Raw genomic sequence first — 57,237 nt, forward strand, 5'->3', positions numbered from 1 at the left:
CTCCCCTCTCCCCCCCCCCACCCCCCCCTCCCTCACTATATCCCACCACCACTCCCCCCTTTTTCTCCCCCCCCCTCCCCCCTCCTCCCCCCCCCCCCCCCCCCCCCCCCCCCCCGCACCCGCGGGACAGCACTGCTCCCGCGGGTGCGGGCAGAGCCCGGAGGCCCTTAGACCTGAGCGGCAGCGGCGGCGGCGTCGGCCGCCTGGGCGCGAAGTGCGCGCTCGACGCCCGCGCGGGACTCCGAGACCAGGCGGCGCAGGGCCGCGTTCGGCTCGGCCGAGGCCAGCCACGCGTCCGTCGCGGCCAGAGTGGCTTCGGAGACCTGGAGGGACGGGTACAGGCCCACCGCGATCTGCTGGGCGATCTCGTGGCTGCGGGTGTCCCAGACTTCCTTGACCGCCGAGAAGTACTTCTCGGTGTACGGGGCGAGCAGCTCGCGCTGGTCGGTCTGGACGAAGCCGCCGATCACCGCTTCCTGCACCGCGTTCGGCAGATCGGCGGACTCCACCACCGAGGCCCAGGCGGCGGCCTTGGCCTCCGCCGTCGGGCGCGCCGCCCGCGCGGTCGCCGCGTGGCGCTCGCCGGCCGCCGTGGCGTCCCGCTGCAGCTCCGCCGCGATGGCCGGCTCGTCGGCGACACCCGTCGCGGCGAGCCGCTCCAGGAACGTCCACCGCAGCTCGGTGTCGACGGCCAGGCCCTCGATCTCCGCCGCGCCGTCCAGGAGCGCCGACAGGTAGGTCAGCTGCCCCTCGGTGCGGGCCGTGGCCGCGAAGGCCCGCGCCCACGCCAGCTGGTGGTCGCTGCCCGGCTCGGCCGCACGCAGGTGTTCCAGCGTGGCTTCGGTCCAGGCCGCCAGGCCCTGCTCCCGCCACGCCGGGTCGGCGTACAGGTCGACGGCCAGCTTCACCTGCCGGTGCAGCGACTGGACGACGCCGATGTCGGACTCCTTGCCGATGCCCGAGAGGACCAGCGCGAGGTAGTCGCGGGTGGCGAGCTCGCCGTCACGCGTCATGTCCCAGGCCGAGGCCCAGCACAGCGCGCGCGGCAGGGACTCCGTGAAGTCGCCGATGTGCGCCGTGACGGTGGCCAGGGACTCCTCGTCCAGGCGGACCTTCGCGTACGACAGGTCGTCGTCGTTCAGCAGCACGACCGCCGGGCGGGTGCGGCCGACGAGCTCCGGCACGGTCGTCAGCGCGCCGTCGATGTCCAGCTCGATCCGGTCGGTGCGCACGAGGGCGCCGTCCTGGAGCTCGTACAGGCCGATCGCGATCCGGTGCGGCCGCAGCGTGGACTCGCCCTTGGCGCCGGCGGGCAGCGCGGGCGCCTCCTGGCGGACATCGAAGCCGGTGATCAGGCCGTCCGCGCCGATGGTGATCTCCGGGCGCAGGACGTTGATGCCGGCCGTCTCCAGCCACGCCTTCGACCAGGTGGTCAGGTCGCGGCCGGAGGTCTCCTCCAGGGCGCCCAGCAGGTCGGACAGGCGCGTGTTGCCGAACGCGTGCGCCTTGAAGTACGCCTGCACGCCCTTGAAGAAGGCGTCCATGCCGACGTAGGCGACGAGCTGCTTGAGCACCGAGGCGCCCTTGGCGTACGTGATCCCGTCGAAGTTGACCATGACGTCGTCGAGGTCACGGATGTCCGCCATGATCGGGTGCGTGGAGGGCAGCTGGTCCTGCCGGTACGCCCAGGTCTTCATGGAGTTGGCGAACGTGGTCCACGCGTGCGGCCACTTCGAGCCCTCGGCGTACGCCTGGCAGGCGATCGAGGTGTAGGTCGCGAAGGACTCGTTCAGCCACAGGTCGTTCCACCACTCCATGGTGACCAGGTCGCCGAACCACATGTGCGCGAGCTCGTGGAGGATCGTCTCGGCACGCACCTCGTACGCCGCGTCCGTCACCTTCGAGCGGAAGACGTACTGGTCGCGGATGGTGACGGCGCCCGCGTTCTCCATGGCGCCCGCGTTGAACTCCGGGACGAACAGCTGGTCGTACTTGGCGAAGGGGTAGTCGTAGGCGAACTTCTCCTGGAACCAGTCGAAGCCCTGCCGCGTGACGTCGAAGATCGCGTCCGCGTCGAGGAACTCGGCGAGCGAGGGCCGGCAGTAGATGCCGAGCGGCACGCTCTGCCCGTCCGGGCCCTCGTACGAGCTGTGCACCGCGTGGTACGGGCCGACGATCAGCGCCGTGATGTACGAGGAGATGCGCGGGGTCGGCTCGAAGCGCCAGACGTTGTCCTTGACGTCGGCGGCTTCAGGCGTCGGCGAGTTCGAGATGACCGTCCAGCCCTCGGGGGCCGTCACGGTGAACTGGAAGGTGGCCTTCAGGTCGGGCTGCTCGAAGCTGGCGAAGACCCGCCGCGCGTCCGGCACCTCGAACTGGGTGTAGAGGTAGGCCTGCTGGTCGACCGGGTCGACGAAGCGGTGCAGGCCCTCGCCGGTGTTGGTGTACGCGCAGTCCGCGACGACGCGGAGCTCGTTGGCCCCGGCCGCCAGGCCGGTCAGGGCGATCCGGGAGTCCCGGAAGACCGCCGCTGCGTCCAGCGACTTGCCGTTCAGGACGACCTCGTGGACCGCCGGGGCGACCAGGTCGATGAAGGTCTCGGCCCCGGCCTCGGCCGACTGGAAGCGCACGGTGGTCACGGAAGGGTAGCTCCCGCCCTCCTGCGCCCCGCTGAGATCGAGTTCGATCTCGTACGAGTCGACGGTGAGCAGCTTGGCCCGCTGCTGGGCCTCTTCACGGGTGAGATTCGTGCCTGGCACGCGGTCATCTCCTTTGATGGTGACGTTGCCCCGCCATCCTTCCATGGGGGGCGGGTCACCGCGTCGGAGTAATCCACGGGCGAACGCGACGTCGGAAACCCGCCGGACTTCGGCGGGCGGCGGCGGCACGCTGGCGGGCATGAGCATCAGGTACTGGGCGAGGCCCATCGAGGAGACGGCGCTGGGGGAGCTCCGGGTACGGGACGACGCGGGGCGGGAGTGCGTCCCGTACGCGGACGAGGAGGGCGGGGCGCCGCTGCGGTGCTGCCTGCGGCCCAGTACGGCCGGCGAGCGGATCGCGCTCGTCTCGTACGCGCCGCTGCGCCGCTGGGCGGCGCTGACCGGGGCCGACCCCGGCGCCTACGACGAGCAGGGGCCCGTCTTCGTCCACGCCGAGGCGTGCGCGGGGCCCGTGGCGGGCGGCGGTCACCCCTTCGCCCACGCCGGCGCGCGGCGCACCGCCCGGCGCTACGACGCCCGCGGGCACATCCTCGCCGGGCGGGTCCTGGACCTCGGCGAGGATCCCGACGGGGTGATCCAGCGGGCCCTCGACGAGGCCTTCGCCGACCCGGAGGTGGCCCTCGTACACCTCCGGGCCGCCGAGTACGGCTGCTTCCTGTTCGAGGTCCGCAGGCCCTGACACGACGGAGGGGGCGGGCGCCGTACGGCACCCGCCCCCTCCGTGTCCGCCGGGGTCAGCCCTGGCGCAGCTCCTCGGCCACGAGCTCGGCGATCTGGACCGCGTTCAGGGCCGCGCCCTTGCGCAGGTTGTCGTTCGAGAGGAACAGCGCGAGGCCGTTCTCCACCGTCTCGTCGGCGCGGATGCGGCCCACGTACGAGGCGTCCTTGCCGGCGGCCTGGAGGGGGGTCGGGATCTCCGAGAGCTCCACGCCCGGGGCGTCCTTGAGGAGCTCGTAGGCGCGCTCGACGCTGATCGGGCGGTCGAAGCGGGCGTTGATCTGGAGCGAGTGGCCGGAGAAGACCGGCACGCGCACGCAGGTGCCCGAGACCTTGAGCTCCGGGATCTCCAGGATCTTGCGGGACTCGTTGCGGAGCTTCTGCTCCTCGTCGGTCTCGAAGGAGCCGTCCTCGACGATCGAGCCCGCGAGCGGGACCACGTTGAAGGCGATGGGGCGCTTGTAGACGGCCGGCTCGGGGAAGTCCACCGCGCCGCCGTCGAAGGTCAGCTGGTCGGCGGCCTCGGAGACCGCGCAGGCCTGGGTGCGCAGCTCGGCGACACCGGCCAGGCCCGAGCCGGACACGGCCTGGTAGGTGGTGGCGATCAGCGCGGACAGGCCGGCCTCGTCGTGCAGCGGGCGCAGTACCGGCATCGCGGCCATGGTGGTGCAGTTCGGGTTCGCGATGATGCCCTTGGGGCGGTTCTTGATCGCGTGCGGGTTGACCTCGGAGACGACCAGGGGGACCTCGGGGTCCTTGCGCCAGGCGGAGGAGTTGTCGATCACGACGGCGCCCTGCGAGGCGACCTTCTCGGCCAGGGCCTTGGAGGTGGCGCCGCCCGCGGAGAAGAGCACGATGTCCAGGCCGGAGTAGTCGGCCGTGGAGGCGTCCTCGATGGTGATCTCCCGGCCCTCCCACGCGAGGGTGGACCCCGCGGAACGGGCCGAGGCGAACAGCCGCAGCTCGTCCACCGGGAACTTCCGCTCGGCGAGGATGCCGCGCATGACTCCGCCGACCTGTCCGGTGGCTCCGACGATTCCGACCCTCACGGTGACTCCCTTGGTACGTACGACGCGGGCGCGCGTGGAGCCATCATGCGTTCGACCCCACGCGGCTTGTCCAATCCATTGTCCGTAGTACGGACGATCTGGCGCACCGGACGGGTTCCCGGCGGCTCGGCGCCGGAATGTGACGGGGTGTGACAAATGTGTGGCGGGTGCGTTGCGCGGCCGCCCGATGTCCCGAATGTCCGGTCCGAACAGCTTACGGTCCGGACAGTCGCGTCCGATATCCGGACCGACGTCGAACAGGGGGAGGAACCACCATGTCCGACCACCGGAGCCGCCACCGCCGCCGGTCCATACCGGCGCTCGCCGCCCTCGCGGCCGCCGTCGTCGCCGCACCCGTCCTGCTGGCCGCCACTCCGGCCGCCGCCCACCCGCGCGAGGGCAAGCTCGCCAAGGAGCTGGTGGAGGAGGTCACCGCGCGCGGCGCCTACCGCCACCTGGCGAAGTTCCAGCAGATCGCCGACGCCAACGGCGGCAACCGCGCCGCCGGCACGCCCGGCCACGCGGCCTCCGCCGCCTACGTGCACGACACGCTGAAGAAGGCCGGGTACGAGGTCTCGTACCAGGACTTCGACATCCACGAGGCGCACACCAGGACGGAGAAGACCACCGTCCTCGGCGGCGCCGACGGCACGGGGAGCCGGGAGCTGGCCACCGCCGCCTTCACCTTCACCAAGTCCACCCCGGCCGGCGGCCTGACGGCGCCGCTCGCCCTGGCCCGGGTCGACGAGACCCCCGGCTGCACGGCCGACGACTACGCCGGCGGCGCCTTCACCGGGAAGATCGCCCTGGTCAAGCGCGGGGCCTGCACGTTCGTGGAGAAGCAGCGGGCCGCCGCGGCCGCCGGCGCGCTCGGGGTCATCGTCTACAATCACAGCGGCACCACCCCGGTGCGTGGCGGCTTCTCCTCACCCGCCGAGGGGCTCATCCCGAGCGCGGGCATCACCCTCGCCGACGGCGAGGCGCTGACCGCGGCCGCCGCCGGGGGCGAGGTGAAGGTGCGCCTGGACCTGGACCAGGAGCACGTGAAGAAGACCACCCGCAACGTGATCGCCGAGACCAAGGGCGGCCGCTCCGACCGGGTGGTGGCCGTCGGCGCCCATCTGGACTCGGTCCCCGAGGGGCCGGGCATCAACGACAACGGCTCCGGCTCGGCCGGCCTGCTGGAGGTGGCCCTGCGGCTCGCCGAGGAGACCCGCCACGGCAAGTCCAAGCAGCCCGCCAACAAGGTCCGCTTCGCCTGGTGGTCGGCGGAGGAACTGGGCCTGCTGGGCTCGGAGCACTACGTCGCGCAGCTCTCGGAGAAGCAGAAGAAGGACATCGCCCTCTACCTGAACTTCGACATGATCGCCTCGCCGAACCCGGTGCAGTTCGTCTACGACGGCGACGACTCCGACAAGACGGGCGCGGGCGCGGGCCCGGCGGGCTCGGCGCAGATCGAGGCGCTGATCAACGGCTTCCTCGACAAGAAGGGCAAGCCGCACGAGGGCAGTGATTTCGACGGCCGCTCGGACTACGGCCCCTTCATCGCGAACGGCATCCCGGCCGGCGGCACCTTCACCGGCGCCGAGGGCGTCAAGACCGCCGAGCAGGCCGCGCGGTACGGCGGCACGGCCGGCGCCCCGTACGACCCGAACTACCACGGGGCGGGGGACAACCTGAAGAACCTGGACCTCAAGGTCTTCGACACCAACCTGGACGTCATCGCCCACGCGGTCGGCACGTATGCCCAGGACCTGAGCTCGCTGAAGGGCTGAGGCAGCGCGAAGGGGCGGGCGCTCGATCCGAGCACCCGCCCCTCCGTCATGCGATCAGCAGGTCACGCCGTTGCGTGGGTTACGGCAGGACCTTCTCGATCTGCACGCTGCCGGTGCCGGCGGCGGTGCCGCGGGCGTTCAGCAGCTGGACCTGGCCGAAGAACTGCCGGCCCTCGGGGGCCGCGCTGCTGACCAGGACGTTCGCCGAGACCTGCGCGGTGGCGCCGGTGGCGAGGTTCACCGCGGCGGCCTCGTCGACCTGGACGGAGCCCAGGGCGGCCGAGAAGAACACGTCGCGGTAGTCGTAGGTGGTGGAACCGGACGGGACCGCGTAACCGATCACCTTGACGGTGTAGGTGCCCGCGGCCGGGTTCGCCAGGCTCACGGCCTCCTCGGAGTCGCCGTCGGCGGCGGAGCCGACCTTGACGCCGTCCTTGTAGATCTCGAGGTCGAGGTCGGCGCCGGTGTCGGACACCTTGCCGATCGCGACGTCGAGGCGCGAGGTGCCCGCGGGCACCGCGATCTCGGTGGTGTGGGTCTCACCGTTCGCGATGGTCGGCTTGGCGACCTTCGCGGAGCCGAGCGGACCGCCCAGGAGCTTGCCGCCGGAGATGGCCGCGCCGTCGTTCTTGACGCTCCACTGGACCGGGGCCGGGGTGCCCTGCTTGACCTCGGGCAGGACCTTGACCGCGGGGTCGAAGGCCGCGCCGAGCACGGAGACGTCCAGCTTGTACGGGTTGTCCAGGACCGGAGACGTACGACGCGCCTCGACCTCGATCTCCCAGACGCCCGGCGTCGGCTCGGGGTACGAGCGCACGTCGGGGCGGCAGGTGTTGGCCGGGTTGTCGTAGTTCGGGTAGCAGTTGGTCGTGGCCGTCGGGTCGAGCGGCGTCCCGTACGGGTGGATCGAGATGAAGCGGGTCTGGCTGCCCGCCGCGAGACCGCCGAGGGCGACCTCCAGGCTCTTCGCGCCCGGCGGGACGGTCACGAAGTACGACTTGTGGCTGTTGCGCTGCACGGAGGAGGTCTCCGACAGGGCGAAGGACGGCGAGGCCAGCGGGGCCGCCGCGACCACGGTCGTCAGGATCTGCTTGTCGATGCCCTCGGTGGTCTCGTCGTCCAGCTGCAGGATGCCGCTGTGGACGCCGCCCGACTTGGCGTTGGCCTCGACCTTGATGGTGACGGGCTTGTTCAGCGGCAGGGTGACGTAGTCGTAGCCGCCGAGGACCTTGAAGGTGCCGTCGTTGTTGCGCCAGCTCAGGTCGTGCCGGGTGCCGTACTTGACGCCCGTGGTGCGGGTGACGACGACGTTGTAGACCTTCTTCTGGCCGACCTTGAGGCCGCCCTCGCGGTCGTACAGGCCGGTGCCGAAGCCCGGGGTCTTGAGGAACTGGTCGATCGCGGTGTCGACCGGCGCCTTGACCGTGAACTCGTTGGCCTTGGCGTCGCGCTGGATGGACTCCCACGCGCCGGGGACGTTGATCAGACCCGCGCCCTGGGCGTGCGCCGGGACGTTGTCGATCTTCTTGGCGGTGCTGGTGAGCGCGACCCGCAGGGAGGCCGGCGTCAGCTTGATGTTCTGCTGCTTCGCGGCCGAGATCAGCAGGGCGCTGGCGCCCGCCGCCTGCGGCGAGGACATCGAGGTGCCCTGGAGCATGCCGTAACCGGCCGGCAGGTCGTAGCCCGCCTCCTTCACCGGCGCGCCGGGCAGCCAGGTCTGGATGGTGTTGATCGAGGCACCGGGGGCGGTGATGGTCGGCGTGAAGCCGCCGTCCTCACGCGGACCGCGCGAGGAGAACGGGAACATGTTGTACTTCGTCGCCACGCCGGAGCCGTAGTTGGCGGCCCAGGTCTCCTTGGAGACCGCCGCGCCCACGGAGATGACCTTGTCCGCGAGGGCGGGGTCGCCGATGGTGTTGACGCCCGGGCCCGAGTTGCCGGCCGAGATGACCAGCTGGACGCCGTAGGTGTCGATGAGGTTCTTGTACAGCTCCGAACGGGCGTTGTTGCCGTCGTTCAGCGCCGGGAGACCACCGATGGACATGTTGACGATGTCCACGCCGCGGTTGACGACGAGGTCGATCATGCCCTCGGTCAGCGCGATGTTGGTGCAGCCGCCGGACCAGGAGCAGGCGCGCGAGGAGACGAGCTTCGCGCCGGGCGCCTCGCCGTTCATCTTGCCGCCGAAGAGGCCGTTGGCGGAGGTGATGCCGGCGACGTGCGTGCCGTGCTCGGACTCGATGATGCCGACGTTGACGAAGTCGGCCTTCTTGCCGACCCAGTCACCGCCCAGCGGGTCCATCGGGACGTCCTTGCGGATCTCGATCACGAACGGGATGCGCTCGGCGACGTCGGTCGCCGGGTTGTCCGTGCCGAAGTAGCCGACCTGGTAGCCGTCCTTGTACGGCTTCATCGGCTCGTTGTTCGTGAAGTCGTTGTCCTGGTCGGTGTCGACGCGGACGGTGCCGGCGGCGACGTCGTAGAGCAGGCCGAACCGGTCGGTGGTGTCCCCGTCCCGGTTGACGTCGCCCTTCATGTCACCGGTGGCGGTGATCGACTCGGTGAAGCGGCTCCACTGGAAGGTGCCCTCGGGGGCCTTCCAGCTCGCACCGCCCGCGGTGAAGGTGCCGCCGGCGGAGGTGACCGGCGTGATCTGGGCGCGCCAGGTGGCGTCCGCGTCGGCGATCGGGTCCGTGGCCGTGACCCAGTCGACGATCTTGCGCTCGCCGGTGGTGGTCTTCTGCAGGGCCGGGTGGCCGAGGTCGACACCCGAGTCCATGATGCCGATGGTGACGCCGCGGCCGTCGGCCTGCGGGTTCTTCTCGACGAAGTCCACCGCGCCGGTCTCGAAGGACGGGTTGTACGGGTTCTTCGCCGGGGTGTTCTTGTCCGGCGCCGGGTACGTCTCGGCCGCGGTCCGCTTGACCGTGCCGGCATCGCGGCCGGCGTCGGGGCGCGGGTCCGGCAGCTGGATCTCGTGCCGCAGGTCGATGCCGTGCACCGAGGACAGCTTGGCGGCCGCCTTCAGCGCGGCCTCCGCCTGGCCGGTGGGCAGGGTGGCGCGCACGTAACCGAGCTTGTCGTACGTCTGGCCCACCGAGGCGCCGGGGACGGCGTCGAGCTGGTCGGCCACCTGCTTGGTCTGGCCGGGGGCGGTCGCGACCATGACGGTGACGTTCGCGTCACCCTTGGCCTTGGCCTCCTGGAGCAGCTCGGCGTCGGCCGAACCGAGCTTCTGGTCCGCGGACTTGACCGCCGGGCTGGTGCCCGGCGTGTCGGTGCCGGTCGCGGCGAAGACGGGCGCGGCGCCGGTGGCCGCGAGGGCGGCGACCAGGCCGGCCGCGGCCGCGACGCGCGCGACGCGTCTGGCCCCGGGTATGGAGCTGGGGGATTCGAGGGTCATCAGCATCCCTGGTAAGTGAAAGATACGGTCCGGATTTCGGTGCCGGATGACCGGTCAGCTTTGCGCAACGGACCGTCTCTTGGCGAGGGATGTCATTGACCGAGACCTGCCATGGCGGACACCCGCCAGCGGGAGGTATGTGCCAGCGCGGCCGTATCGGTGCACAGTGGTGCGAACCACCGGTCTGAAGAGTGGCTTTGTCGACTTGGTAGCCGTGCGTCAGGACCGGGGCGCGGTCGCGCACCGGTCCGGGTGTGACGGATTTCGAGTGATCAGCGCACGCGCGTGCGCGCGTAGTGGCGCGAGGCCTTCGCCCGGTTTCCGCAGGCGGCCATCGAACACCAGCGCCGGGTGCCGTTGCGCGAGACGTCGAAGAAGCGCAGGACGCAGGTCTCGGAAGCGCACTTGCGGATCCGGTCGGGCGCGGCGGCGAGCAGTTCCAGGTAGTCCCGGGCGGCCGTCCAGGCCGGGCCCCAGGTCGGATCGTCGAACTCGGCGCGCTCGCCCGGGCCTTCGGCGGTCAGGGTCGCGCGGATGCGGCCGTGTTCCAGGACGGCGTCGACCAGGGCGCGGCCGCTCTCGCCGGCGGGGTCCGCGACCGCGCGCGCCAGCGCCTCGCGTGCGGTCATCAGGTGGACGAGGGTCGCGGCGTCGGCGCGGAAGCGGCCGGCCAGGCCGGTGCTCTCCAGCCAGACCGCGAGCCCCTGCACCCGGGTCAGCCCCGCCGCCCCGGCGAAGAGGTCCAGCGGTTCGCCGTCCACGACCCAGCGGGTGTTGAGCAGGTCGAGGGCGACCGGCTCCCCGGTCAGGGGTCGTGGGTCCGCCGCCGTCATGTCCGCCTCCTCGCGCCGCTAACCCCTTAAGGGTACGTGAGCGGTTGACGCCCTCACGTCTAACCTTTAATCTCGATTTAGAAGGTTAGAAATACGAGAACCCTCCGGGGAAGGAACCCGTCATGACGACTGCCATCAGCAAGCTCCGCACCGGGCACGTGGGCCTCAACGTCACCGATCTGGAGCGCTCGCTCGCCTTCTACCGCGACGCCCTCGACTTCCAGGTGCTGGGGGAGGGCAAGGACGAGGACCGCCGCTTCGCCTTCCTCGGCCAGGACGGCGAGCTCGTCCTCACCCTGTGGCAGCAGGCCGACGGCGCGTACGTCCCGGCCGCGGCCGGACTGCACCACCTGGCGCTCTCCGCCGGCGCCATCGAGGAGGTACGGGAGTACGAGGCGCGGCTGCGCGACCTCGGGGTGGAATTCGCCTACGAGGGCGTCGTCGCCCACGGCGAGGGAGCGGCCTCGGGCGGCATCTTCTTCCACGACCCCGACGGGACGCGCCTGGAGATCTCCGTCCCCACCGGCGCCGAGGGTGCGCCCGCGCCCACCGAATCCGCTCCGACCTGCGGCTTCTTCTAATGTCCGGGGCCTACCACTGGGGCTCGCTGGCCGTGCAGGAGCGGGTCGGCGTACGCGAGGCCGCCGAGCACGTCGGCCGCTCGATCGGCACGGGCATCAAGGACGTCGCCGCGGCCTTCCTGGGGCTCCAGCCCCACCTGGTCGTCGGCGCCGCCGACGGTACGGGGCGGATGTGGGCCTCGCTGCTCACCGGCGCGCCCGGTTTCGTGCGGGCCACCGGGCCGGACCGGATCGCGGTCGCCGGCGGTCTACCGGCGAGCGACCCGCTCGCCGGGGCACTGGCCACGGCCGGGACCCGCGTCGGCACCATCGCGCTCGACCCGCGCACCCGGCGCCGGATGCGGCTGAACGGAACCCTGGAGGTGACCGGTCGCGGATTCGCGGTCCGGGCCGAGCAGGTGTTCGCCAACTGTCCGAAGTACCTCCAGAAGCGGCAGCCGCTGGAGCTGGTCGCGGAAGGAGCCGGTGTCGTGCGGCGCGGGGACGTGCTCACCCCCGGCCAGGAGCGGGCCGTCCGCGCCGCCGACACCTTCTTCGTCGCCACCACGGCGGACGGGGACGGGGTCGACGCCAGTCATCGGGGCGGGCTGCCGGGCTTCGTGGAGGTGCTCTCGCCGGTGGAGCTGACCTGGCCGGACTACGCGGGCAACGCCATGTTCCTGACCATGGGGAATCTGACGGCCGATCCGCGGGCCGGGCTGCTCTTCCCGGACTGGGAGAGCGGAGCGGTACTCCAGCTCAGCGGCCGGGCCCGGCCGGAATTCGGGGCCGACGGAAGCCGAAGCATCCGCTTCCGGGTGGAGTCGGTGGTGGAGAGTCTGCATCCGGGGCGGCTGCTCTGGAGCACCCCGGAATACTCGCCTCACCTGGGGAGCACCACCAGATAGGCGGCGGGCTCGCGCTCGCCGGAAGCCGTCAGGGCGGTCCGGACGACCGCGGCCTGCTGCTCGGGCCAGTCGCGGAGCTTGCGCGGGGTGATGTGGATGACGGTCACCCCGAGCCGCTCCAGCGTCTCCCGCTTGCGCACGCACTCGGACCAGTCGTCGTCCTCGCCCTGGCGCGGGGCGCGGGTGTCGATCTCCACGGCCACGGCGTGCTCGGGCCAGTACGCGTCGACCCCGCCGAGGTGCGGGCCGCCGGGCAGCCGCAGGTCCACGTTCCAGACCGGCTCGGGGAGGTCGTAGCCCCGTACGAGGTGGTACAGCCGGTCCTCGGCGATGGCCCGGCCCTCCGCGAGGAGCGACTCGACGGCATCGACCACGTGCGGCCGGTTTAGCAGCCGGGCCACCGTCAGCTCCCGTACGACGGCGGCCGGTTCGCAGTGCCCGCTGCGGACGGCCTCGCTGAGCAGGCGGCGTACGGTGCCGGCGTCCTCCAGCTGGGCGACGGCGTCCGCGACGGCCCGCGCGACGGGCGCCACCGGCAGCCCGGTGACCTCCTGCGGCCGGGGCGGGGTGTGCGAGCGCACGATCCGCACGTCCCCGGTGGACCGCAGCCGCCGGGTGCCGGGCACCAGCACGTCGATGTGCGAGAGCGCGAGCAGCGCCGGCGCTGAGGTGAACCGGTACAGGGCGAGCGCCGCCAGCCCGGTGATCATGGCCTCCCCGCTGCTGCGCCGCCCCGCGTACAGCAGTGCGGCGTGCAGCCGCTCCTCGCTGGTCGCGGGCCCGGAGTGGAGCAGGAACACTCCCGGCAGGATCTGCTGCCAGGGCCGCCCGGCGGCGTCGGAGGCGGTGACGCCGTGCTCGCGCAGCTGGGCGAGGCTCAGCACGCGGGGGCGGCTGCCGGTGAGGTGGGCGAGGGGGAGGGGTGTGTTGTGGTTCATGACACGGTGATTCCCTCAGGCCATGGCCTTGCTAACCCCTGTTACACGCCCGTCGACAAATCCGGACAAGCCGGGGCTAAAGTACGGGCGTTCGACTGCCGATGGGGGGCGCGGGTGCGGCGTCACCACCTGGGGCTCCGCCCCAGACCCCGCGCCTCAAACGCCGGCGAGGCTGAACATTCAGCCCCGCCGGCGTTTGAGGCGCGGGGGTTCGGGGGCAGAGCCCCCGACAACGGCGCCGCGGGCTAGTTACCGGCCGTCGCGTCGCACCGCTGCGCGGCAAGGGCCCGGGCCAGGTCGTCCCGGGACTCCAGCACCAGGCGGCGCAGGGCCGGCGGAGCCGAAGCGTGGGACGACAGCCACGCGTCCGTCGCCGCGACCGTGGACTCCGGGTCCTGCAGCGAGGGGTACAGGCCCTTCACCACGTCGATGCCGATCTGGATCGACCGCTCCGCCCACACCCGCTCGATGACCTCGAAGTAGCGCCCCGCGTAAGCCGCCAGCAGGTCCCGCTGCGAAGACCGCTGCATGCCCGCGATCGTCGCCTCCACCAGCGCGTTGGACAGCGCGTCCGACTCGACCACCGCCGCCCAGGCCTGGTCCTTCACCGCCTGCGACGGCCGCGCCGCCAGGCACCGCACCTGGTGCCGCTTGCCCGACGCCGTGTCGTCCCGCGCCAGTTCGGCGGTGAGCACGCCCTCGTCCACCGCGCCGTGCGCGGCCAGCGGCAGCAGGAAGTCCCAGCGCAGTTCCTGGTCCACCTCCAGGCCGTCGATCCGCGCCGACCCCTCCAGCAGCCCCAGCAGCAGCTGGAAGTCGCCTTCCGTCGCCGCGCTCGCCGCGAAGAAACGCGCCCAGGTCAGCTGGTGCTCCGACCCCGGCTCGGCCAGCCGCAGCTCGTGCAGCGCGCCCGCCGCCAGCTCGCGGCCGCCCTGCTCGCGCCAGTCGGGCGCCGAGTAGTGGGTGACCGAGGTCAGGGCCTGGGAGTGCAGCATCTGCAGGACGCCGACGTCCGTCTCCCGGCCCGCGTGCGCCAGGACCAGCGAGACGAAGTCACGCGCCGGCATGAGGCCGTCCCGCGTCAGGTTCCACAGCGCCGACCAGCACAGGGCCCGGGCGAGGGGGTCCGTCACGTTGCCCAGGTGGGCCCGCAGCGTGGCCAGCGAGCCCTCGTCGAAGCGGATCTTGCAGTACGTGAGGTCCTCGTCGTTGACCAGGACCAGGTCGGGCCGTTCCAGCCCGGCCAGCTCGGCGACCGCGGTCCTGGCCCCGGCCACGTCCGCCTCGGCCCGCGCGTACCGGTCCAGCGAGCCCTCGGCCGACAGCCGGTACAGGCCCACGGCCACCCGGTGCGGCCGCAGCTCCTCGCCCTCCTGCGCCACCGCGAGCTCGGTGATCAGCCCGCCCGCGTCGTACGTCACCACCGGCGTCAGCGCGTTCACGCCCGCCGTCTGGAGCCACGCCCGCGACCACTCGCTCATGTCCCGCCCGGAGACCTCGGCGAGCACCGACAGCAGGTCGTCCAGCGTGGTGTTCCCGTACGCGTTCGCCTTGAAGTAGCGCCGCGCGCCCTCCAGGAACGCCTCCCGTCCCACGTAGGCGACGAGCTGCTTCAGCACGGCCGCGCCCTTGGCGTAGGTGATCCCGTCGAAGTTCAGCTTCGCGTCCTCCAGGTCACGGATGTCGGCCGTGATCGGGTGCGTGGAGGGCAGCTGGTCGGCCCGGTAGGCCCAGGCCTTGCGGTTGTTGGCGAAGCTGACCCACGCCTGGTCGAAGCGGGTGGCCTCCACCAGACCGAAGGAGCCCATGAAGTCCGCGAAGGACTCCTTCAGCCACAGGTCGTCCCACCACTTCATGGTGACCAGGTCGCCGAACCACATGTGCGCCATCTCGTGCAGGATGACGTTCGCGCGCCGCTCGTAGGAGGCCTGCGTGACCTTCCCGCGGAAGATGTACTCCTCCCGGAAGGTCACCATCCCCGGGTTCTCCATCGCGCCCAGGTTGTACTCCGGCACGAAGGCCTGGTCGTACTTCCCGAAGGGGTAGGGGTAGTCGAAGATCTCGTGGAAGAGGTCGAAGCCCTGCTTGGTGATCAGGAAGACGTCGTCCGAGTCGAAGTGCTTCGCGAGCCCCTTGCGGCACATCGCGCCCAGCGGGATCGTCAGGTCCCCGCGCGTGTAGGTGTCCGTCACGTAGTGGTACGGGCCCGCCACCACGCACGTGATGTACGTGGAGATCGGCGCGGTCTCGGCGAACCGCCAGACGCCGGCCTCGCGCGACTCCTCCGCGCCGTTGCTCCACACCTGCCAGCCCTCGGGAGCGGCCACCTCGAAGCGGTAGGGCGCCTTCAGGTCCGGCTGCTCGAAGTTCGCGTAGACCCGCCGCGCGTCGGCCGGCTCGTACTGGGTGTAGAGGTAGACCTCGCCGTCCTCCGGGTCGACGAAGCGGTGCATGCCCTCGCCGGTCCGGCTGTAGGCGCAGTTCGCGTCCACCACCAGGAGGTTCTCGGAGGCCAGGCCGTCCAGGGCGATCCGCGCCCCGTCGAAGACGGCCGCCACGTCCAGCTCGCGCCCGTTCAGGGTCACGGCGTTCACCGAGGGGGCGATCAGGTCCGCGAAGGTGGCGCTGCCGGGGGCCGCGGCCCGGAAGCGGATCGTCGTCACCGAGCGGAAGGTCCGGGGGCCTTCGGCCGGTTCGGCCTCGTCCACTGCCGACCTGAGGTCGAGGACCACCTCGTACCCGTCGACGGACAGCAGTTCGGCCCGCTCACGGGCCTCGTCGCGGGACAGATTCTCTCCGGGCACGTGCACTCCTTCGTGCGTGATCGCGTTCTTGTGTCGAATCCTCGCACGGGGGAATGCGCGGGGGTCCGTCCTCGTTGGCGACGGAGAACGTGACCGACTGAGGAGAGACATGACCGAGACCCGAGCGCACGAGAAGACCCCGGTCGACTTCTGGTTCGACCCGCTGTGCCCTTGGGCCTGGATGACCTCCCGCTGGATGCTCGAAGTCGAGAAGGTCCGCGACGTGGAGGTCCGCTGGCACGTGATGAGCCTGGCCGTCCTCAACGAGGACAAGCTCGACCAGCTTTCCGAGGTCTACCGCGAGACCCTCGAAACCAAGGGCTGGGCGCCGGTGCGCGTGGTCATAGCCGCCCAGCAGAAGTGCGGTGAGGAGATCACCGGCGCGCTCTACACGGCGCTCGGCACCCGTATCCACAACGAGGGCAGGGGCGCGACCCGCGAGGTGATCGCGGAGGCGCTGGCCGAGGTCGGCCTGCCGGCCGAGCTGCTCGCGTACGCCGACTCGGACGAGTACGACTGGGTGCTGCGGGCCTCCCACAGCGACGGCATCGACCGGGTCGGCCAGGAGGTCGGCACTCCGGTGATCTCGGTGCCCGGCGCCGACGGCGAGGACGTGGCCTTCTTCGGCCCGGTCGTCACCCCGGCCCCGCGCGGTGAGGCCGCCGCCCGCCTGTGGGACGGCACGCTGCTCGTCGCCTCCACCCCGGGCTTCTTCGAGATCAAGCGCACCCGCACCAAGGGCCCCTCCTTCGAGTAGCCCGTGGTGCCCGGTGAGTACAGACGACCCCCGCGAGTCACGTCCTCGCGGGGGTCCTCTGCTGGACACGCCCGCCGGTGAAGGTTGAGAAGACAATCACGAGGCGGACGGGCTGAGGTGGCGCGGATCAGCCCTTGGCGGGGATCAGCAGCGGGGTGTTCGCCTTGGCGTCGGCGTAGCGCTTGGCCACGTCCTGCCAGTTGACGACGTTCCACATGGCCTCGATGAAGTCCACCTTCTGGTTCTTGTACTGCAGGTAGAAGGCGTGCTCCCAGGCGTCGAAGACCAGGATCGGCACCGAGGCCTGGCCCACGTTGCCCTGGTGGTCGTAGACCTGCTCGACGATCAGGCGGCCGCTGATGGGCTCGTACGCGAGCACGCCCCAGCCGGAGCCCTGCGTCGCGGAGGAAGCGAAGGTCAGCTGCTTCTTGAAGGCGGCGAAGGAGCCGAAGGACTCGGCGATCGCGGCCGGGAGCTCGCCCAGGCCGTCCTTCTCGTCCGGGATGCCGCCGCCCTCGCCGGTCTTCGGGCTGGCCATGTTGTGCCAGTAGATGCTGTGGAGGATGTGGCCGGAGAGGTGGAACGCGAGGTTCTTCTCCAGGCCGTTGAGGGCGCCCCAGTTCTCCTTGTCGCGCGCCTCCTCCAGCTGCTCCAGCGTGGTGTTGGCGCCCGCGACGTAGGCCGCGTGGTGCTTGTCGTGGTGCAGCTCGATGATCTGCGGGTTGATCACCGGCTCGAGCGCCGCGTAGTCGTAAGGAAGCTCAGGAAGCGTGTAGATGGCCATGCGTGTGTCCGGTCCCCTCGGCGTGCCAACTGCTTATTGCAATCAATGCGCAACTGCACGCTAGCAGCATCTATTCCGAGGGGGGCACGTCAGGGTCGGGTGGCGGCCCGGCGCTGCATCACGTAGCCCGTCGCCGCGAGGGCGGCGGTGAGGCCTCCGGTGAAGAGCACTTGGGGCCGGGTGTCCTCGCCCAGCGCCATCAGCACCAGCACCCCGGCCACCGCGGCCAGCGACACCCAGGTCAGGTACGGGAAGCCCCACATCCGCACGGTCAGCTGCCCCGGGGCCTCGCGCTCCAGCCGCCGACGCAGCACCAACTGCGAGACGGCGATGAAGCCCCAGACGATGAGGACGACCCCGCCGACCATGTTCAGCAGCCAGGCGAACAGGGTGTCCGGATACCAGTACGACAGCAGCACGGTGACGAAACCGAAGCCGCAGGAGGCGAGCACCGCCCGGCGCGGCACCCGGCCGGTGACCTTGCCCAGCGCCTTGGGGCCCTGGCCGCGGGAGACGAGGGAGTAGGCCATGCGCGAGGAGCCGTAGATGTTGGCGTTCATCGCGGACATCAGGGCGATCAGGATGACCACGTTCATGATCTCGCCGGCGGCCGGGATGCCCAGGTGGTTCAGGGTGGCCGCGTACGGGCCGTCCGCCGTCACCGCCGGGTCGTTCCACGGCAGCAGGGTGACGATGACCAGCATGGAGCCGACGTAGACGATCGCGATCCGCCACATGGTGGTCCGCACGGCCTTGGCCACGCCCGCGACGGGGTCCTCGGACTCGGCGGCCGCGATGGTCACCGTCTCCAGCCCGCCGTACGCGACGACCGAGGCCAGCAGTCCGACCAGGAGCCCGTCCACTCCGTGGGGCAGGAAGCCGCCGTCGTGCAGCAGGTTGGCGGTGCCGGGGGAGTCGCTGCCGGGCAGCAGGCCGAGGACGGCCAGCGTGCCCAGGCCCAGGAAGAGACCGATCGCGCCGATCTTGAGCGCGGCGAACCAGAACTCGAACTCGCCGAAGTTCGAGACGGCGGCCAGGTTCGCGCCGCAGAACACGGCCATGAAGACGAGCACCCACATCCAGGAGGGAGTGCCGGGGAACCAGCCCGTCATGATGTGCGCCGCGCCGATGGCCTCGATGGCCACGCCCACGCACAGCAGCGTCCAGAACATCCAGCCGGCGGTGAATCCCGCCCAGGGGCCGATGGCCCGCTCCGCGTGCACCGAGAAGGAACCGGAGGCGGGGTTGGCGGCGGACATCTCGCCGAGCATCCGCATCACGAACATCACGAGAAGCCCGGACGCGGCGTACGCGAGCACGATCGAGGGGCCGGCGGCGGCGATGCCGGCGCCGGACCCGACGAAGAGTCCGGCGCCGATGACACCGCCGAGGGCGATCATCGAGAGGTGGCGCTGCTTGAGGCCGTTGCCGAGGGGGGAGCCGGCGTCGGTCTGCCGCGGTTTGGGGGGTGTCAGGGTGCTCTGGCTCATTGAGGGTGTACCTGTCCGGTGTGCGGGGCGACGTGATGAGGTGCCCCAGTCTCACCTCTGTCCGATCTTTGGATGGCGAATGTCCGATATTCGGACAGCCGGATGACCGGCCGTGATCATCCCCGTACGCTGCCGACAGGACGCTGGTGACGCGACGACAGGGGGACCGATGGACGACCGAATGGGCCACGGCATACGGGAATTGGCCGCGACGGGCCGGGGAGTGCTCGTCACCGGGGCCTCCCGGGGGATCGGGCGGGCCATCGCCACCGCCTTCGCCGAGCAGGGTGACCGGGTCGCGGTGCACTGCACGGCCCGGCAGGCGGACGCCGAGCGGACCCTCGCGGACCTGCCGGGCGAGGGCCACGTACTCGTCACCGGCGACCTCGGCGACCCGGCGCGCGTGGAAGCCCTCGCGGCCGAGACCGAGGAGGCGCTCGGCGGCATCGACGTCCTCGTGAACAACGCCGCCGTGATGCTCGCGCACCCGCTGCCCACGACCTCCTACGCCGACTGGCAGGAGGCCTGGCGGCAGACGGCCGCCGTGAACCTCTTCGCCCCGGCCAACCTCTCCCACTGCGTTGTCCGCCGCATGATCGCCGACCGGCGGGAGGGCCGCATCGTCAACATCGGCTCGCGCGGGGCGTTCCGGGGCGAGCCCGACCACCCCGCCTACGGCGCCACCAAGGCGGCCCTGCACGCGCTCGGCCAGTCCCTCGCCGTCTCCCTGGCCCCGCACGGCATCGCCGTGGCTTCGGTGGCGCCCGGTTTCGTGGCCACCGAGCGGGTCGCCGGGCGGCTCGAAGGGGAGGAGGGCGAACGGATCCGGGCGCAGAGCCCCTTCGGCCGGGTCGGCACGCCGCAGGAGGTCGCCGCCGCCGTGCTGCACTTGGCCTCGCCCGCCGCGCGCTGGAGCTCGGGCACCGTTCTCGACGTCAACGGCGCCTCTTACCTGCGCACCTGACGCGCGAAGGCTCCCCGCGCCGGGTGCGCGGGGAGCCTTCGTACGAGCCGTGGGCTACGGGACGGTCAGGACTTCGGGGTGCGCCGCTCCCGCACGAAGGCGACCACGAGGACGAGGGCGGCCGCGCCCGACGACCACAGCAACTGCGGCCGGGCCGAGTCGTCGAACAGCATCAGGACCAGCACGGCCGCCATGCCGAGCAGCGCCGCCCAGGTCGCGTACGGGAACAGCCACATCGGCAGGGTCAGCCGCTCCGGCATGTCCCGCTCGATCCGGCGGCGCAGCTTCAGCTGCGAGACCGCGATCAGCGCCCACACGAACAGCAGCACCGCGCCGACCGCGTTGAGCATGTAGAGGAAGATCGTGTCCGGCCACAGCAGGTTCAGCACCACCGACACGAAGCCGAAGGCCACCGACGCGAACACCGCGCGGCGCGGTACCCCGCCGCCCGAGACCTTCAGCAGCGACTTCGGCGCCTCGCCGCGCTCGGCCAGCGAGAACACCATGCGCGAGGACCCGTACAGGTTCGCGTTCAGCGCCGACAGCAGCGCCACGAACACCACGATGTTCATGATCTGGCCGGCCGCCGGGATGCCGATGGAGTCGAGGACCGCGACGTACGGGCTCTGGCCCGGCTTCAGCGAATCCCACGGCAGCAGGGTCACGATGACCAGCATCGAGCCGACGTAGAAGAAGAGGATGCGCCACACCGCGCTGCGTACGGCGCGGGCCACGGAGCGGGCCGGGTCGTCCGACTCGGCGGCCGCGATGGTGACGACCTCCAGGCCGCCGAAGGCGAAGATGACCGCGAGCAGGCCGGCGACGACCCCGCCGATGCCGGCCGGGAAGAAGCCGCTGTGGCCGGTGAGGTTGGTCATGCCGACCGGGTCGGTGTCCGGGAGTACGCCGAAGATCGCGAGGGTGCCGAGGATCAGGAACAGCACGATCGCGCCGACCTTGAGGGCGGCGAACCAGAACTCGAACTCGCCGAAGTTCCGCACGGCGGTCAGGTTGGCCACGGTGAAGACCATCATGAAGATCAGCACCCAGACCCACTGGTCGACCGAGGGGACCCAGCCGTTCGCGATCTTCGCAGCGCCGGTCGCCTCCACGGCGAGCACCACGACCAGCAGGAACCAGTAGAGCCAGCCCGCCGAGAAGCCGGCCCAGCGCCCCAGGGCCTTCTCCGCGTAGACCGAGAAGGAGCCCGAGGCGGGCATCGCGGCCGACATCTCGCCCAGCGCCCGCATCACCAGCATCGCGAGCACGCCCGCGAGCAGGTAGGAGCAGATGATCGCGGGACCGGCGATGCCGATGCCGGCCCCGGAGCCCACGAAGAGCCCGGCTCCGATCACGCCGCCGAGACCCAGCATGGTCAGGTGGCGCTGCTTGAGGCTGTGGCTGAGGGGTTCCGCGGGCAATTCGCCCGACGTGGCAGGTGCTTCTTGCAGGCGCTCACGCATGAGGAGGTCGCTCGTACTCTCGTTCGGCCCGGCGGTGGTGGGGGCTCCGCATCAGGATTGGCGGGACCCCACAGTCTCACCGGGCAGCGGCCGTCCGTGCAAAACGGACGCGATGTCTGATCGTCCTCGTGACGAGGATCACGCTCACCCCGGTGAGGGCGCCGACTTTGTCAACTCCCCACCAAACCGGTGAGTAGGGCTTTGTCCCCGGCAGCGGGGGGAGGGCGGCGGACCGCGGACTAACGTCGGTGATCGTCCCGCCACCACCACCCCACGGAGCCCCCGATGAGCACTGCTTCCGTCTCCCTCCGGCCCGGCACCGTCCTCGCCGACCTGCTGCCCGCGAGCCGCGTCCGCGACATCGCGCTCGTCGCCGGCGGGGCCGCCCTGACCGGACTGGCCGCGCAGTTGGCCGTGCCCGTCCCCGGCTCCCCGGTCCCGGTCACCGGCCAGACCTTCGCGGCGCTGCTCGTCGGCACCGCGTTCGGTGCCCGCCGCGGCTTCCTGTCCCTCGCGCTGTACGCCCTCCTCGGCACGGCCGGCGTGCCGTGGTTCGCGGACGGCACCTCCGGAGCGGGCGGCGCCTCCTTCGGCTACGTGCTCGGCATGCTGCTCGCCGCCACCCTCGCCGGAGCCCTCGCGCAGCGCGGCGCCGACCGCTCGGTCCTGCGCACGGCGGGCACGATGGTGCTCGGCTCCGCCGTGATCTACGCGGTGGGCGTGCCGTACCTGATGGCCGCCACCGGCATGTCCCTGAGCGCCGCCGTCGCGGCGGGCCTGACCCCGTTCCTGATCGGCGACGCGCTCAAGGCCGCCCTCGCGATGGGCGCCCTGCCGGCCGCCTGGAAGCTGGCGGGCCGCCGCGGCTGAGCAGCGTCCCGCCGGGCAGTCCCCGGCGGTGCGGTCCCCGAAAGTGCCGGAGCCCGGCCCGCCTGTGACGGCGGGCCGGGCTCTGTCGTACGTAACGCGACCAGGGGTCAGCCCCGCAGCGCGGCCCGCTTGCGGCGGAAGTCCAGCACCACGCCGACGGCCACGACGAGGCCGGCGACCAGGGTGGACAGGGTGACGACCTCGCGGTTGGCGTCGTCCACGAACATGTAGCCGATCACGAACGTGATCAGTGCGGCGGTGGCCCAGGTCAGCCACGGGAACAGCCACATCTTCACGGTCAGCTTCTCCGGGGCCTCGCGGACCAGGATCCCGCGCATCCGCAGCTGGGTGAAGCAGATCACCAGCCAGACGAAGAGCGCGATGGCACCCGAGGAGTTCAGCAGGAAGTTGAAGACCGTGTCCTTGAAGGCGTAGTTGAAGTAGACGGCGACGAAGCCGAAGACCGTGGAGCCCAGGATCGCGGCGACCGGCACGCCCCGGGAGTTGACCTTGGCGAACGCCTTCGGGGCGTCGCCGCGCTCACCGAGCGAGAAGGCCATGCGGGAGGCGGTGTAGAGGCCCGAGTTCAGGCAGGACAGCACGGCGGTCAGGACGATGACCTCCATGATCGTGCCGGCGTGCGCGATGCCGATCGAGTCCAGGGCGGCGACGTACGAGCCCTTCTCGGTGATCGACTTGTCGTTCCACGGGAGCAGGGTCAGCACGATGAAGATCGAGCCCAGGTAGAAGACGCCGATCCGCCAGATGACGGAGTTGGTGGCCTGGGTGACCGCCTTGCGGGGGTTCTCCGACTCGCCGGCCGCCAGCGTGACGATCTCGCTGCCCATGAAGGAGAAGACGACCATCAGCACGCCGGTCAGGACGGCGCCGTAGCCGTTGGGGAAGAAGCCGCCCGCGTCGGTCAGGTGCGCGAAGCCCGTGCCCGGGTTGTCGGAGCCCGGCAGCAGGCCGAAGACGGCCAGCATGCCGACGATCACGAAGGCGCCGATGGCGACGACCTTGATGCCCGCGAACCAGAACTCGAACTCACCGTAGGAGGCGACCGAGCCGAGGTTGGTGACGGTCAGCACCGCCATCACGATCAGCGCCCAGCCCCACTGCGGGACGGCCGGGATCCAGCTCTCCAGGATGGCGGCACCGGCGGTGGCCTCCACCGCGAGCACGACGACCCAGAAGAACCAGTACAGCCAGCCGATGGAGAAGCCGGCCCAGCGGCCGAGCGCCCGGTCGGCGTAGGCGGAGAAGGAACCGGAGTTCGGGCTGGCGGCGGCCATCTCGCCCAGCATCCGCATCACGAAGACCACCATCGCGCCGACCAGCGCGTAGGAGATCAGGATGGCGGGACCGGCCTTGGCGATACCGCCACCGGAGCCGACGAAGAGGCCGGCGCCGATGACACCGCCGATGGCGATCATGGACAGGTGGCGGTTCTTGAGACCGGCCTTCAGACCGTCGGAGGGCTGACCTTCACCGGAGTTACCGGTGGGGTCGCCTGCCTTCTGAAGGGTCGTCGTGGAGCTCATGGACGGATCCTTAGGTTCTCGGGTTGCGAGCCCCGGCATTCAAACCTGAGATGAACGCAGGACGGAAGACCTCAATCCGGATCGTTGCGTACGGACGAACGTCCAGGACCTTGGCCCCGCCCTGTCCCATCTGCGTTCTTTGGGTTTACTTGAGCTTTAGAAGTGACTTACGCGACACCCTGCCGAGGTCCGTCGGGGGTCCTCGTGCCACACTCGTCCCATGCGCGTGTACCTCGGATCCGACCATGCAGGCTTTGAGCTCAAGAACCACCTGGTGGACTGGCTCAAGAACAACGGCCACGAGCCCGTCGACTGTGGGCCCCACATCTACGACGCGGTGGACGACTACCCGCCGTTCTGCCTCCGCGCAGCGGAGAAGACCGCCGCGGACGCCGACAGCCTCGGCATCGTGATCGGCGGCTCCGGCAACGGCGAGCAGATCGCCGCGAACAAGGTCAAGGGCGTCCGCGCCATCCTGGCCTGGAGCGTCCAGACCGCCCAGCTCGGCCGTGAGCACAACAACGCCAACGTGATCTCCGTCGGCGGCCGGATGCACACCCAGGACGAGGCCGTCAGCTTCATCGAGGCCTTCCTGGCGACCCCGTACTCCGACGAGGAGCGCCACACGCGCCGCATCGAGATGCTCTCCGCGTACGAGACGACCGGCGAGCTCCCCCCGATCCCGGCCCACCACCCGCAGGGCTGATCCCCACGTCCGGCCGTGCCGCTCCCGCGGGGGGTGGCACGGCCGTTTTCTTTCTCCGAGCGTCGAGGAGCTTCGCCGTGCCCGAGGGGCATACGATCCACCGCCTCGCCCAGGACCACACCGAGCGGTTCGCCGCGCGCCCGGTCCGGGTCAGCAGCCCGCAGGGCCGGTTCGCCGAGAGCGCCGCCCTGCTCGACGGCCGTGAGCTGGAGAGCGCCGAGGCGCACGGCAAGCACCTCTTCCTGGAACTCGGCGACGCCTGGATCCACATCCACCTCGGGCTCTTCGGCAAGCTCGGCTTCGGGCCGGCCCCGGCGCCGCCCGCCACGGACACCGTCCGGCTGCGCCTGCTGAACGAGGAGCACTACGCCGACCTGCGCGGTCCCACCGCCTGCGCGCTGATCGGAGAGGGCGAGAAGAAGGCGATACACGACCGCCTCGGGCCCGACCCGCTGCGCCCCGCCGACGACCCCGACCGCGCCTGGGCCCGGATCTCCCGCTCCCGCACCACCGTCGCCGCCCTGCTCATGGACCAGAAGATCGTCTCGGGCGTCGGCAACGTCTACCGCGCCGAAGTCCTCTTCCGGCACGGCATCGACCCGTACCGCCTGGGCAAGGACCTCGCCCGCACCGAGTGGGACGCCCTGTGGGCGGACCTGACCGCCCTGATGCGCGAGGGCGTGCGCAACAACCGCATCGACACCGTCCGCGACGAGCACCTCCCGGAGGCGATGGGCCGCCCGCCGCGGGTGGACGACCACGGCGGCGAGGTGTACGTCTACCGCAGGGCGAACATGCCGTGCCACATCTGCGGCGCCGAGATCCGCACCGCCGATCTCGCCGCCCGCAACCTCTTCTGGTGCCCGACCTGCCAGTCCCGCTAGCGCGAAGCCGGACCCGCCGGCGTTTGAAATTTCAGCCCCTCCGGCGTTTGAGGAGCGGGGGTCCGGGGGCTGGCCCCGGCAACGGCGCCGCACGGGCGTCACCGGGCCCGGGTCAGAAGCCGTGCGGCAGCCAGGGGGCCACGTCGCCGACGAAGGCCCGAGAAGCCTCGACCACGGCGCCCGGGCGCAGTTCGACGACGCGGCCGGCTGCCGCCAGTGAGGTCAGCGTGGTCCCGCCCAGGTACGCCGAGCCGAGCTCCCGCACCGACAGCCCCAGGTCCGCAGGCTCCCCGGTCCGGGAACAGGCGGCGGCGCCCTTGGCGTCCGCGACCAGCCGCCACCGCCCCTCGTTCCACGGGCAGAACGCGTCCTCCACCTCCAGGACCACGTCCATCGGGGCCGCGTACGTCCGTGCCTCCAGCGCCGCAGCCAGATCCACCAGCCTCAGGTGCAGCGCGTCCCGCGTGCGCGGCCGCGACCGTCGGATGTCGCTGACCAGGTGCAGCACCGGGTCGTCCACCGGCCGCTTGCGCGCCCGTATCGTCCAGGTCAGGTCGATCCCGAAGAGGTAGCGCCACAGCGCCGCGTACGCCGCCGGGTCCAGCGCGTCCAGATCGCCCACCTCGACCTTGCCGTCCGCACCGTCCGCGTTCCGGTCGGCCTTGATCCGGTAGCGGGCGTAGCCGACCACCTCGCCGTCCTCCCGCTCGGCGACCACGCACTTCAGCGGCGAGGCGCCGTCCCGCATCTCGGGCGGGTCCAGCAGCGCCTGCCGTTCCCAGCCGGGCTGCCGGGCCGGCATGCCCGGCCGGGTGGGGACCAGCGCCGCGTAGACCCGCTCGCAGTCCGCCAGCGCCTGCTGCGGGTCGACGAGGCGCAGCCGTACGTCGTCCGTACCCGGCGGCACGGAAAGCCGTACGCGGGTCGTGTCGATCTCCACGGCCAGGGAGTACGTCGCGGTGCCGTAGCCGAAACGCCCGTAGATCGCCGGATCCGTGGCCGTCAGCACGGCGAGCGGTTCGCCACCCGCCCGGATGTCGTCCAATTGGCGCCGCATCAGGGAGGTGAGCACCCCGCGCCGGCGGTGGGTCGGGGCGACGCCCACCATCGTGACGCCGGCCGCCGGGACGACCGCGCCGCCGGGCACCGAGAGGCGGAAGGTGAAGGCGCCGGCCGAGCCGACGCAGGCGCCGTCGTCCCAGACTCCGAGGGATCGTTCCGCCTCCGTCAGCGACTTGGAGAGTTCGCGCTCCTGGGAGGGCTCGGGCACGCCACCGAACGCCAGTTCCAGGTTGTCGTACCAGACATCCCACTCATCAGCCTGCAATACGCGCATCTCAAGAGCCATACGGCCATCCCTATCAGGGCATTCCGGCCCAGTCGAAGTGTTTTCGGGCGGCCGAAGGGCCCCGGGTGCGGGGGTACCCCTGCGCATCCACAGTCAGGATGGATAGGGTCCCGAATCAATGGCCGGAGCACGCGTGGAGACCCTCATGGCCCGGATGCGCATGCTGTCGCACCGGGCCCGCACCGCCCTGCGCAAATCCGCCGTCGACTACTTCCGCGGCGACGCCTCCGACTGGCTGGCCTTCCTCGGGCTGCTGCTCACCATCCCCGCCATCGCCTTCGGCACGCTGATGCTGCCCGTCTGGTTCTCGCCCTCCGCGCTCGTCCTGCCCATCGTGGCCGGGGGACTGCTGCTGCGCCCCGCCAGCCTGCTCGCCCTGTACGCGGCCTCCGCGGCCGCACTGATCGTCGAGGCCCTCGTCCTGGGCCCCTATACCCAGGGTCCGGCACGGGTCACCCCCGGCACCGTCCTCGTGGTCGCCGCCTGCGGGTTCTTCGGGCTGGTCATCGCACAGTTCCGCAGCCGCGTGGGCGTGCCCTGGCGGCGCGGCGGCACCATGCTCTTCGACCTGCGCGAACGCATCCGGGTGCAGAGCAAACTGCCCGCCCTGCCGCGCGGCTGGCACCGCGAGATGGCCCTGCGCCCGGCCGGGGGCCAGTCCTTCTCCGGCGACTTCGTGGTCGCGGCCCGCACCAACGGCGGCCGGACCCTGGAGATCGTCCTGACCGACGTCTCCGGCAAGGGCATGGAGGCGGGCTCCCGCGCCCTCCTGCTCTCGGGCGCCTTCGGCGGCCTGCTCGGCGCCCTGCCCCCGCACGGCTTCCTGCCCGCCGCCAACCGCTACCTGCTCCGCCAGGACTGGGACGAGGGCTTCGCCACCTCCATCCACCTCGTCCTGGACCTGGAGACCGGCGACTACGAACTCCTCTCGGCCGGACACCTCCCCGCCCTCCAGCTGTCCGCGGGCACCGGCCGCTGGCAGGAGAAGTCCGGCGAGGGCCCGCTGCTCGGCGTCTACGACGGCGCCGACTTCACCCCCGCCTGCGGGAACCTGCGGCGCGGCGACGTCCTGATGCTCTTCACCGACGGCCTGGTCGAGACGGCCGACCGCGAGATCGCCGAGGGCATCGACCGCCTCACGGGCGAAGCCGACCGCTACGTCGCCTCCGGCTGGGACGGCGCGACCTGGCACCTGATCGAAAAGGTCGCCAAGGACGTCAACGACGACCGCGCCCTCCTCCTGATCCGCCGCTCGGCGTAAGAGAGCCGGGGCGCCTCCGGCGGGGTCGGCGGTGGTGGTGGGGGCGGTTCCGGCGGGGCCGGGTGCGCGCCGGGGCGTCTCCTCGGGCGCCGAACGTGGCGAGGGGTCGGGGATTGCGGCGGTGTTGTGTTCGGCGCCCTGCGGGGACGCCCCGACGCACACCCGTCCCCGCCGAAACCGCCCGGGCCCGGCCATGAGAGGGGGGGGCTTGCCCCACCACCGGCCGACCGGCCCGCGCCATGGCCGCCGCCACCTGGGAATCCGTAGCGTCGCAGGCACGGACAGGACGAGGGAAGGCGACACATCATGGGGCTCCGACGGAGCAAGCGGCGGCACGACGAACGCGCCGAGTCCTACGACGGCACGGCGGCCGTCGAGCTGCGCGGAGTGCGGCGCGCGTACGGGCGCGGGGCCGGCGTCGTGCACGCGCTGCGCGGGATCGACCTGAGCCTGCCCCGCGGCAGCTTCACCGCCGTGATGGGCCCCTCCGGCTCCGGCAAGTCCACCTTCCTCCAGTGCGCCGCCGGACTGGACCTGCCCACCGAGGGCTCCGTCCGGCTCGGCGGCACCGAGATCACCGGCATGAACGAGAACGAGCTCACCGAGCTGCGCCGCAGCCGCCTCGGCTTCGTCTTCCAGGCCTTCAACCTGCTGCCCGCCCTCACCGTGGAACAGAACGTGCTGCTCCCGATGCGACTCGCCGGCGGCCGGTCCTCGGGGCAGGGCCGCGCCCGGGCCGCCGACCTGCTCGCCCGCGTCGGCCTGGAGGGCAAGGGCGGCCGCCGCCCCGCCGAACTCTCCGGCGGCCAGCAGCAGCGCGTGGCCATCGCCCGCGCCCTCGTCACCCGCCCCGACGTGGTCTTCGCCGACGAACCGACCGGCGCCCTCGACACCACCACTGCCGCCGAGGTCCTCGGGCTGCTCCGCGACGCCGTCGACTCCCTGCACGCCACCGTCGTCATGGTCACCCACGATCCGGCCGCCGCCGCTCACGCCGACCAGGTCCTCTTCCTCGCCGACGGCCTCGTCGCCGACCGGCTGCCGCGCAGCCACGCGGCGGCCATCGCCGCCCGGATGACCGCGCTCACCGGGCGCCCCGCCCCCGCCCCCGCCCCCGCGCACGCCCCCGCGCACGCCCCCGCGCACGCAGGAGCGGTCGCCTGAAGCACCGTGATGTCGCCGCGGCGGGCCACCCGCCCCGGATTGGCCCGCCCGCGCGGCCCCGGCGGGGCCTACCGTGCCCCCATGGACCGCACGCTCGCCGAGGATCTCGCCCGGCTTCCCGACCTGCTCGACGCCACCCGACGCGCCGCCGCCGAGGCGCTCGGCACGCTGGACGCGCGTCCCGTCGTACCGCCCGCCGGGAAGCCGTACGCCCCCGAGCTCCTCCCGGAGCACGGCGCCGGCACGGACGCCGCCCTCGCCGCCTTCCGCGACCGCTGGGAGCCGCGGCTCTCGGCCTCCGCCGGCCCGCGCTACCTCGGCTTCGTCACCGGCGGCGCCACCCCGGCCGCCCTCGCCGGGGACTGGCTCACCGCCGCCCACGACCAGAACTCGAACTCCGCCCTGGACGGCGCCGGCCAGGACCTCGAACGCGAGACGGTCGGCTGGCTCCGGGACCTCTTCCGCCTCGGTCCGGAACACACGGGCACCTTCGTCAGCGGCGCCACCATGTCCAACACCACCGGCCTCGCCATCGCCCGCGAATGGCTCGGCGAACGCCTCGGCGTCTCGCCCGCCGAGGACGGCGCCGCCGCCCTCGGCCCCGTCCGCGTGCTGTCCGGCGCCCCGCACTCCTCCATCGCCAAGGCCCTCTCGGTCCTCGGCCTGGGCCGCGGCTCCCTCGTCCCGGTCCCCACCCTCCCCGGCCGCGAGGCCGTCGACCCCGCCGCCCTCGACCGGGCCCTGGCCGACACGCCCGGCCCGGCCGTGGTCGTCGCCAACGCCGGCACCGTCAACACCGTCGACTTCGACGACCTCCGGGCCGTCGCCGCCCTCAAGGACCGCCACGAGTTCTGGCTGCACACCGACGCCGCCTTCGGCGCCTTCGCCGCCCTCTCCCCGGACCACGCGCACCTCGCCGACGGCCTCGACGCCTCCGACTCCCTCTGCGTCGACCTCCACAAATGGCTCAACGTCCCCTATGACAGCGCCGTCCAGTTCACCCGCCGCCGCGACCTGCAGGCCCGCGTCTTCCAAAACTCCGCCGCCTACCTCGGCCCCCTCGGTGACCATCCCGACCTCGTCCACCTGACCCCGGAGAACTCCCACCGGCTGCGCGCCCTCGCCGCCTGGTTCACGCTCCGCGCGTACGGCCGCCAGGGCCACCGGGAGATCGTCGAGCGCGACATCGCCTGCGCCCGCGCCCTCGGCGAGCAGCTCTCCGAGGACCCCGCCTTCCGCCTGCTCGCCCCGGTCCGCCTCAACGTGGTGTGCTTCACCCTCGCCGAGGCCCCCACCCCGGCCCGCCTGACCGCCCTGCGCGAGGCCGCGGCCGCCGACGTCTTCGTCACGCCGACCGTCTACGAGGGAACCCCCGCCCTGCGCGCCGCCTTCTCCAACTGGCGTACCACGCAGGCGGATGTGCGCCGGGCCGCCCTGGCCCTCGGCAAGGCGGCGGGAGAGATCGCATGACGGGCCGTCCCCTGACACTCGAGGAGGTCGAGTCCCTGGCGCGCAGCGCGCACGAGGGCCAGACGGACAAGGCCGGCCGGCCGTACGCCGAGCACCTCGCGGCCGTGGCCGAGGGCGTCCGCGTGCGCGGCGGCAGCCCCGAACAGCAGGCGGCGGCCTGGCTCCACGACGCGATCGAGGACGAGGCCCTCAGCCTCGACTGGCTGGAATCGGCTGCCCTCCCGCAACCGGTGAAGGACATGGTCCTCGCGGTCACCAAACGCCCGGGCGAACCGGTCGAGCAGTACGCGGCCCGCATCCTCGCCACCCCGGGCGCCCTGCTGGTCAAGGAGGCCGACCTCGCGCACAACGCCGACCCCGTACGCCTCTCCGTACTGGACGGCCCCACCCGCGAGCGACTGTCCGCGAAGTACGCGTATGTCCGCTCCCTCCTCGGCCTCACCGCCCCGTGACTCACGCACCGCGCCCGAAATATGCGTGATGTGCGTGGGGTTGGCGGAAACGGAACCATGGCTATTCGTCACGAGACGGATAGCCGGGGCCCGTTGGTGGGAGGATGGTCCATGTGGGGGTGTGCCTGGCCGTGCGCCCCGGGCCGACCAGGGGACGACCGAAGGTGTGATCAGAAGTGGCCATTTCGCTGTCAGTGGTGGTTCTGTTGGCGGTCATCCTGGTGGTGCTGATCCGCGGCAACCACATCAAGACGGGCCCGGCCATCGTCGCGGCCCTCTTCGGCTTCTTCCTGGCGTCCAGCTCGATCGCGGGAGACGTGAACCGCTTCCTGAACTCCCTCGCGACGATGATCTCGAACATCAAGCTCTAACGGGAAGAGCCGGTGCCCACTTCCGTGGACACCGGCTCTGACCTGCATGTTCTTAACCAAGAGCGGGTGACGGGAATCGAACCCGCGTAGCTAGTTTGGAAGACTAGTGCTCTACCATTGAGCTACACCCGCAACACGCGCGCCGCAGGTCCGGGGACCGCGGCACGGACAGCATCCTAGCGGGTCGCGCCGGGGGAGCGCACACCACATTTCGCGCCCGCGCCGGGGAATCGTCCGAAAGACGTCGTGAAACCCCGCGCATCAGAGGGTCTCCGGGCATGTACCCTACGTGTCGCACCGACGGGGTGTGGCGCAGCTTGGTAGCGCGTCCGCTTTGGGAGCGGAAGGTCGTCGGTTCGAATCCGGCCACCCCGACCACCAGCACTGTCCCCCTCGAAGATTCTTCCGGGATTCCCGAGGGTCACCACAAGATCGCGTTGTGGGCTGATTGCCGCTTGCGGTTACTATGCAAGCTGCGTGCCCGTGTGTCTGATGTACCGGGCCGAAGTCCGCCGAACCGCTGAATCGCAGCGCGACGGCAGAATCCCCAGCAGTCAGCCACAAGGAGACCGAACCGTGAAGAGCGCCGTGGAGACCCTGAACCCGACTCGGGTTCGGCTCACTGTTGAGGTGCCCTTCGAGGAGCTCAAGGACAGCCTCGACGCGGCGTACAAGAAGATCAACCAGCAGGTCACGGTGAAGGGCTTCCGCAAGGGCAAGATCCCGGCCCGCGTCATCGACCAGCGCTTCGGCCGCGGTGCGGTGCTGGAGGAGGCCGTCAACGACGCCCTCCCGAAGTTCTACACCGAGGCGGTCAACGAGGCCGACCTGAACCCGCTGGGCCAGCCCGAGGTGGACATCACGGAGCTGAAGGACGGCGAACTGCTGGCCTTCACCGCCGAGGTTGACGTCCGTCCCGAGATCGAGATCCCGGACTACTCCGGCATCGAGGTCGAGGTCGACGCCATCGAGGTCTCCGACGAGGACGTCGAGAAGTCCGTCGAGCAGCTGCGCGGCCGCTTCGCGTCCACCAAGGACGTGGAGCGCGCGGCCGAGGACGGCGACGTCGTCACCATCGACCTGGAGGCCAAGGTCGACGGCGAGGTGCTGGAGGACGGCGTCGCTTCCGACGTGTCCTACACCATCGGCTCGGGTGAGCTCCTCGAAGGCATCGACGAGGCCGTCAAGGGCCTGGAGGCCGGTGGCGAGGCCACCTTCACCTCCCAGCTGAAGGGCGGCTCCGCCGAGGGCAAGGACGCCGAGGTCACCGTCAAGGTCACCAAGGTCTCCGCCCGCGAGCTGCCGGAGCTGGACGACGAGTTCGCGCAGATGGCGAGCGAGTTCGACACCCTTGAGGCCCTCAAGGACGACAGCCGCAAGCGCCTCGAGAACATGAAGCAGTACGACCAGGCCACGCAGGCCCAGGAGCGCGTCCTGGAGAAGCTGCTGGAGCTCGTCGAGGTCCCGATCCCCGAGAAGCTCCTCGCGGACGAGGTCCAGACCCGCAAGCACAACCTGGAGCACCACCAGCTCGGCCAGATGGGTCTGACCATCGAGAAGTACCTCGAGTTCCAGGGCAAGACGGTCGAGGAGTTCGACGCCGAGACCTCCGAGCAGGCGATCAAGGGCATCAAGACCCAGTTCGTCCTCGACGCGCTGGTCAACAAGGAGAAGCTGGGCGTCAACCAGGAGGAGCTCACCGAGCACCTCATGCGCCGTGCCGCTTCCTCCGGCATGTCCCCCGACCAGTTCGCCCAGGCCGTCGTCGAGGGTGGCCAGGTCCCGATGCTCGTCGGCGAGGTCGCCCGCGGCAAGGCCCTCGCGGTCGTCGTCGAGGCCGCCAAGGTCGTCGACACCAACGGTGAGGTCGTGGACCTGTCCGACGAGGACGAGGAGCAGGCCACCGAGACCGTCGAGGCCGCCGTTGACGGTGACACCGAGGTCGTGGCCGACGAGGCCAAGTAACACCCCGGGCGAAGCCCACTGAGCAGTGCCCCGAAGGGCCCGGACGCAGCCGCGTCCGGGCCCTTCGGCATGGCGCCCGAAAGGCTCTGGGACCTTGCGCTCCGAGCGAACAGTTCGGGAAGCGGGATGGCGTTGTCCTACCTGCGCGTTAGGGTCCATGAATACGAGGGCACGTGAGTACCCGGATGCCGGCGGACTCGTCCGCACCGGCCGGACCGCGCCCCAGAACGAGACGCTGAGACGGCACATGGCCGTCGGAGACGAGCAGGTGGATACGTGACGAATCTGAAGCCTTACGCCGCGGGTGAGCCGTCCATCGGTGGCGGCCTCGGCGACCATGTCTACAACCGGCTGCTCGGCGAGCGCATCATCTTCCTCGGCCAGCAGGTCGACGACGAGATCGCCAACAAGATCACCGCACAGCTCCTCCTCCTGGCCGCCGAGCCGGAGAAGGACATCTACCTGTACATCAACAGCCCGGGTGGCTCCGTTACGGCGGGCATGGCGGTCTACGACACCATGCAGTACATCCCGAACGACGTCGTCACCATCGGCATGGGCATGGCCGCCTCCATGGGCCAGTTCCTGCTGACCGGCGGCGCCAAGGGCAAGCGCTTCGCCCTGCCGAACACCGACATCCTGATGCACCAGGGCTCCGCCGGCATCGGTGGCACCGCGTCGGACATCAAGATCCAGGCCCAGTACCTGCTGCGCACCAAGCAGCGCATGGCCGAGATCACCGCGTTCCACTCGGGCCAGACCGTCGAGGCGATCATCCGCGACGGCGACCGCGACCGCTGGTTCACCGCCGAGGAGGCCAAGGACTACGGCCTCATCGACGAGATCATCTCGGCCGCGTCCAACGTGCCGGGCGGCGGCGGCACCGGGGCCTGATCCCGGCCCCACCGCCAGTACCGAGCAGCCGACAGCCCGCAGAACGCCACCAGGATGGTGAACACCCAGATGCAGAACAATTTCTCCGCGAGCGGCCTCTACACCGGCCCGCAGGTGGACAACCGCTACGTCATCCCGCGCTTCGTCGAGCGCACCTCGCAGGGCGTGCGCGAGTACGACCCGTACGCGAAGCTCTTCGAGGAGCGCGTGATCTTCCTCGGCGTGCAGATCGACGACGCCTCCGCCAACGACGTCATGGCGCAGCTGCTGTGCCTGGAGTCGATGGACCCGGACCGCGACATCTCGATCTACATCAACAGCCCCGGCGGCTCCTTCACCGCGCTGACGGCGATCTACGACACGATGCAGTTCGTGAAGCCGGACATCCAGACGGTCTGCATGGGCCAGGCGGCCTCCGCCGCCGCGGTCCTGCTCGCCGCCGGCACCCCCGGCAAGCGCATGGCCCTGCCGAACGCCCGCGTGCTGATCCACCAGCCCTCCGGTGGCACCGGCCGTGAGCAGCTCTCCGACCTGGAGATCGCGGCCAACGAGATCCTGCGCATGCGCGACCAGCTGGAGACCATGCTGGCCAAGCACTCGACGACGCCGATCGAGAAGATCCGCGACGACATCGAGCGCGACAAGATCCTCACTGCCGAGGACGCGCTCGCGTACGGCCTGATCGACCAGATCGTCTCGACCCGCAAGAACTCCCACTGATCCTTGCCGACAGTTGGCGTGATCACGCTGCCGGAACCGGCGATGTGAACCACGTCAAGGGGGCCCCGCACGGGGCCCCCGGCAAGGTACCGTCGGATATGAGGCACCAGGAGCGCTGAACCAGGCGTCTCCCAGGCGAAGGGGAAGCACCTCGTGGCACGCATCGGTGACGGCGGCGACCTGCTCAAGTGCTCGTTCTGCGGAAAGAGCCAGAAGCAGGTGAAGAAGCTCATCGCAGGACCCGGTGTGTACATCTGCGACGAGTGCATCGACCTCTGCAACGAGATCATCGAAGAGGAGCTCGCGGAGACCTCCGAGGTCCGGTGGGAGGAACTCCCCAAGCCCCGTGAGATCTACGAGTTCCTGGAGAGCTACGTCGTCGGCCAGGAGCCGGCGAAGAAGGCGCTCTCGGTAGCGGTCTACAACCACTACAAGCGGGTCCAGGCCGGCGAGAACGGCGGCGCCCAGGGCCGGGACGACGCCATCGAGCTGGCGAAGTCCAACATCCTGCTGCTGGGCCCCACGGGCTCGGGCAAGACCCTGCTCGCGCAGACCCTCGCGCGCATGCTGAACGTCCCGTTCGCCATCGCCGACGCGACGGCGCTGACGGAGGCCGGGTACGTCGGCGAGGACGTCGAGAACATCCTGCTGAAGCTGATCCAGGCGGCCGACTACGACGTCAAGAAGGCCGAGACCGGGATCATCTACATCGACGAGATCGACAAGGTGGCCCGCAAGAGCGAGAACCCGTCGATCACGCGCGACGTGAGCGGCGAGGGCGTTCAGCAGGCCCTCCTGAAGATCCTGGAAGGCACGACCGCCTCCGTCCCGCCGCAGGGCGGCCGGAAGCACCCGCACCAGGAGTTCATCCAGATCGACACGACGAACGTGCTCTTCATCGTGGGCGGCGCCTTCGCCGGCCTGGAGAAGATCATCGAGTCGCGTGCGGGTGCCAAGGGCATCGGCTTCGGGGCGACGATCCGCTCGAAGCGCGAGATCGAGGCCAGCGACCAGTTCCAGGAGGTCATGCCGGAGGACCTGGTGAAGTTCGGGATGATCCCCGAGTTCATCGGCCGCCTCCCCGTCCTGACCTCCGTGCACAACCTGGACCGCGAGGCCCTGCTCCAGATCCTCATCGAGCCGCGTAACGCGCTGGTGAAGCAGTACCAGCGGCTGTTCGAACTCGACGGTGTGGAACTGGACTTCGAGCGCGAGGCGCTGGAAGCGATCGCGGACCAGGCGATCCTCCGCCAGACGGGCGCGCGCGGCCTGCGCGCCATCATGGAAGAGGTCCTGATGTCGGTGATGTACGAGGTCCCGTCCCGCAAGGACGTGGCCCGCGTGGTCATCACCTCGGACGTGGTCCGCTCCAACGTCAACCCGACGCTGGTCCCCCGCATCGTCCCGAAGGACCAGGGCCCGCAGGAGAAGTCGGCGTAGCCGAACCGGCACCGCACGCACGCAGAAGGGGCGCCCCCGGCCGGGGGCGCCCCTTCTGCGTGTCCTACGGCGTCGTCACTTCTTGACGCGCGAGGTGTTGTAGAGCTTCGCGGTGAACTCCGCGGTCTGCTCCAGGGTGTAGCCCGACTTGCCGGCGAGGGCGGAGGCCATCTCCATGGCGGTGACCGTGCTCAGGGTGCTGTAGTCACCCCAGATGCAGATCGGGAGCGTGAACTCCTTGGGCCCCTTGGTCGTCGTGTCCTTGGAGGTGAACTTGGCCTCCTGGCACTTCATCACGGCGCCCTTGAAACCGGCCGGGCTCATCGTCTTGGGGCTCCCGACGAGGTCGACCGTCTGCTTGCTGTCATCCTTGGTGGCCTCCAGCTTGGCCAGGGCGAAGTACGCGTCCACGGCCTTCTCCGGGTCCGCGATCTCGCCGTAGACGCCCGAGAAGTTGAGGAGCTTGGCGGACAGCGGGTTCTTCGGGTCGCCGGACTGGTAGGTCATGCCCACCTGGGTGGGATTCTTGACGCCCACGCCCTCGGCTTCCTTCTTGTCCTTGTCGCTGAATTCCTTGTCCTTGTACTTCGGGTCCTTCTTGAAGTCGTCCACCGACTCCGGGGCGACCAGCTTGTAGCCCTTGGTGTCGGCGGCGATGTTGCCGCCCGCGCCGCCGCCCTTCGTGAAGTACCAGCCGCCGCCCGCGATGACCGCGATCGCGACGACCACGCCGATGACGACGCCGGCCTTCGACTTCTTCGGGGGCTGCGGGGGCACCCCGCCGTACGGGGGCTGCTGCTGGTAGCCGTACGCGGGCTGCTGCGGCTGCTGGGGGTAGCCCTGCGGCGGGACACCCGGCTGCTGCGGGTACCCGTAGCCGGGCTGCTGGGCGGGCTGCCCGTACGGCCCCGGCGGAGGCGGGGGCTGCTGCCCGTACGGTCCCGGCTGCTGCGGCTGCTGTCCGTAAGGCCCTGGCTGGTTGTAGCTCATCCCGCGTCCCCCCATGAGGTTGCTTATCCGTTCCACACATCCTGGCGGAAGCGGATGCCGCCCGGGGCGGCGGGCCCCCTCATTACCGGTTTCATAGCTGGACTGTTACGCCTCTAAACTGTGGTCCGTGACCGAGAACACGCAGACACCCAGCAGCCCCAACTCCGAACTGCCGACCCAGTACGCGCCGGCCGAGGTAGAGGGGAAGCTCTACGAGCGCTGGGTAGAGCGTGGGTATTTCGAGGCCGACGCGAAGAGCGACAAGCCGCCGTACACCATCGTCATTCCGCCGCCGAACGTCACGGGCTCGCTCCACCTGGGGCACGCCTTCGAGCACACGCTGATCGACGCACTCACCCGCCGCAAGCGCATGCAGGGCTTCGAGACGCTGTGGCAGCCCGGCATGGACCACGCCGGCATCGCCACCCAGAACGTCGTCGAGCGCGAGCTCGCCAAGGAGGGCAAGTCCCGCCACGACCTGGGCCGCGAGGCGTTCGTCGAGCGCGTCTGGCAGTGGAAGGGCGAGTCCGGTGGTCAGATCTCCGGGCAGATGCGCCGTCTCGGTGACGGTGTCGACTGGTCCCGTGAGCGCTTCACCATGGACGAGGGCCTCTCCCAGGCCGTCCAGACCATCTTCAAGAAGCTCTACGACGACGAGCTGATCTACCGCGCCGAGCGCATCATCAACTGGTGTCCGCGCTGCCTGACCGCGATCTCCGACATCGAGGTCGAGTACCAGGACGACGACGGCGAGCTGGTCTCCATCCGCTACGGCGAGGGGGAGAACTCCATCGTCGTCGCGACCACGCGCGCGGAGACGATGCTCGGCGACACCGCCGTCGCGGTCCACCCCGAGGACGAGCGCTACAAGCACATGGTCGGCACCGAGATCGAGCTGCCGCTGACCGGCCGCCGCATCCCGATCGTCGCCGACGAGCACGTCGACCCGGAGTTCGGCACGGGCGCCGTCAAGGTGACCCCGGCGCACGACCCGAACGACTTCGAGATCGGCCAGCGCCACGGCCTGCCCAACCTCGCCGTCATGGACGAGCACGCCATCATCACGGCGCACGGCCCCTTCCAGGGCCTGGACCGGCTGGAGGCCCGCTCGGCCATCGTCGCCGCGCTGCGCGCCGATGGCCGGATCGTCGCCGAGAAGCGCCCGTACACCCACTCGGTCGGCCACTGCTCGCGCTGCAAGACCACCATCGAGCCGCGCCTGTCCCTGCAGTGGTGGGTCAAGGTCGGTCCGCTCGCCAAGGCCGCCGGTGACGCGGTCCGCGACGGCCGGGTCAAGATCCACCCGCAGGAGATGGAGAAGCGCTACTTCGACTGGGTCGACAACCTCCACGACTGGTGCATCTCGCGCCAGCTGTGGTGGGGCCACCGCATTCCGGTCTGGTACGGCCCGAACGGCGAGATCGTCTGCGTCGGCCCGGACGAGCAGCCGCCGTCGGGCGAGGGCTGGACCCAGGACACCGACGTCCTCGACACCTGGTTCTCGTCGGGCCTGTGGCCCTTCTCCACCCTCGGCTGGCCGAACCAGACCGAGAGCCTGGCGAAGTTCTACCCGAACTCCGTCCTGGTCACCGGCTACGACATCCTCTTCTTCTGGGTCGCCCGGATGATGATGTTCGGCCTCTACGCGATGGACGGCACCCCGCCGTTCCACACCATCGCCCTGCACGGCATGGTCCGCGACGAGCGCGGCAAGAAGATGTCGAAGTCGTTCGGCAACGCGGTCAACCCGCTGGACTGGATGGACGCGTACGGTTCCGACGCGGTCCGCTTCACCCTGGCCCGCGGCGCCAATCCGGGTGTCGACGTTCCGATCGGCGAGGACTGGGTCCAGGCCTCCCGCAACTTCGCCAACAAGATCTGGAACGCCACGCGCTTCGCGCTGATGAACGGCGCGACGATCGAGGGCGAGCTGCCGGCCCCCGAGCAGATGTCGGCGACCGACCGCTGGATCCTGTCGCGGCTGAACAAGACCGTGGCCGAGGTCGACGCGTTCTACGAGGACTACCAGTTCTCGAAGCTGTCGGACTCCCTCTACCACTTCGCGTGGGACGAGGTCTTCAGCTGGTACGTCGAGCTCTCGAAGACGACCTTCTTCGCGGGCGGCGAGCAGGCCAAGGTCTCGGGCCGGGTCCTCGGTGAGGTCCTCGACGTCATGCTCCGCCTGCTGCACCCGGTGGTCCCCTTCGTCACCGAGACGCTGTGGACCACGCTGACCGGCGGCGAGTCCCTCGTGATCGCCGAGTGGCCGAAGGACAGCGGCTTCCGCGACGAGGCCGCCGAGGCCGAGATCGGATCCGTCCAGGCCGTGGTCACCGAGGTCCGCCGCTTCCGCAAGGAGCAGGGTCTGCAGGACGGCCAGAAGGTCCCGGCGCGTCTGGACCTGTCCGGCACCGCGCTGGCCGCGCACGAGGGCGCCATCCGCCAGCTGCTGCGTCTGCAGCCGGAGGGTGAGGACTTCAGCGCCACCGCGACCCTGCCGGTCGCCGGCGCCACGGTCGCGCTGGACCTGTCGGGCACGATCGACGTGGCCGCCGAGCGCAACCGCCTCTCCAAGGACCTCGGCGCCGCCGAGAAGGAGAAGCAGCAGGCCGAGGCGAAGCTCGGGAACGAGGCCTTCCTGGCCAAGGCTCCCGACAACGTCGTGGACAAGATCAAGGGCCGCCTCGCCAAGGCCGAGGCGGACATCGCGCGGATCCAGGCCCAGCTGGACGGGCTGCCGGCCGCGTAAGCGCCCGTACCCGCGCCCGTGAAGGTGCGAAGGCCCCCACACCGTCGGTCGATGTGGGGGTCTTCCCTTTATGCCTTCCCCACACGGGACCTCGGGCCTGTCCGAAGTGCCCTAAATCACTCGATTATCCGTCCGGGTGGAACGGATCCGATGCCCTGACCACGGATGATGGAGGGCATGCACGTCAAGCCCGTCGTCTCGGCGCTCCACCGGGTCGTTGCCTCCGGCCGCCGGCTCGCCGAGGGCTGGGCCGGCTCGCCGCGGGCCGTGGACGTGCTCACCGCGCTCGGCTGCCTCGGCCTGATGGCGCTCGACCTGCCCGGGCTGGCCGCCGCCGACAACTCGCTGACCGGCCCCACCGCCGCCCTCGTGCTCGCCGCCGGCTGCGCGACCCTGTTGGTGCGCCGCCGGATGCCGTGGATCTCGTACCTGGCCGCGCTGCTCTTCATCGGGTGGCTGCACGAGCTGACCCTGATCCAGTTCGCGCTGTACTCGGTGGGCCGCTACCGCGGGCGCCGCGCCGGGATCCTCGCCACGCTCGCGTACATCGGCTTCGCGCTGCTCCTGTTCTACGGCGTGCCGGGGTGGCCGGCGTCCAAGGCGGAGACGCTCAGTGGGTTCCTCGGCCTGTTCGTGCCGATCGGGGTGCTGGCCTCGGCGGTGGGCATCGCCGCCTACCGGCACGACCTGGTGGGGGAGCTCACCGCCCGGCGGGCCGAGTCGGCCGTGTTCCAGGCCGTCCAGCAGGAGCGCACCTCCGTGGCCCGCGACGTCCACGACTTCGTCGGGCGGGAGCTGACCCTGCTGACGGTGCGCTCCGAGGTGCTGTCGATGCGGGCGCGCGAGACGGCGTACGCATCGGACTTCGAGGAGCTGGCCGATACGGCGCGCCGCGCCCATCTGGTGCTCAACGAGATCATCGTGCAGCGCGGGGAGCGGGCCTCCACCCCGGGCGTGGACGGGTTGCCGGCGCTGGCCGAGGAGAGCGGGCGGGCGGGTTCGCCCGTGCGGCTCGCCATGGACCGGGACGCGCACGGGCTGTCGCCGCTGCGGCAGGCGGCGGTCTACCGGGTGGTGCAGGAGTGCCTGACCAATGCCGCCAAGCACGCGCGGGGGGAGACCATCGACGTGTCGATCGCGGCGGAGGGCCCGCAGCTGCGGATCGCCGTGCGCAACCCGCTGCCGGTGCGGACCCCGGGCCGGGCCCCGGTTTCGGCGGGCTCGGGCACGGCGAGCATGGCCGAGCGCGTACGCAGCCTGGGCGGGACCCTGACGGCGACGCGCACGGCGGACGCGTACGAGGTCGTGGCGACGCTCCCGCGCGGTTAGGGGGCCTTCGCCGGGGCCAGCAGGCCGCCCAGCGCGTCCAGGTCCTCCACGCACCGGCCGGAGCCGAGGACCACGCAGTCCAGCGGGTTGTCGGCCACGAACACCGGGATGCCCGTCGCGGAGGCCATCCGCAGGTCCAGGCCGGCGAGCAGTGCGCCGCCGCCGGTCAGGACGATGCCGTGCTCCATCACGTCGCCGGACAGCTCGGGCGGGCATTCCTCCAGGGTGGTGCGGACGGCGGCGATGATCGCCTCGATCGGCTCGTCGAGCGCCGCCCGCACGTCGGTGGCGCTCAGCTCCAGCGTCTTGGGCATGCCGCCGACCTTCTCGCGGCCGCGCACGGTGAAGGTGCGGGTCTCCAGCTCGGGCCGGTCCGGTACCGGCCAGGCCGATCCGATGGCCACCTTGACGTCCTCGGCGGTGCGCTCTCCGATGAGCAGCGCGTGTTCCTTGCGTACGTAGTCCATGATCGCGGCGTCCAGCCGGTCCCCGCCGACGCGCAGCGACCGGGAGGTGACGATGCCGCCCATGGAGATGACGGCGACCTCGGAGGTGCCGCCGCCGATGTCCACGACCATCGAGCCGCGCGGTTCGGCCACGGGCAGTCCGGCGCCGATCGCGGCGGCCATCGGCTCCTCGATCAGGTGCACGGTCTTGGCTCCGGCCCGGGTGGAGGCGTGGATGATGGCCCGCCGCTCGACCGGGGTGACGCCGGAGGGCACGCAGATCACCATCCGGGTGCGGGGGCGGCGGCCGGGGACCGCCTTGCGCACGAAGTGCCGGATCATCTCCTCGGCGGCCTCGTAGTCGCAGATCACGCCGTCCTTGAGGGGACGGATCGCGGTGATGGAACCGGGGGTGCGGCCGATGGTCTCCTTGGCGTCCTTGCCGACGGCCAGGGCGGTGGTGGTGCCGGCCCTGACGGCGACCACGGACGGCTCATTGAGGACGATGCCGTGCCCCCGGGCGTAGACGAGAGTGTTCGCGGTCCCCAGGTCTATGCCTATGTCGCGGCTGGAAGCCGTCTTGTTGGTGCTGGACTGCGGCATTTGTTCCCCAATCTGATGTCGCAAGGCTCGCATAACGATCAGGTCGCTCCCGGCGCCGAAGGTCCTGAAGCGGCCGGGCCGAAAGTCCCTGGGGTCCCCGTCCGTAGACTGGCCCTGTGAGTGAGCAGCAGCCCGAGAGCCACGACCGCGACGACAACGACCTCGCCGGCACCTTCGACGAGTTCGAGCAGATCGTGGCGGAAGAGTCCGACCGCGACCCCGACCTGGCGGTGATCGAGGCCGGCAGCCGTACCCTGCGGGCCCAGGCCGGTCCGCCCCAGGGTGACCCGGTACCCGCCCGGCCCGTCGACCCGGAGGTCGCGCAGGCGCTGCTGGAGGTGGAGCAGGAGCTTTCCACCCGCTGGGGCGAGACCAAGCTGGAGCCTTCGGTGTCGCGGATCGCGGCGCTGATGGACGTGCTGGGCGAGCCGCAGCGCGCGTACCCCTCCATCCACGTCACCGGCACCAACGGCAAGACGAGCACGGCCCGCATGATCGAGTGCCTGCTGAACGCCTTCGAGCTGCGCACCGGGCGCTACACCAGCCCGCACGTGCAGTCGATCACCGAGCGGATCAGCCTCGACGGGGCGCCGATCAGCGCCGAGCGGTTCGTCGAGACGTACCAGGACATCAAGCCGTACGTGGAGATGGTCGACGCCGCCGAGGAGTTCCGGCTCTCGTTCTTCGAGGTGCTCACCGGAATGGCCTACGCGGCCTTCGCGGACGCCCCGGTGGACGTGGCCGTGGTCGAGGTCGGCATGGGCGGCAGCTGGGACGCGACCAACGTCATCGACGCCTCGGTCGCGGTGGTCACCCCCATCAGCCTGGACCACACGGACCGGCTCGGCTCCACGCCCGGCGAGATCGCCGTGGAGAAGGGCGGCGTCATCAAGCAGGACGCGACCGTGATCCTGGCGCAGCAGCCGGTGGACGCGGCGCAGGTGCTGCTGAAGAAGGCCGTGGAGGTCGATGCCACGGTCGCCCGCGAGGGCATGGAGTTCGGGGTCGTCTCGCGCGAGGTCGCGGTCGGCGGCCAGCAGCTGACGCTGCGCGGCGTGGGCGGGGAGTACGACGACATCTTCCTGCCGCTGTACGGCGCGCACATGGCGCACAACGCGGCGGTGGCGCTGGCGGCCGTCGAGGCCTTCTTCGGGATCGGCCAGGAGCAGGCCCGGGTCCTGGACCTGGACACCGTGCGCAAGGCCTTCGCCTCGGTGACCTCGCCGGGCCGCATGGAGGTCGTGCGGCGCAGCCCGACGGTGGTCCTGGACGCGGCGCACAACCCGGCGGGCGCGGCGGCGACCGCGGAGGCGGTCACCGAGTCGTTCGGCTTCAGCCGGCTGATCGGGGTCGTGGCCGCGAGTGAGGGCAAGGACGTCCGCGGGGTGCTGGAGGCGTTCGAGCCGATCTTCGCCGAGGTGGTGGTGACGGAGAACTCCAGCCACCGCTCGATGAGCGCGGACGAGCTGGCGGCCGTCGCGGTCGAGGTCTTCGGCGTGGACCGGGTGCAGGTGGAGCCGCGGCTGGACGACGCCCTGGAGGCGGCGATCACCCTGTCGGAGGAAGAGGCCGAATACGGAGGGGCCGGGGTCCTGGTGACCGGTTCCGTGATCACGGTGGGCGAGGCCCGCCTGCTGCTGAAGAGGGGCTGAGGTATGCGCACGCTGTGTGCGAGCACGCTGATCGGCGAGTTCTTCGTGATCGGCTTCGCGGGCCTGGTGGCGATGAAGAACCCCGATCTGACCCAGGCCACGGTCTGGACGGTGTGCGGGGTCTCGATGGTCCTGTCGGTGCTGCTGTGCGGGATGCTGTCGCGTCCCGGGGCGGTCCAGCTGGGGTGGGCCCTGCAGATCGGCCTGGTCGTGAGCGGGTTCGTCGTTCCCACGATGTTCTTCCTCGGCGCGGTGTTCGCCGGTCTGTGGTGGTGCTCGGTGCACTACGGCCGCAAGATCGACGCCATCAAGGCGCGCTGGGCGGCCGCACAGGAGGCGTCCGGGGCACCCGGGGCGCCTGACGCTGCGTGACGGGTCCCGGCAGGGCACCCGCAATGGCCCTGTAGATTCGTCCTACCGCACCCGTTTGCCGCAAGGAGCCCCAACATGACCCAGCGCACCCTCGTCCTGCTCAAGCCCGACGCCGTCCGTCGTGGTCTGATCGGCGAGATCATCGGCCGCATCGAGCGGAAGGCCGGCTGGACCATCCCCGCGCTGGAGCTGCGCACGCTGGACCAGGAGACCCTGGAGGCGCACTACGGCGAGCACAAGGGCAAGCCGTTCTACGAGCCCCTCATGGGCTTCATGGCCAGCGGTCCCATCGTCGCCCTGGTCGTCGAAGGGGAACGCGTGATCGAGGGTGTCCGCCAGCTGGCCGGACCCACCGACCCGATCGCCGCGGCGCCCGGCTCCATCCGGGGGGATTTCGGCACCATCGTCCGGGAGAACCTGATCCACGCCTCGGACTCCGAGGAGTCCGCGGAGCGCGAGCTGAAGCTCTTCTTTCCCGCTCTCTGATTCGCTCGGGGCACTCTTTTCCTGACGCAACATCAGCCAAATAGCGCTCACGACCTGGGGCGACCGAAGTAATTTCGGTCGCCCTTTGGTATTACCGGGCGCTTTGGGGAACGCATCGACAGGACACGACGTCACCACTAAGGGGGCGGGTATCCATTCCGGCGCGATTACCGGAGTCCCGTCGCGCGGTGTCCGTACTCCCGGCACTACGATGGGGCCTCCACCCACACACCCACTCGCCGACCTGACAGCAGCCGCTATCAACTGGAAGGCCAGACGCTCCTCATGGGGAACAAGGGGAACAATATGTCGTTCATCGGCCGTGACATGGCGATCGACCTCGGGACCGCCAACACGCTGGTGTACGTGAGGGGCCGGGGGATCGTCCTGAACGAGCCGTCCGTGGTCGCCATCAACACGAACACCGGCGGCATTCTGGCGGTCGGCTCCGAGGCGAAGAAGATGATCGGGCGCACGCCCGGCAACATCGTCGCCGTACGGCCCCTCAAGGACGGCGTGATCGCCGACTTCGAGATCACCGAGCGTATGCTCCGGTACTTCATCCTCAAGATCCACAAGCGACGCTACCTGGCCCGCCCGCGCGTGGTGGTCTGCGTTCCCTCCGGCATCACCGGAGTCGAGCGCCGCGCCGTCATCGAGGCGTCCACGCAGGCCGGCGCCCGCCAGGTGCACATCATCGAGGAGCCCATGGCCGCCGCCATCGGCTCGGGCCTGCCCGTCCACGAGGCCACCGGCAACATGGTCGTGGACATCGGCGGCGGCACCACCGAGGTCGCCGTCATCTCCCTCGGCGGAATCGTCACGGCGCAGTCCATCCGGGTGGCCGGCGACGAGCTCGACAACGCGATCATCCAGCACATCAAGAAGGAGTACTCGCTCCTCCTCGGCGAGCGCACGGCCGAGCAGATCAAGATCACCATCGGGTCGGCGTACGACCTCGACAAGGACGAGCACACCGAGATCCGCGGTCGCGACCTGGTCTCCGGCCTGCCCAAGACGGTCGTCATCTCGGCCGCCGAGGTCCGCAAGGCCATCGAGGAGCCCGTCAACGCCATCGTGGACGCGGTCAAGACCACGCTCGACAAGTGCCCGCCGGAGCTCTCCGGCGACATCATGGACCGCGGCATCGTCCTGACCGGCGGCGGCGCCCTGCTGCGCGGCCTCGACGAGCGGCTGCGCCGTGAGACCGGCATGCCGATCCACATCGCCGAGGACCCGCTCGACTCCGTCGCGCTCGGCTCCGGCAAGTGTGTCGAGGAGTTCGAGGCACTCCAGCAGGTCCTGGACGCCCAGCCCCGTCGCTGACGGGGACAACCCCCCTGCCAGGGGGCCGTGTGGAACACAAGGATCCGCCGTACGGGTGCTACCGCGCCCGTGCGGCGGATCGTTGATATACAGGCAAAGAACCCCGGTGCGAGCCGGCTCCACCGGAGCCGGCCGTGCCGGAACAGATATCACGAGGAAGGCACGGCCGCCGCACGTGAGGGACACACGAGAAAGCCGGCTGCTCCTGGTTCTTCTGATCGCCATCGCGTTCGCATTGATCACGGTGGACATCAGGGCGGGCGAGGAGTCTCCGGTCGACGGTGCCCGACAGGCCGCCGCAGCGGTCTTCGGCCCGGTCGAGAAGGGTGTGGCGACCGCGGTCGATCCGGTTGCCAACGCCATAGGGGCGGTACGGGACTCCGGCGAGCGGCACAACCGCATCGCCACGCTGGAGCGCGAGAACGCGGCGCTGAAGGCCAAGCTCGGCAGCGACGAACAGACGCGCAGCCGCATCCACGAGCTCGACGAGATGCTCAAGCGGGCGGGCGCCGGACAGTACGGCATCAAGGGCGCCGAGGTCATCGCCATAGGAGCGGCCCAGGGCTTCTCCTGGACCGTCACCATCGACGCCGGCAGCAAGGACGGCATCGAACGCGACATGACCGTCCTCAACGGGGACGGGCTCGTCGGCCGGGTCAGCACCGTCGGCCCCGACACCGCCACCGTCGTCCTCGCCAACGACCCCGACTTCACCGTCGGCACCCGTCTGGAGAAGACCGGCGAACTCGGCTTCGCCACCGGCCAGGGCGACCGCGCCCTGTCCGTCCAGATGCTCAACGGCAAGGCCAAGATCGCCCCCGGCGACCGGCTCGTCACCTTCGGCTCGCGCGGCAACAAGCCCTTCGTGCCCGGCGTGCCGATCGGCGAGGTGGTCAAGGTCGACCCCTCGCGCGGCGACCTGACCCGCACCGTCTGGGTGCGCCCCTTCGTCGGCTTCTCCCGCCTGGACATCGTCGGCGTCGTGGTGATGCCGCCGCGCGAGGACCCGCGCGACGCCGTCCTGCCGCCCAAGCCCGAGGCCCCCAAGCCCACCCCGACGGTCACCGTCACGGTCACCCCGTCCGGGTCCGCCAGCGCGCCCGCCCAGCCGGCCGACGAGTAGGAGCAGACCGCCCATGCGCTTCAACCGGATCCTGCTCTCGGGCACGCTCGTCGCGGTCGCCCTCGTCGTCCAGGTCTCCATCCTGGGCCGGCTCCAACTGCCCGGCGCCGTACCCGACCTGCTGCTCCTCACCGTCGTCGCCCTCGCACTCGTGTACGGGCACGTCAGCGGGGCCCTCATCGGCTTCGCCGCGGGCATGCTCGCCGACCTGGCGCCGCCCGCCGACCACGCGGCCGGGCGGTACGCGCTCGTCCTGTGCGTCATCGGCTACGTCGCCGGCCTGGTCCGCCCCGACGGCGGGCGGTTCCGCTCCGCCTGGGGTCCCATGCTCACCGTCGTGGGCGCCGCGATCGGCTCCACCCTGCTCTACGCGGGCGTGGGCGCCCTCGTCGGAGACACCGCGGCCCGTCACGTGGGCCTGACCGGGCTGCTGTTCACCGCGACCCTCTACGACCTGCTGCTCGCGCCCTTCACCGTGCCGTTCATCATGGCCCTGGCCCGGCGCGCCGAGAACGACCCGATGGCCGTCGAGGCCGGCGGCGGCCCCGCCAACAAGGCCGCCGACGTCTCCGCCGGCTGGCTGTCCGGCGGCACCGGCCTGCGCATCGGCAGCCAGCGCGGCGGCCTGCGCCTGAAGACCGCGCGCTCGCGCGCCAACAAGGCGGGGCGCATAAAGGGCGTCAAGGCCGTCAAGGGTGTGAAGAGCATCAAGAAGCTGTGAGGGAGGAGCAGGCGTGAGCAACGTTCCGGAGACCGGCCGCACCTCCCGGGTGCAGATCAGGCTCATCATGATTCAGGTCCTCGTCTTCTCGATGTTCCTCACCCTCGGCGGGCGGCTCTGGTACCTCCAGATCCGCAACGGCGCGGAGTATTACCACGAGGCGAAGAGCAACCACGTCCAGCGGGTCGTCCAGCCCGCCGTGCGCGGCTCCATCCTCGACGCCCGCGGGGTCCCGCTCGCCGACAACGAGACCCGTCTGGTCGTATCGGCCAGCCGCACCGCGCTGATGAAGATGAAGGACCGGGGCAAGGGCGTCATGACCCGCCTGGCCGACGTCCTGGACATGAGCCCCAAGGACGTCATGGACAAGGTCCGGCTCTGCGACTCCCAAACCCCCAAGCCCTGCTGGAACGGCTCCCCGTACCAGCCGATTCCGGTCACCCTCGAAGCCACCACGCAGCAGGCGCTGCAGCTGCGCGAACGCCCCGAGGACTTCCCCGGCATCACCGCGGAGCCCACCGCCGTCCGCCGCTACCCGGCCCCCGGCGGGGGCCGCACCGCGCAGGTGCTCGGCTACCTCTCGCCGGTCACCGACGAGGAGATCCAGAAGGCCAAGGACACCGACTCGCCGCATCTGCGCTCCGACCAGGTCGGCCGCTCCGGACTCGAACGCACCTTTGACAAGCAGTTGCGCGGCAAGGCGGAGGTCACCTCGTACGAGGTCGACAACCTCGGCCGGGTCATGGGTCAGACCAAGTCCGACCCGGGCGTGGCCGGGTCCACCCTCGTCACCAGCATCGACGCCCGGGTCCAGGCCGTGGCGGAGTACGAGCTCCAGCAGGCGATGAAGACCGTCCGGCAGGAGACCGACAACATCACCGGTCGCAAGTACGAGGCCGACTCGGGCGCCGTCGTCGTCATGGAGGCCAAGACCGGCCGCGTCGTCGCGATGGCCTCCCAGCCCGACTACGACCCCAACGCCTGGGTCGGCGGCATCTCCGGCAGGGACTACGCCAACCTCACCAGCAAGAACTCCAACTACCCGCTGCTCAACCGGGCCATCCAGGGCCAGGCTCCCGCGGGCTCCATCTTCAAGGTGGTGTCCGCGAGCGCGGCCGTGCGGGCCGGCTACGACTTCGACGGCAAGTACAACTGCAGCGCCTCCTACAACATGGGCGGCCGGAGCTTCGCGAACTTCGAGTCCAAGGGGCACGGCCCCATCACCCTCGCCGAGGCCCTGAAGTTCTCCTGCAACACCGTCTTCTACGCCCTCGGGCACAAGGAGTGGCAGCGCGACGGAGGCCTCAAGCCCAAGAAGGACGCCCACGACTGGTTCTACCGGACCGCCCGAGAGTTCGGCCTCGGCTCCGAGACCGGGATCGACCTGCCGAACGAGGTCACCGGCCGCATCCCGGACCGCGGCTGGAAGAAGAGCTTCTGGGCCGCCAACAAGGACTCCTGGTGCAAGCAGGGCAAGAAGGGCGGCACCTACGTCGAGCAGATCGCCTACGAGAGCTGCCTCGAAGGCAACCAGCTGAAGGCCTTCGACAGCATCAACTTCGCCATCGGCCAGGGCGACGTCCTGGTCACCCCGATCCAGATGGCCACCGCCTACTCAGCCATCAGCAACGGGGGCACCCTCTACGACCCCACGGTCGGCAAGGCCGTGATCAGCCCCGACGGCAAGCACGTCGAGATGATCAAGCCCAAGCCCCACGGCAGGCTGCCGATCGACGCCGAGACCATCAGCAACCTCGACAGGGGCCTGCGCATGGTCGTCGAACCCGGCGGCACCGCCGCCTGGCGGTTCATCGGCTGGCCGCTCGACAAGATCCCGATGCGGGCCAAGACCGGCACCGCCCAGGTCTACGGCAAGCAGACCACGTCCTGGCTGGCGACCTACACCGACGACTTCACGATCGTCATGACGATCTCCCAGGGCGGCACCGGCTCCGGGGCCTCCGGCCCCGCGGTCCGCAACATCTACAACGCCATCTACGGCCTGACCATGGCCGGCGTACAGGACCCGAAGAAGGCCCTGCTGCTGCGGCCCGAGGCCAAACTGCCCAAGATCTACCCCGACGGATCCATCGACTCCCCGGAGATCAGGCCGTACGTGCCGCCGTCCCCGGAGGAGCTGGCGCCGCCTGTACTCGCCGGGCCGCCCGCCCCGCCCCCCTTGCGGCACGACTGAGGACCGAAACCCACCATGCAGACCGCCAACAAGTTCTCCGTCTCCCGGTACGCGCCCGAGCGCGGGGCGATGGCCAAGCTCACCGCCCGTGACTCGGTGGTGCGCCGGCTCGACTGGCCGATACTCCTGTCATCGCTCGCCCTCTCCTTCATCGGCTCCCTGCTGGTGTGGTCGGCGACGCGCAACCGGACCCAGCTGAACCAGGGAGACCCGTACTACTTCCTGGCCCGGCACGCCCTGAACACCGGCATCGGCCTCGTGCTCATGATCGGCACCATCTGGCTCGGCCACCGCACCCTGCGCGGTGCGGTCCCGGTCCTGTACGGGCTCTCGCTCGTGCTGATCCTCGCCGTGCTCACCCCGCTCGGCGCCACCATCAACGGCGCCCACGCGTGGATCGTGATCGGCGGCGGATTCTCCCTCCAGCCCTCCGAGTTCGTGAAGATCACGATCATCCTGGTCATGGCGATGCTGCTGGCCACCCGGGTGGACGCCGGCGACCTCACCCACCCGGACCACCGCACGGTCGTCAAGGCGCTGTGCCTGGCCGCGGCCCCGATGGGCATCGTCATGCTGATGCCCGACCTCGGCTCGGTCATGGTCATGGTCGTCATCGTCCTCGGCGTGCTGCTGGCCTCCGGCGCCTCCAACCGCTGGGTGCTGGGCCTGATCGGCTCGGGCGCGGCCGGAGCCATCCTGATCTGGCAGCTCGGTGTCCTCGACGAGTACCAGATCAACCGCTTCGCGGCCTTCGCCAACCCCGAGCTCGACCCCTCGGGCGTCGGCTACAACACCAACCAGGCGCGCATCGCGATCGGCTCCGGCGGACTGAGCGGCTCGGGACTCTTCAAGGGCTCCCAGACCACCGGCCAGTTCGTGCCCGAGCAGCAGACCGACTTCGTCTTCACGGTGGCGGGGGAGGAGCTGGGCTTCGTCGGGGCCGGGCTGATCCTGCTGCTGCTCGGCATCGTGCTGTGGCGGGCCTGCATGATCGCCCGTGAGACCACCGAGCTGTACGGGACGATCGTGTGCGCCGGGATCATCGCCTGGTTCGCCTTCCAGTCCTTCGAGAACATCGGGATGACCCTCGGGATCATGCCGGTGGCCGGGCTTCCCCTGCCGTTCGTCTCGTACGGCGGATCGTCGATGTTCGCGGTGTGGGTGGCGATCGGCCTGCTCCAGTCGATCAAGGTCCAGCGGCCATTGTCGGCCTGATGTCCCGTTCACCCTGCCGACGTGTTCCGTTCAGGACTAAGTTCGGTCTATGGCGGACACGAAGCGCGAGATCGAGCGGAAATTCGAGTTCTCTAAAGCCAAGAGCGCCCGGCGCGGGGTGCCGGACCTGACGGGCACGGCCGGCATCGCGGCCGTCTCCGACCAGGGCACCGTCGACCTCGACGCCGTCTACTACGACACCCACGACCAGCGGCTCGCCGCCGACGGCCTCACCCTGCGGCGCAGGACCGGCGGCGCGGACGCGGGCTGGCACCTCAAACTCCCCGTCTCCCCGGGCGTGCGCGACGAGATCGCCGCCCCGCTCAGTGACACCGTCCCGCGCCCGCTGGCCGCCCTGCTCCGGTCCCGGGTCCGGGACGCCGGGCTGGAACCCCAGGTCCGGCTGCTCTCCTCACGCCGCGTCAGCCACCTCCTCGACGCGGACGGGGCCCTGCTCGCGGAACTGAGCACCGACTCGGTCCGGGCCGAGCGCGGCGAGGCCTCCGCCGCCTGGACCGAGGTCGAGGTCGAGCTCGCCGACGGGGTGGACCCCGAACTGCTCGACGCCGTCGAGCAGGCCTTCCGCAAGGCCGGGCTCCGGGTCTCCGACGCCCCCTCGAAGCTGGCCCGCGCGCTGGCCGAGACCGACGCCCTGCCCCCGGCCCGGCCCGGTGCGGATCCCGGCGACGGCACGGCGGGCGCGCACGTGCTGGCGTACCTGCGCGAACAGCGTGACGCACTCGTCGCCCAGGACCCGGCGGTGCGCAGGGGCCTGCCGGACTCCGTCCACCAGATGCGGGTCGCCGGCCGACGGCTCCGCAGCGCCTTCAAGACGTACCGCAAGGTGCTCGACCGCGCCGCCACCGACCCGATCGGCGAGGAGCTGCGCTGGCTGTCCGCCGAACTCGGCGTCGACCGCGACCAGGAGGTCCTGCTGGAGCGGATCCAGACCCGGCTCGGCGAGCTGCCGCGCACGCTGCTGATCGGCCCGGTCCGCAGCCGGCTGCGGGTGTGGAACACCACCCGGCGCTCCGGATCACGGCGCCGGGCGCTGGCCGCCCTCGACAGTGCGCGCTACCTCTCCCTCCTGGGCGCCCTCGACGCCCTGCTGGACGAGCCGCCGCTGCTGAAGGGCGCCGCCGGACCCCCGCGAGCGGTCCTGCCGAAGGCGGTGCTCGGCGACTACGCGCGCCTCGCGCTCCGGGTCGAGGGCGCGCTCTCCCTGACGGAGGGCGAGCAGCGCGACCTGGCCCTGCACGACGCCCGCAAGGCGGCCAAGCGGGTCCGGTACGCGGCGGAGTCGGCGGTGCCCGCGCTCGGCAAGCCGGCGAAGCACCTGGCCAAGGCGGCGAAGTCGGTCCAGACCCTGCTCGGAGACCACCAGGACAGCGTGGTGGCCCGCGGCGCCCTGCACGGTCTCGCCGTCCAGGCGGCGGGCGCGGGGGAGTCGGCCTTCACCTGGGGCGTGCTCTACGCCCGCGAGGAGGCCATGGCCGAGCGGCGCGAACGGGAGCTTCCGGACATCTGGGCGAAGGCCTCGGACCCGGCGCTGCGGGCGGCGCTTGGATGATCATGTGGGTGGGGCCGTCCGGGGCTCGGGGTACGCTTGAGAGCTGCCCCCTGCCCGCTTCACGAAAGTCGCGTGATGACCGAGTCGGTCTTCCCTCAGCTTGAGGCCCTGCTTCCGCATGTGCAGAAGCCCATCCAGTACGTCGGCGGTGAGCTCAACTCCACGGTCAAGGAGTGGGAGAGCTGCGACGTCCGCTGGGCGCTCATGTACCCGGACGCGTACGAAGTCGGGCTGCCCAACCAGGGCGTCATGATCCTTTACGAGGTGCTCAACGAGCGCGAGGGCGTCCTCGCCGAGCGCACCTACAGCGTGTGGCCGGACCTCGAAGAGCTGATGCGCGAGCACAAGGTGCCGCAGTTCACCGTGGACAGTCACCGCCCCGTGTCGGCCTTCGACGTGTTCGGCCTGTCCTTCTCCACGGAGCTGGGCTACACCAACATGCTCACGGCCCTGGACCTCGCGGGCATCCCGCTGGAGGCCCGCAACCGTACGGTCGACCACCCGATCGTCCTCGCGGGCGGGCACGCGGCCTTCAACCCGGAGCCGATCGCGGAGTTCATCGACTGCGCGGTCATCGGCGACGGCGAGCAGGCCGTCCTCGACATGACCGAGATCATCCGGACGTGGAAGGCCGAGGGCAGGCCCGGCGGGCGCGAGGAGGTCCTGCTGCGCCTGGCGAAGACCGGCAACGTCTACGTGCCGGGCTTCTACGACGTCGAGTACCTGCCGGACGGCCGCATCGGCCGTGTCGTGCCGAACCGCTCCGGCGTGCCGTGGCGCGTGTCCAAGCACACGGTCATGGACCTCGACGAGTGGCCGTACCCCAAGCAGCCGCTCGTCCCGCTCGCCGAGACCGTCCACGAGCGGATGTCCGTCGAGATCTTCCGCGGCTGCACCCGCGGCTGCCGTTTCTGCCAGGCCGGCATGATCACGCGCCCCGTGCGGGAGCGAAGCATCACCGGCATCGGCGAGATGGTGGAGCGCGGCCTGAAGGCCACGGGCTTCGAGGAGGTCGGCCTCCTGTCGCTGTCCTCCGCGGACCACACCGAGATCGCGGACATCGCCAAGGGCCTCGCGGACCGTTACACGGACGACAAGGTGGGTCTCTCCCTGCCGTCGACCCGTGTGGACGCCTTCAACGTGGACCTGGCCAACGAGCTGACCCGCAACGGGCGCCGCTCCGGTCTGACCTTCGCCCCCGAGGGCGGCTCCGAGCGCATGCGCAAGGTCATCAACAAGATGGTCTCGGAAGAGGACCTGATCCGGACGGTCTCCACCGCGTACGGCAACGGCTGGCGCCAGGTGAAGCTGTACTTCATGTGCGGCCTGCCGACCGAGACCGACGAGGACGTGCTCCAGATCGGCGACATGGCGGTCAACGTCATCGCCAAGGGGCGCGAGGTCTCCGGCCAGAACGACATCCGCTGCACGGTGTCGATCGGCGGGTTCGTGCCGAAGCCGCACACCCCGTTCCAGTGGGCGCCGCAGCTGTCGGCCGAGGAGACGGACGCCCGCCTGGGCAAGCTCCGCGACAAGATCCGCGGCGACAAGAAGTACGGCCGCTCCATCGGCTTCCGCTACCACGACGGCAAGCCGGGCATCGTCGAGGGACTCCTCTCGCGCGGTGACCGCCGCATCGGCGACGTCATCCGTGCCGTGTACGAGTCGGGCGGCCGCTTCGACGGCTGGCGCGAGCACTTCTCGTACGACCGCTGGATGGAGGCGGCGGAGAAGACGCTGCCCGCCTACGGCGTGGACGTGGCCTGGTACACGACGCGTGAGCGCACGTACGAGGAGGTCCTGCCCTGGGACCACCTGGACTCCGGTCTCGACAAGGACTGGCTCTGGGAGGACTGGCAGGACGCCCTCGACGAGACCGAGGTCGACGACTGCCGCTGGACCCCGTGCTTCGACTGCGGCGTGTGCCCGCAGATGCAGACCGAGATTCAGATCGGCCCGACGGGCAAGAAGCTGCTGCCGCTGTCGGTCGTGAAGTGACCCCAGGCTGAAGCTGCCGTCGGATATGCCCCTCACCGGGAACGGTGGGGGGCATATTCATTCGATGGGCGGTCAAAGGTTTCTGCATTGGCGGTGCGGGGATATCCTGGTTTCCCGGTGGGGCAATACTCTGCCCTCGTTGCCAGGAGGTGGCCGGCATGGCCAAGACCGTGATCGACATCGACGATGAAGCGCTCGCGCTCGCCGCGGAAGCCCTCGGGACCACGACGAAGAAGGACACGGTCAACGCCGCGCTTCAGGAAATAGGAGCGCGGTTGCGCCGAGAGCGCGCGTTGGAAGAGCTCATCGCGCTGGCTGACGAGGGTGCGTTCGACGCGCTCACGGAGCCGGGCTTCGAGGACGAGGCGTGGCGCTGAATGGCCGGACAGAAGCAGTTCCTGATCGACAAGTCGGCCGCCGCCCGGATCCTTCGGCCTGGCGTCCGTGATGCCTGGGTCGACATCCTCAAGGCCGGACGTATCTCGCTGTGCGAACCGACCGAGTTCGAGATGCTCTACTCGGCCCGCTCGGCGCAGGACTACAAGCGCATCAAGGCACAGCTGAGGGACCTGTTCGGCTGGCGACCTGTGCCCGAGGACGGCTGGCAGCAGATCCTTGATCTGCAGGAGGCGTTGTCGGAGCGAGGCAGCCATCGCTCGGCCAGCGGAACCGACCTCCTGGTTGCCGTCACCGCGCGGGCGTTCGGGCTTACCGTCCTTCACTACGACCGAGACTTTGACACTATCGCCGGTGTCACCGAGCTCCGCGCACAATGGCTGGCGGAGCCCGGTTCCATCGACTGACACGAAGACGAGGGCCCCCGGCTGCAACGGCCGGGGGCCCTTTGTGTGTCCTTGGGGGCATGGAGAACGAAAAGCCGCAGCTCGCGCAAGGTGGCGACGGCTGCCTGGTGGGGGTCCTGCGGATACCCGTGAAGATCATCGCGGTGCTGGTCGTGCTGCCCGTACGGGTGGTCTGGGACCTGCTCACGGCCCTCGGGCGGCTGCTGCACCGCCACCTGCTCGCGCCGCTGTGGACCTACGTCCTCGGCCCCGTGCTGCGCGCTTTCGGCCGGGTGGTGTCCATCCTGCTCAAACTCCTCTTCGTCTGGCCGTGGGTCGGGCTGTGGCGCTACCTCCTCCGGCCGGTCGGCTCGTGGGTGTACGCGTACCTGCTCACCCCGGCCGGGCGCGTGCTCTACGCGTACCTGCTGCGTCCGCTGGGGCTGGCCCTCGCCTGGCTCGCGACGCTGACCTGGCGCTATGTGCTGGTACCGGTCGGGCAGGGGATCGCCTGGGCGGCCATGACGGTGTACCGGTACCTGCTGGTGCCGCTCTACCGGTACGTGCTCACGCCCCTCGGCCAGGCCATCGCCTGGGCCTGGCACGTGGCCGGGGTGATCACCGGCGCGCTGTGGCGGGGGTTCAAGTGGGTCGGCTGGGTGCTCGTCGGGTGGCCCGTCTCGAAGCTGTACCGGTACGTGCTGACGCCGGCCGGGCATCTCGTGCGCGCGCTCTGGCGGACGGTCCGCACCACCGTCCGGGAGGTCCGGGCCGAGGTGCGGCGGGCGCTGTTCGGTACTCCTCCCGTGGAACCGGCGAGGTCACGGGCGCGTACTCTGGGTAGTACGACAGCCGCAGGCAATGCGCCCGCTCCCGAGATCTCCCTCCACGAACGGCAGGGGTGAGCCGGAGGCAGGGCGGAGCCGGCCGGCCCCCCCAGACACTCAGGGCGACGCGCGAGCCGCGGAGCCCCGCACAAGGAGAAGAACCACTGGGCAAGCGACAGCCCGAAGGCCCGCCTCCCGCACCGGTGGTGCAGCGCATTCGACTGCGCTACACCAAGCGCGGCCGCCTCCGGTTCACCAGCCACCGTGACTTCCAGCGCGCGTTCGAGCGCGCGCTGCGCCGCGCCGAGGTGCCGATGGCGTACTCGGCCGGCTTCACCCCGCACCCGCGCGTCTCGTACGCGAACGCCGCCCCGACCGGGACCGGCAGCGAGGCGGAGTACCTGGAGATCGCCCTCGCCGCGCCCCGCGACCCCGAGAAGCTGCGCGAGCTGCTCGACGAGTCGATGCCGACCGGGCTCGACATCATCGACGCCGTCGAGGCCCGCACCTCCGGCCTCGCGGACCGGCTGACCGCCTCCGTGTGGGAGCTGCGCCTGGACGGCGTGGAGCCCGCCGAGGCCGAGCGGGCCGTGACGGCCT

General features: G+C 70.6%; 47 protein-coding genes and 2 tRNA genes (1 of these 49 cut by a window edge). 35 read left to right on the top strand and 14 right to left on the bottom strand.

The features are described 5' to 3' along the window. Window positions 1–167: 167 nt before the first annotated feature. On the bottom strand, window positions 168–2,759 hold the full coding sequence (pepN, locus tag ACZ45T_RS04640) for an aminopeptidase N (protein WP_468437454.1): 2,592 nt from the start codon (window positions 2,757–2,759) through the stop codon (window positions 168–170). 139 nt (window positions 2,760–2,898) lie between these two features. On the opposite strand from pepN (ACZ45T_RS04640), the gene ACZ45T_RS04645 reads away from it, so the two are divergent. Further along, complete coding sequence (locus tag ACZ45T_RS04645) at window positions 2,899–3,399, top strand: DUF1203 domain-containing protein (RefSeq protein ID WP_468437456.1); 501 nt, start codon at window positions 2,899–2,901, stop codon at window positions 3,397–3,399. Window positions 3,400–3,454: 55 nt separating this feature from the next. Here ACZ45T_RS04645 and ACZ45T_RS04650 read toward each other — a convergent pair whose 3' ends face one another. Next, window positions 3,455–4,486, bottom strand: a complete 1,032-nt coding sequence (locus ACZ45T_RS04650) for an aspartate-semialdehyde dehydrogenase (protein WP_468437458.1) — start codon at window positions 4,484–4,486, stop codon at window positions 3,455–3,457. Window positions 4,487–4,761: 275 nt separating this feature from the next. Between ACZ45T_RS04650 and ACZ45T_RS04655 the strand changes: the two genes are divergently transcribed. Continuing rightward, a complete protein-coding gene (locus tag ACZ45T_RS04655; RefSeq protein ID WP_468437460.1) occupies window positions 4,762–6,261 on the top strand; it encodes a M28 family metallopeptidase in 1,500 nt (499 codons plus the stop codon). A gap of 79 nt (window positions 6,262–6,340) precedes the next feature. Here ACZ45T_RS04655 and ACZ45T_RS04660 read toward each other — a convergent pair whose 3' ends face one another. Further along, window positions 6,341–9,664, bottom strand: coding sequence for a S8 family serine peptidase (locus ACZ45T_RS04660; RefSeq protein ID WP_468437462.1), 3,324 nt, complete (start codon window positions 9,662–9,664; stop codon window positions 6,341–6,343). A gap of 272 nt (window positions 9,665–9,936) precedes the next feature. Continuing rightward, window positions 9,937–10,497, bottom strand: a complete 561-nt coding sequence (locus ACZ45T_RS04665) for a CGNR zinc finger domain-containing protein (RefSeq protein WP_468437464.1) — start codon at window positions 10,495–10,497, stop codon at window positions 9,937–9,939. Between the two features lie 122 nt (window positions 10,498–10,619). On the opposite strand from ACZ45T_RS04665, the gene ACZ45T_RS04670 reads away from it, so the two are divergent. Continuing rightward, window positions 10,620–11,078, top strand: coding sequence for a VOC family protein (locus tag ACZ45T_RS04670; protein WP_468437466.1), 459 nt, complete (start codon window positions 10,620–10,622; stop codon window positions 11,076–11,078). Continuing rightward, window positions 11,078–11,965: a pyridoxamine 5'-phosphate oxidase family protein gene (locus ACZ45T_RS04675; RefSeq protein WP_468437468.1), complete on the top strand. Its 888-nt coding sequence runs from the start codon at window positions 11,078–11,080 to the stop codon at window positions 11,963–11,965. The genes ACZ45T_RS04670 and ACZ45T_RS04675 overlap by 1 nt, the downstream gene beginning before the upstream one ends. On the opposite strand, the gene ACZ45T_RS04680 is transcribed toward ACZ45T_RS04675, so the two are convergent. Both ACZ45T_RS04680 and pepN (ACZ45T_RS04685) read right to left on the bottom strand, forming a co-directional pair. Then, on the bottom strand, window positions 11,941–12,903 hold the full coding sequence (locus ACZ45T_RS04680) for a hypothetical protein (protein ID WP_468437470.1): 963 nt from the start codon (window positions 12,901–12,903) through the stop codon (window positions 11,941–11,943). The genes ACZ45T_RS04675 and ACZ45T_RS04680 overlap by 25 nt on opposite strands. Window positions 12,904–13,148: 245 nt before the next feature. Then, window positions 13,149–15,707 carry an aminopeptidase N gene (gene pepN / locus ACZ45T_RS04685; protein WP_468437472.1) on the bottom strand — a complete coding sequence of 853 codons (2,559 nt, stop codon included), beginning with the start codon at window positions 15,705–15,707 and terminating at the stop codon, window positions 13,149–13,151. Between the two features lie 109 nt (window positions 15,708–15,816). Here pepN (ACZ45T_RS04685) and ACZ45T_RS04690 point away from each other — a divergent pair, with 109 nt between their 5' ends. Beyond that, window positions 15,817–16,464 (top strand): mycothiol-dependent nitroreductase Rv2466c family protein, encoded by a 648-nt coding sequence (locus ACZ45T_RS04690; protein WP_468437474.1) that lies wholly within the window; start codon window positions 15,817–15,819, stop codon window positions 16,462–16,464. A gap of 127 nt (window positions 16,465–16,591) precedes the next feature. On the opposite strand, the gene ACZ45T_RS04695 is transcribed toward ACZ45T_RS04690, so the two are convergent. Further along, window positions 16,592–17,248, bottom strand: coding sequence for a superoxide dismutase (locus ACZ45T_RS04695; protein WP_468437476.1), 657 nt, complete (start codon window positions 17,246–17,248; stop codon window positions 16,592–16,594). A gap of 89 nt (window positions 17,249–17,337) precedes the next feature. Next, window positions 17,338–18,738 (bottom strand): amino acid permease, encoded by a 1,401-nt coding sequence (locus tag ACZ45T_RS04700; protein ID WP_468437478.1) that lies wholly within the window; start codon window positions 18,736–18,738, stop codon window positions 17,338–17,340. A gap of 169 nt (window positions 18,739–18,907) precedes the next feature. On the opposite strand from ACZ45T_RS04700, the gene ACZ45T_RS04705 reads away from it, so the two are divergent. Further along, on the top strand, window positions 18,908–19,702 hold the full coding sequence (locus ACZ45T_RS04705; protein ID WP_468437480.1) for an SDR family NAD(P)-dependent oxidoreductase: 795 nt from the start codon (window positions 18,908–18,910) through the stop codon (window positions 19,700–19,702). A 65-nt stretch (window positions 19,703–19,767) separates the two neighbouring features. Here ACZ45T_RS04705 and ACZ45T_RS04710 read toward each other — a convergent pair whose 3' ends face one another. Further along, entirely contained in the window at window positions 19,768–21,165 is a 1,398-nt protein-coding gene (locus tag ACZ45T_RS04710; protein ID WP_468437482.1) for an amino acid permease, read from the bottom strand. A 285-nt stretch (window positions 21,166–21,450) separates the two neighbouring features. On the opposite strand from ACZ45T_RS04710, the gene ACZ45T_RS04715 reads away from it, so the two are divergent. Beyond that, window positions 21,451–22,035 carry a biotin transporter BioY gene (locus ACZ45T_RS04715; protein ID WP_468437484.1) on the top strand — a complete coding sequence of 195 codons (585 nt, stop codon included), beginning with the start codon at window positions 21,451–21,453 and terminating at the stop codon, window positions 22,033–22,035. Between the two features lie 107 nt (window positions 22,036–22,142). Here the strand turns inward: ACZ45T_RS04715 and ACZ45T_RS04720 are convergent, their stop codons facing one another. Continuing rightward, a complete protein-coding gene (locus tag ACZ45T_RS04720) occupies window positions 22,143–23,579 on the bottom strand; it encodes an amino acid permease (protein WP_468437486.1) in 1,437 nt (478 codons plus the stop codon). Between the two features lie 220 nt (window positions 23,580–23,799). Here ACZ45T_RS04720 and ACZ45T_RS04725 point away from each other — a divergent pair, with 220 nt between their 5' ends. Next, window positions 23,800–24,285 carry a ribose-5-phosphate isomerase gene (locus ACZ45T_RS04725; RefSeq protein WP_202201560.1) on the top strand — a complete coding sequence of 162 codons (486 nt, stop codon included), beginning with the start codon at window positions 23,800–23,802 and terminating at the stop codon, window positions 24,283–24,285. Between the two features lie 77 nt (window positions 24,286–24,362). Next, entirely contained in the window at window positions 24,363–25,169 is an 807-nt protein-coding gene (locus ACZ45T_RS04730; protein WP_468437489.1) for an Fpg/Nei family DNA glycosylase, read from the top strand. Between the two features lie 112 nt (window positions 25,170–25,281). Here ACZ45T_RS04730 and ACZ45T_RS04735 read toward each other — a convergent pair whose 3' ends face one another. Then, the gene (locus ACZ45T_RS04735; RefSeq protein WP_468437491.1) at window positions 25,282–26,517 is read right to left on the bottom strand and encodes a GNAT family N-acetyltransferase; all 1,236 of its coding nucleotides are present in this window, start codon (window positions 26,515–26,517) and stop codon (window positions 25,282–25,284) included. A gap of 118 nt (window positions 26,518–26,635) precedes the next feature. On the opposite strand from ACZ45T_RS04735, the gene ACZ45T_RS04740 reads away from it, so the two are divergent. From ACZ45T_RS04740 to ACZ45T_RS04760, 5 genes are all read left to right on the top strand, one after another. After that, on the top strand, window positions 26,636–27,778 hold the full coding sequence (locus ACZ45T_RS04740; protein ID WP_468437493.1) for a SpoIIE family protein phosphatase: 1,143 nt from the start codon (window positions 26,636–26,638) through the stop codon (window positions 27,776–27,778). 306 nt (window positions 27,779–28,084) lie between these two features. Further along, window positions 28,085–28,942 carry an ABC transporter ATP-binding protein gene (locus tag ACZ45T_RS04745; RefSeq protein ID WP_468437495.1) on the top strand — a complete coding sequence of 286 codons (858 nt, stop codon included), beginning with the start codon at window positions 28,085–28,087 and terminating at the stop codon, window positions 28,940–28,942. A gap of 81 nt (window positions 28,943–29,023) precedes the next feature. Further along, window positions 29,024–30,412, top strand: a complete 1,389-nt coding sequence (locus ACZ45T_RS04750; protein ID WP_468437497.1) for a pyridoxal phosphate-dependent decarboxylase family protein — start codon at window positions 29,024–29,026, stop codon at window positions 30,410–30,412. Continuing rightward, a complete protein-coding gene (locus ACZ45T_RS04755; protein WP_468437499.1) occupies window positions 30,409–30,864 on the top strand; it encodes an HD domain-containing protein in 456 nt (151 codons plus the stop codon). Before ACZ45T_RS04750 ends, ACZ45T_RS04755 begins: the two co-directional genes overlap by 4 nt. A 176-nt stretch (window positions 30,865–31,040) precedes the next feature. Continuing rightward, entirely contained in the window at window positions 31,041–31,235 is a 195-nt protein-coding gene (locus ACZ45T_RS04760) for a hypothetical protein (protein WP_360892839.1), read from the top strand. A gap of 61 nt (window positions 31,236–31,296) precedes the next feature. Here the strand turns inward: ACZ45T_RS04760 and ACZ45T_RS04765 are convergent. Further along, window positions 31,297–31,367: transfer RNA gene (locus tag ACZ45T_RS04765), tRNA-Gly, on the bottom strand. A 169-nt stretch (window positions 31,368–31,536) separates the two neighbouring features. Between ACZ45T_RS04765 and ACZ45T_RS04770 the strand changes: the two genes are divergently transcribed. From ACZ45T_RS04770 to clpX, 5 genes are all read left to right on the top strand, one after another. Continuing rightward, window positions 31,537–31,613 (top strand) — tRNA-Pro (locus ACZ45T_RS04770). A gap of 198 nt (window positions 31,614–31,811) precedes the next feature. Then, complete coding sequence (tig, locus tag ACZ45T_RS04775) at window positions 31,812–33,200, top strand: trigger factor (protein WP_468437502.1); 1,389 nt, start codon at window positions 31,812–31,814, stop codon at window positions 33,198–33,200. A 276-nt stretch (window positions 33,201–33,476) separates the two neighbouring features. Next, window positions 33,477–34,094 (top strand): ATP-dependent Clp protease proteolytic subunit, encoded by a 618-nt coding sequence (locus ACZ45T_RS04780; RefSeq protein WP_329385585.1) that lies wholly within the window; start codon window positions 33,477–33,479, stop codon window positions 34,092–34,094. 54 nt (window positions 34,095–34,148) lie between these two features. Next, on the top strand, window positions 34,149–34,814 hold the full coding sequence (locus tag ACZ45T_RS04785; protein WP_150257432.1) for an ATP-dependent Clp protease proteolytic subunit: 666 nt from the start codon (window positions 34,149–34,151) through the stop codon (window positions 34,812–34,814). A 153-nt stretch (window positions 34,815–34,967) separates the two neighbouring features. Continuing rightward, complete coding sequence (gene clpX / locus ACZ45T_RS04790; RefSeq protein ID WP_030710841.1) at window positions 34,968–36,254, top strand: ATP-dependent Clp protease ATP-binding subunit ClpX; 1,287 nt, start codon at window positions 34,968–34,970, stop codon at window positions 36,252–36,254. A 75-nt stretch (window positions 36,255–36,329) separates the two neighbouring features. Here the strand turns inward: clpX and ACZ45T_RS04795 are convergent, their stop codons facing one another. Continuing rightward, window positions 36,330–37,244, bottom strand: a complete 915-nt coding sequence (locus ACZ45T_RS04795) for a hypothetical protein (protein WP_468437505.1) — start codon at window positions 37,242–37,244, stop codon at window positions 36,330–36,332. Window positions 37,245–37,371: 127 nt separating this feature from the next. Between ACZ45T_RS04795 and ACZ45T_RS04800 the strand changes: the two genes are divergently transcribed. Both ACZ45T_RS04800 and ACZ45T_RS04805 read left to right on the top strand, forming a co-directional pair. Next, complete coding sequence (locus ACZ45T_RS04800; RefSeq protein WP_468437507.1) at window positions 37,372–39,993, top strand: valine--tRNA ligase; 2,622 nt, start codon at window positions 37,372–37,374, stop codon at window positions 39,991–39,993. 177 nt (window positions 39,994–40,170) lie between these two features. Beyond that, window positions 40,171–41,322 (top strand): sensor histidine kinase, encoded by a 1,152-nt coding sequence (locus ACZ45T_RS04805; RefSeq protein ID WP_468437509.1) that lies wholly within the window; start codon window positions 40,171–40,173, stop codon window positions 41,320–41,322. On the opposite strand, the gene ACZ45T_RS04810 is transcribed toward ACZ45T_RS04805, so the two are convergent. Next, entirely contained in the window at window positions 41,319–42,371 is a 1,053-nt protein-coding gene (locus tag ACZ45T_RS04810; RefSeq protein ID WP_468437511.1) for a rod shape-determining protein, read from the bottom strand. The genes ACZ45T_RS04805 and ACZ45T_RS04810 overlap by 4 nt on opposite strands. 116 nt (window positions 42,372–42,487) lie before the next feature. Here ACZ45T_RS04810 and folC point away from each other — a divergent pair, with 116 nt between their 5' ends. The 14 genes from folC to ACZ45T_RS04880 form a co-directional block, all read left to right on the top strand. Further along, entirely contained in the window at window positions 42,488–44,023 is a 1,536-nt protein-coding gene (gene folC / locus ACZ45T_RS04815) for a bifunctional tetrahydrofolate synthase/dihydrofolate synthase (protein ID WP_468437513.1), read from the top strand. 3 nt (window positions 44,024–44,026) lie between these two features. Next, a complete protein-coding gene (locus ACZ45T_RS04820; RefSeq protein ID WP_468437515.1) occupies window positions 44,027–44,395 on the top strand; it encodes a DUF4233 domain-containing protein in 369 nt (122 codons plus the stop codon). A 75-nt stretch (window positions 44,396–44,470) separates the two neighbouring features. Further along, window positions 44,471–44,881 (top strand): nucleoside-diphosphate kinase, encoded by a 411-nt coding sequence (ndk, locus tag ACZ45T_RS04825; protein WP_468138292.1) that lies wholly within the window; start codon window positions 44,471–44,473, stop codon window positions 44,879–44,881. 306 nt (window positions 44,882–45,187) lie between these two features. Beyond that, window positions 45,188–46,207 (top strand): rod shape-determining protein, encoded by a 1,020-nt coding sequence (locus ACZ45T_RS04830; RefSeq protein WP_008738981.1) that lies wholly within the window; start codon window positions 45,188–45,190, stop codon window positions 46,205–46,207. Window positions 46,208–46,382: 175 nt separating this feature from the next. Further along, window positions 46,383–47,330 (top strand): rod shape-determining protein MreC, encoded by a 948-nt coding sequence (mreC, locus tag ACZ45T_RS04835; protein ID WP_468437517.1) that lies wholly within the window; start codon window positions 46,383–46,385, stop codon window positions 47,328–47,330. Between the two features lie 13 nt (window positions 47,331–47,343). Beyond that, a complete protein-coding gene (gene mreD / locus ACZ45T_RS04840) occupies window positions 47,344–48,051 on the top strand; it encodes a rod shape-determining protein MreD (RefSeq protein WP_468437519.1) in 708 nt (235 codons plus the stop codon). Between the two features lie 13 nt (window positions 48,052–48,064). Next, the gene (mrdA, locus tag ACZ45T_RS04845) at window positions 48,065–50,245 is read left to right on the top strand and encodes a penicillin-binding protein 2 (protein WP_468437521.1); all 2,181 of its coding nucleotides are present in this window, start codon (window positions 48,065–48,067) and stop codon (window positions 50,243–50,245) included. A 15-nt stretch (window positions 50,246–50,260) separates the two neighbouring features. Beyond that, window positions 50,261–51,460: a rod shape-determining protein RodA gene (rodA, locus tag ACZ45T_RS04850; RefSeq protein WP_468437523.1), complete on the top strand. Its 1,200-nt coding sequence runs from the start codon at window positions 50,261–50,263 to the stop codon at window positions 51,458–51,460. Between the two features lie 49 nt (window positions 51,461–51,509). Further along, window positions 51,510–53,030, top strand: a complete 1,521-nt coding sequence (locus ACZ45T_RS04855) for a CYTH and CHAD domain-containing protein (protein WP_468437525.1) — start codon at window positions 51,510–51,512, stop codon at window positions 53,028–53,030. A 72-nt stretch (window positions 53,031–53,102) separates the two neighbouring features. Beyond that, a complete protein-coding gene (locus ACZ45T_RS04860) occupies window positions 53,103–55,028 on the top strand; it encodes a TIGR03960 family B12-binding radical SAM protein (protein WP_208869402.1) in 1,926 nt (641 codons plus the stop codon). 158 nt (window positions 55,029–55,186) lie between these two features. After that, window positions 55,187–55,405, top strand: coding sequence for a type II toxin-antitoxin system VapB family antitoxin (locus tag ACZ45T_RS04865; RefSeq protein WP_468437526.1), 219 nt, complete (start codon window positions 55,187–55,189; stop codon window positions 55,403–55,405). Further along, window positions 55,406–55,831, top strand: coding sequence for a PIN domain-containing protein (locus tag ACZ45T_RS04870; protein ID WP_468437527.1), 426 nt, complete (start codon window positions 55,406–55,408; stop codon window positions 55,829–55,831). Window positions 55,832–55,890: 59 nt separating this feature from the next. Further along, window positions 55,891–56,715 (top strand): hypothetical protein, encoded by an 825-nt coding sequence (locus ACZ45T_RS04875; protein ID WP_468437528.1) that lies wholly within the window; start codon window positions 55,891–55,893, stop codon window positions 56,713–56,715. Between the two features lie 128 nt (window positions 56,716–56,843). Then, window positions 56,844–57,237, top strand: partial view of a TIGR03936 family radical SAM-associated protein gene (locus tag ACZ45T_RS04880; RefSeq protein ID WP_468437529.1) — the 5' portion only. It continues 386 nt past the right edge of the window; 394 of the gene's 780 nt are visible here — the first part of the coding sequence; the start codon lies at window positions 56,844–56,846; its stop codon lies off the right edge, out of view.

Source organism: Streptomyces sp. NPDC030995 (genome assembly GCF_055571215.1).

What these genes read in the sequence shown, in the direction of transcription:
- ACZ45T_RS04645 (WP_468437456.1), top strand. Translation starts at nt 2,899, where the DNA reads ATGAGCATCAGGTACTGGGCGAGGCCCATCGAGGAGACGGCGCTGGGG.
- ndk (WP_468138292.1), top strand. Translation starts at nt 44,471, where the DNA reads ATGACCCAGCGCACCCTCGTCCTGCTCAAGCCCGACGCCGTCCGTCGT.
- ACZ45T_RS04755 (WP_468437499.1), top strand. Translation starts at nt 30,409, where the DNA reads ATGACGGGCCGTCCCCTGACACTCGAGGAGGTCGAGTCCCTGGCGCGC.
- ACZ45T_RS04750 (WP_468437497.1), top strand. Translation starts at nt 29,024, where the DNA reads ATGGACCGCACGCTCGCCGAGGATCTCGCCCGGCTTCCCGACCTGCTC.
- ACZ45T_RS04745 (WP_468437495.1), top strand. Translation starts at nt 28,085, where the DNA reads ATGGGGCTCCGACGGAGCAAGCGGCGGCACGACGAACGCGCCGAGTCC.
- ACZ45T_RS04735 (WP_468437491.1), bottom strand. Translation starts at nt 26,517, where the DNA reads ATGGCTCTTGAGATGCGCGTATTGCAGGCTGATGAGTGGGATGTCTGG.
- ACZ45T_RS04875 (WP_468437528.1), top strand. Translation starts at nt 55,891, where the DNA reads ATGGAGAACGAAAAGCCGCAGCTCGCGCAAGGTGGCGACGGCTGCCTG.
- ACZ45T_RS04705 (WP_468437480.1), top strand. Translation starts at nt 18,908, where the DNA reads ATGGACGACCGAATGGGCCACGGCATACGGGAATTGGCCGCGACGGGC.
- ACZ45T_RS04690 (WP_468437474.1), top strand. Translation starts at nt 15,817, where the DNA reads ATGACCGAGACCCGAGCGCACGAGAAGACCCCGGTCGACTTCTGGTTC.
- ACZ45T_RS04725 (WP_202201560.1), top strand. Translation starts at nt 23,800, where the DNA reads ATGCGCGTGTACCTCGGATCCGACCATGCAGGCTTTGAGCTCAAGAAC.
- ACZ45T_RS04855 (WP_468437525.1), top strand. Translation starts at nt 51,510, where the DNA reads ATGGCGGACACGAAGCGCGAGATCGAGCGGAAATTCGAGTTCTCTAAA.
- ACZ45T_RS04740 (WP_468437493.1), top strand. Translation starts at nt 26,636, where the DNA reads ATGGCCGGAGCACGCGTGGAGACCCTCATGGCCCGGATGCGCATGCTG.
- ACZ45T_RS04795 (WP_468437505.1), bottom strand. Translation starts at nt 37,244, where the DNA reads ATGAGCTACAACCAGCCAGGGCCTTACGGACAGCAGCCGCAGCAGCCG.
- ACZ45T_RS04810 (WP_468437511.1), bottom strand. Translation starts at nt 42,371, where the DNA reads ATGCCGCAGTCCAGCACCAACAAGACGGCTTCCAGCCGCGACATAGGC.
- ACZ45T_RS04680 (WP_468437470.1), bottom strand. Translation starts at nt 12,903, where the DNA reads ATGAACCACAACACACCCCTCCCCCTCGCCCACCTCACCGGCAGCCGC.
- ACZ45T_RS04830 (WP_008738981.1), top strand. Translation starts at nt 45,188, where the DNA reads ATGTCGTTCATCGGCCGTGACATGGCGATCGACCTCGGGACCGCCAAC.
- ACZ45T_RS04715 (WP_468437484.1), top strand. Translation starts at nt 21,451, where the DNA reads ATGAGCACTGCTTCCGTCTCCCTCCGGCCCGGCACCGTCCTCGCCGAC.
- ACZ45T_RS04820 (WP_468437515.1), top strand. Translation starts at nt 44,027, where the DNA reads ATGCGCACGCTGTGTGCGAGCACGCTGATCGGCGAGTTCTTCGTGATC.
- ACZ45T_RS04865 (WP_468437526.1), top strand. Translation starts at nt 55,187, where the DNA reads ATGGCCAAGACCGTGATCGACATCGACGATGAAGCGCTCGCGCTCGCC.
- rodA (WP_468437523.1), top strand. Translation starts at nt 50,261, where the DNA reads ATGCAGACCGCCAACAAGTTCTCCGTCTCCCGGTACGCGCCCGAGCGC.
- ACZ45T_RS04670 (WP_468437466.1), top strand. Translation starts at nt 10,620, where the DNA reads ATGACGACTGCCATCAGCAAGCTCCGCACCGGGCACGTGGGCCTCAAC.
- ACZ45T_RS04720 (WP_468437486.1), bottom strand. Translation starts at nt 23,579, where the DNA reads ATGAGCTCCACGACGACCCTTCAGAAGGCAGGCGACCCCACCGGTAAC.
- mreD (WP_468437519.1), top strand. Translation starts at nt 47,344, where the DNA reads ATGCGCTTCAACCGGATCCTGCTCTCGGGCACGCTCGTCGCGGTCGCC.
- ACZ45T_RS04660 (WP_468437462.1), bottom strand. Translation starts at nt 9,664, where the DNA reads ATGACCCTCGAATCCCCCAGCTCCATACCCGGGGCCAGACGCGTCGCG.
- ACZ45T_RS04695 (WP_468437476.1), bottom strand. Translation starts at nt 17,248, where the DNA reads ATGGCCATCTACACGCTTCCTGAGCTTCCTTACGACTACGCGGCGCTC.
- ACZ45T_RS04665 (WP_468437464.1), bottom strand. Translation starts at nt 10,497, where the DNA reads ATGACGGCGGCGGACCCACGACCCCTGACCGGGGAGCCGGTCGCCCTC.
- ACZ45T_RS04870 (WP_468437527.1), top strand. Translation starts at nt 55,406, where the DNA reads ATGGCCGGACAGAAGCAGTTCCTGATCGACAAGTCGGCCGCCGCCCGG.
- ACZ45T_RS04655 (WP_468437460.1), top strand. Translation starts at nt 4,762, where the DNA reads ATGTCCGACCACCGGAGCCGCCACCGCCGCCGGTCCATACCGGCGCTC.
- ACZ45T_RS04700 (WP_468437478.1), bottom strand. Translation starts at nt 18,738, where the DNA reads ATGAGCCAGAGCACCCTGACACCCCCCAAACCGCGGCAGACCGACGCC.
- ACZ45T_RS04785 (WP_150257432.1), top strand. Translation starts at nt 34,149, where the DNA reads ATGGTGAACACCCAGATGCAGAACAATTTCTCCGCGAGCGGCCTCTAC.
- ACZ45T_RS04675 (WP_468437468.1), top strand. Translation starts at nt 11,078, where the DNA reads ATGTCCGGGGCCTACCACTGGGGCTCGCTGGCCGTGCAGGAGCGGGTC.
- ACZ45T_RS04710 (WP_468437482.1), bottom strand. Translation starts at nt 21,165, where the DNA reads ATGCGTGAGCGCCTGCAAGAAGCACCTGCCACGTCGGGCGAATTGCCC.
- ACZ45T_RS04805 (WP_468437509.1), top strand. Translation starts at nt 40,171, where the DNA reads ATGCACGTCAAGCCCGTCGTCTCGGCGCTCCACCGGGTCGTTGCCTCC.